This window comes from Spirosoma areae (assembly GCF_054781775.1).
In genome coordinates this window covers 1-57,671 of record NZ_BAAGTT010000045.1, presented here as the reverse complement: position 1 = coordinate 57,671, position 57,671 = coordinate 1, and the positions used below count along the sequence as shown (strand labels likewise).

Sequence of the window (57,671 nt, the reverse complement as noted above, 5' to 3'; positions counted from 1 at the left end):
TTTTTTGATTGAGAGCGTTTCCATTGGTTGTATAGTAGTTTTGTTAATTAACCCTCACCCCCAGGGAGAGGGGCCGGGGGTGAGGGGAAGTTTACACCCACTCCTTCGCTCGTTTCTGGTCGCGTAGCCGCTCGAATTGAACGGTTGGGTCTTTTTGTTCGGGGGCGTTCACGAAATGAGCGAACCGTTGGCGGAGGTCGGGATTCTCCACTACTTCGGTCCATTCGCATGTAAACGTATCTACCAACCGCTGCATGTCGGCTTCCAGGTCGGTAGCAATACCCAGCACATCATCCACGACAACCGCTTTGAGGTAGGTCATGCCGCCCTCCATTTTGTTCAGCCAGGTTGCCGTGCGGGTGAGCGGGTCGGCGGTTTTGATGTAGAACATCAGAAACCGGTCGATGTAGCGAATGCAGGTGTCTTTGTCTACGTCGGAAGCCAGCAACTGCGCGTGCTGGGGTTTTATGCCACCGTTGCCGCACACATATAGGTTCCAGCCCTTTTCCGTAGCGATGATGCCAAAATCCTTACTCTGCGCTTCGGCGCACTCGCGGGTGCAACCCGATACACCCGACTTGATTTTATGTGGCGACCGAACGCCTTTGTACCGTTCCTCCACCTCGATGGCGAACGAAACTGAATCCTGCACGCCATAGCGGCACCAGGTGCTGCCCACACAGCTTTTCACCGTCCGCAATGATTTTCCGTAGGCATGACCGCTCTCAAATCCGGCCGCAATCAACTCTTCCCAGATTATAGGCAAATCGCCAACGTGGGCACCAAACAAATCAATGCGCTGACCGCCCGTGATTTTGGTGTATAGCCCGTATTTCTTCGCCACCTGCCCCAGTACTATCAGTTTGTCGGGGGTGATTTCACCGCCCGGAATGCGTGGCACGACAGAATAGGTACCACCCTTCTGAATGTTGGCCAGAAAGCGGTCGTTAGAATCCTGGATGGTAGCCCGGCCTTTTTCCAGAATGTTTTCATTCCAGAGACTGGCCAGAATCGACCCTACAGCAGGCTTACAAACTTCGCAGCCGTCGCCTTTGCCGCACCGGTCGAGCACGGCGCTGTACATTTTCAGACCGTTAATTTTCACTAAGTCCAGCAATTCCTGGCGGGTGTACTCGAAGTGTTCGCAGAGTATGTTACGGACGTAGATGCCCTGCTGTTTCATCACGCCCTGAATCAGGTCTTTCACCATCGGCGTGCAACCTCCGCAGCCCGTGCAGGCTTTCGTCACTTTTTTGAGCGCATCAACCGTGGTATGCCCGTTTTCGCCGATTTCGTGGCAGAGCATGGCTTTTGTGATGGCTTCGCAGGAGCAGATGAGCGCGTCGTCGGGCAGGCCCATAACCCCCGCACCCGATTCTTCGCCCCCCGGTCCGGCGTTTCCGCGTGAGCCTAATATCAGGTCTTCGGGGTCGGGCGGGAGGATGGTCCTGTTCTTGCAGGTTTGCAGCAGCATGTTATACTGCTCGGCATCGCCCACCAGAATTCCACCCAGTAGCTCTTTTCCATCTGCCGACACGTTAATTCGTTTATAAACTCCCTTTGCCCTGTTTTCGTAGACGATTGTGCGGCAGGCCGGTTCAGTTGCAAACGGGTCGCCAAACGAGCCGACGTCAGTGCCGATTAGCTTCAGTTTCGTGGACATGTCGTAAGGCTTGAACTCTTTCTGATGACCTATAAGCCGCGACGCCACGACTTCGGCCATTTCGTAGCCGGGAGCCACCAGCCCATAAATCATGTGGTGGGCTACGGCACATTCGCCAATAGCGAAAATGGCCGGGTCGGATGTTTGCAGGAAGTTATCCACCAGAATGCCCCCGCGCGGGTGCGTGTCTAAACCCGCCGACTTCGCTAATTCATCGCGCGGACGAATGCCCGCCGAAATCACCAGCATATCAACGGCCAAGTGCGACCCGTCGGTGAACTGAAGCCCGGTAATGGCATCGTCGCCAGTGATTTCCTGGGTGCTTTTCGACAGGTGAATATTCAGTTTGAGGGATTCTAATTGCCGTTGCAAAACACCCGAACCTGCCTCGTCAATTTGCCGGGGCATCAGGCGAGGAGCAAATTCCACCACATGGGCTTCTTCCATACCTAAATCCAGCAACGCTTTGGCGGCTTCCAGCCCCAGCAAACCGCCCCCCAGCACGGCTCCCCGGCGGGCCTTACGCGCATACGATTGAATAAGTTCAAGGTCTTCGATGGTGCGATAAACAAAGACCCCGTCTTTTTCGACACCGGCTACCGGGGGTACAAACGCGCCTGAACCGGTGGCCAGTATTAAATAGTCATACGGCACCACGACACCATGATGCGACCGGACCTCCTTCCGCTTCCGGTCAACATCCACTACCGGGTCGGTGAGGTAGAGTGTGATGTTGTTTTCAGCATACCATTCGATAGGCGCCAGCGTCAGGTCATCGGCTGTTTTGCCATCAAAATAGGCACTTAGGTGAACGCGGTCGTAGGCTACACGCGGTTCTTCCCCGAAAACCGTCAGCGAAAATCGCGGTTCATTTTTTTCTTTGGCGATTAATTTCTCGCAGAACTTGTAGCCTACCATGCCGTTGCCAATGACGATGACCCGCTTGTTTGTGTTTGTGTTCATAGTTGATAATAACTATACTGATAAAACAAACCTGTTTTTAAATTGAACTATTTTTAGAATAACCCCCGTATGTTCTAAAATAGCGACCATCAAATTTAAACTGATTTTTGATAAAAACATAGAATAATGTTTCAAGTAAGTTAAATTTTAATCTTAATTTTGTTGTAAAGCTATTGTTTTTCCAAATTATGACTTTACTTTTGACCCATTCGATTGACTATTTGGATTTTCCGGATATAGTACTATTCAACTATTTGTCACTAACTAACGAAAGCGATGCAGCCAAAGCTAACACTCGTGGGGGCGGGTCCCGGCGACGGCGAATTGATTACCTTAAAAGGAATCAGAACGCTTCGGCAGGCCGACGTTGTTTTATACGACGACCTGGCCAATAACAGCCTGCTGGAGTTCGCTCCCGAACGTGCCCTGAAAATGTACGTAGGCAAACGGGCAGGCCGGGCATCGTTCACGCAGGAGGAAATCAACGACCTAATTGTTCGGCTGGCGCAGGAGCACGGTCACGTGGTGCGGCTGAAAGGGGGCGACCCGTATGTGTTCGGGCGGGGGTACGAAGAATATGAATACGTGCGGCAATACGGCATTGCGTGTGAGGTAGTGCCGGGCGTATCGAGTTGCATTGCGGTACCCGCTTCGCAGGGCATTCCCGTCACGAGCCGGGGCATCAGCGAGAGCTTCTGGGTCATCACCGGCACCACCCGTACTGGCGACCTGGCCGACGACATGCGCTTAGCCGTTCAGGCGAAGGCAACGGTGGTGGTGCTGATGGGGATGAGCAAATTAAGCGAAATATGCACCCTCTACTGCCAGGCCGGACGCGGTCAGTTACCGATGGCGGTGGTGCAGAACGGAACGCGTGCTGATGAACAGTGCGTGGTTGGCCAGGTCTGGAATATTCCGCAGTTGGTGGCCGAGCAGGGCGTGGGGGCGCCCGCTGTGCTCATCATCGGCGAGGTCGTGACGCTGCATCCGTCGTATTTGGCGGAGTGTTTGCGCGGGGCGGCAGTGGCTGGTTAGTTTGAGGTTTGTAGTTTTTGGTATTCGGTTTACGGTCGGTTGTATCCTCGGTCTGTGTCCTCACAGACCGCATTGTGGGGTATCTTGCTGACGCCAGAGCGGTCTGTGTCCTCACAGACCGAGGATACAACTGACGCGTCAGCTACTCTCGCGTCAGCCAACTACAAACCTCAAACTAAAAACAAAAAAAGCCGATCCGGTGTGGGGGCACCTTTGGACCGGCTAAAACAGGGTTGTTTATGCGAAAAACACAAACGCTTCAAAGAAAATGAAAAAAAATCCGTAAAGCAAATACGCTTTCTCCCGCCGTAGGGCAGGGTGTTGTTCCAAACATCCGAATCCGATTCGCCCAACGCCTGCTTCTCCGTTCGCTAACTGCCTGACTTGTACCACCCTTGCGTGGGTTGGGAGTGCTGTGTGTCAACGCCATTCATTTTCTCTTTTTACTCCATTAACAGGATGAAATCTTACCGCACGAGACTATCGCTTTTGAGTCTGTTCCTACTGGGTTTACTGCCGCAGGTCAACGCGCAGTTCTCCTTAATCGGTCAGCTTCGTACCCGTACCGAATTGCGAAACGGACTCGGTAATCTGGCCCCGAAAGATGCGCCTGCCGCGTTTTTTACTTCGCAGCGCACCCGGCTCACGTTTGGCTACAAATGGGACCGGGTCCAGTTTCAGACGGCCGTTCAGGATGTTCGGGTGTGGGGACAGGATGCCGCCACCATCAATAACGCCGACGGAAACCGCTTGATGGTGCACGAAGCCTGGGCCGAAATTACGCTCGCCAACAGTGCCGATACGACGATTAAATTCAGGGCGATTCAGAACCTGTCGCTCAAAATTGGCCGGCAGGAACTGGTTTATGATGATGTACGGCTACTGGGCAATCTCGACTGGCTCCAGCAGGGCCGTCGGTTCGATGCAGCTTTGCTCAAAGGGCAACACCTCGGCTGGGCCTTTGATTTAGGTGTGGGTTTTAATCAGAACAACGACGCATTCGGAACGGTGGGTGATTATTACACGGCTGGTAACGCGCCTGCTTCGGCCCTGTCCAGCAAAAACGTGACGCTGGCCATTCCGGCTGGTTTTCTGCCCACGTTGGGGAAGGGCGGTGCGCCAGTGTTGGCTACGCCCCTGAGCACCAACGGTCAGAATCAGCAGTTCAAGTCGTTTCAGATGGCTTACCTGACGCGCAAATTCAACCAGACAAAGTTCTCGGCTCTGTTCTTTAAAGACGATTTTCAAAAGTACCGGGTCGATTCGCTCGGCAGTGCAACGGCGGGTTACGTATATGGGCGACGTTATGACGTTTCCGGTACGAATTCGCGGCTGACCTATGGGGCCATGCTGACGGGTCAGTTGGGCAACGCGTCGGCTAAATCGGGCAAGGTGCAGTGGCAGGCGTTTGCCTATGGACAGAGTGGCAAAGACCGCGACGGGCTGACCATCAAAAAAGCCTACCACTACGGCGGTAACGTACTATTTCAGAAGGGGTTATTCAGCGCGGGGCCGGGCTATGAGGTGCTGTCGGGCAACAATGCAACGACCATTCAACCGGGCGAAACCAGCCGGTTCGACCCGCTCTATGGCACACCGCATCGGCATTGGGGCTACATGGACTATTTCTACGTCGGAACGGGGTCGCCCGCCGGGGGTTTGCAGGATGCGTTCCTGAAGTTCAAATACGCCGGAACCCGCCTGACAACGACCTTCGATGTGCATTACTTCGCGCTGGCGAACACCACGCTGAATAAACTCCCCGATGCCCCCGCCGGTGCACACATAAACGCTAAACTGGGGATGGAGTACGACTTCATTGCGACCTACGCGCTCAATAAATTCACCAGTCTGGAGTTCGGCTATGCCATCATGAACGGCACCAACAGCCTCGAATACGCCAAGCAGGGGACCATGAACGAGAAGAGCAGGATTGGCACCTGGTCGTACCTGATGATTAACATCCGCCCCGATTTCTTCTCCGCAAAACCAGCTACTAAATAACCCAAACCTAACTGACTATTCGTTCACGCATTTTCTAAACACATACAACCATGAATCTAACGAATAATAAACCACTCGAAAGTCTCAACATCTTCAGTTTCAGGGGCATTCAGATGCGGACCTTCCACATCACGTGGTTCACCTTTTTTGTCTGTTTCTTCGGCTGGTTTGGGCTGGCTCCGCTGATGCCCGCCATCCGCGCCGACCTCAACCTCACCAAACCCGAAGTCGGAAACACCATCATTGCGGCCGTGTCGGCCACGATTCTGGCCCGGCTCGTTATTGGTAAACTATGCGATACGTGGGGACCGCGCAAAACCTATACCGCCCTGCTTGTGATTGGTTCGCTGCCAGTGATGTTTGTTGGGCTGGCCCATGATTACACCACGTTTTTGCTGTTTCGACTGGCCATTGGCGTTATCGGTGCTTCGTTCGTGATTACGCAGTTTCACACGTCCATCATGTTCGCGCCGAAAATCAAAGGCACGGCCAATGCGGTTGCTGGTGGCTGGGGAAACCTCGGCGGGGGCATCACGCAGTTGGCGATGCCCCTCATCATGGCGGCTATCGTTGGCTTCGGCTACACCAAGCCCGAAGCATGGCGGCTGGCGATGATTGTGCCGGGCGTACTAATGCTCGTTATGGCCTATGTCTATTACCGGTTTACGCAGGATACCCCAACTGGCAATTATAACCAGATTGAACGTTCCGTTTCCTCGGGTGAGAAAATGAGCTTTTGGAAAGCCTGCGCCGACATCCGCGTGTGGGCGCTGGCCCTGGCCTATGCCTGTTGCTTCGGGATGGAAATCACCTTCGATGGGGTGGCTGCGCTTTACTTCTTCGACAACTTCAAGATGGAGCAAACCGAAGCAGGTTTCTGGGCCATGCTGTTCGGCTTCATGAACATTTTCGCCCGTGCCCTCGGCGGCATCGTGGCCGATAAAGTGGGCAACAAATATGGTATGCGGGGCAAAGGGATTCTGCTGGCGTCTCTGCTGCTGATGGAAGGTCTCGGTATTATTTTGTTCGCACAATCGGGTAATCTGCCAATGGCCATTATGTCCATGCTTGTGTTCGCGCTATTCCTGAAAATGTCGAACGGCAGTACGTATGCCATCGTACCCTTTGTGAACCCGAAGGCGGTGGGCGTCATTTCGGGGGTTGTGGGCGCAGGCGGCAATGTGGGCGGGATGCTCATGGGCTTTCTGTTCAAGTCACAATCCATCTCCTACGGTCAGGCGTTCCTGTATATTGGTGGCTGCGTGGCAATTATCGGACTGCTCCTGTTCTTAGTGAATTTCAACAAAGCGGTGGTTGTTGAACCGGCGGAAGCTGAATTGCAAACAGCTTAAATAGAACGCTGATTTTTATGATTCTTAAGATTGGTAATGATTTTTACGGTCGTTGGCGAATACTTTGCGTTTTTGTTGCGGTTCGCGACCAAAGTTGAGCAATAAGCCAACTTCAATGGTGGTGGCTTTAAGGTAGTTAGTGAGCTGGGCTTCATGCTCAGGCACTAACCCATCTGCGGCTTTCAATTCGACAATAATACAGTTATCGATAATCAAATCAGCGTAATATAGCCCTACCTTCTCTTGGTCATAATACACATCAATGGGTTGTTGTGCAATACAGGTTAAACCCACCTTACGGAGTTCAATACACATGGCATTTTCATAGACTTTTTCCAGGAAACCATATCCTAAGGTGTTGTACACTTTGTAAAAACACTTTAAAATCAACTGTGTAATATCGGAGTGCTGATAATTGGTATTCATGGTCGTTACGGTACTTAATAAACCATAAAAGTATCTTAATAATCATAAAAATCAGCCGGTCCGCCGGTGCGGTTCTATTGATTCATTAAAAAGTCATGACTCATCAAACGACCTGTTGTTATTGTGGTGTTGGCTGTGGAATCGTGGTCAAACAGGAGTCGAATGGGCGGTTGACCGTTGAGGGTGATGCGCAGCACCCGTCGAACCGGGGGATGCTTTGCTCGAAGGGGATGAATCTGCATTATACCGTCATGGACCAGTCCGACCGGCTGCTGTACCCGCAAATGCGGCTCAACCGGAATATGCCCATGCAACGGGTGAGTTGGGATGCCGCGCTGGAGCGCACAGCCGCCGTTTTCAAGACGTTTATTCAGAAATACGGTCCCGATTCCGTCGCGTTTTACGTGTCGGGGCAGTGTTTGACGGAAGAGTATTATTTAGTCAATAAACTCATCAAAGGGTTCATTGGCTCCAACAACATCGACACCAATTCGCGGCTGTGCATGAGTTCGGCCGTGGTGGGGTATAAACTGTCGCTGGGCGAAGATTCGGTGCCGGTTTGCTACGACGATATCGAAGAAGCCGACGTTTTTCTGGTGCAGGGCGCCAATCCGGCCTGGTGCCATCCCATTCTCTGGCGCCGGATTGAGGCCCATAAAGCGGCTAACCCGAATGTTAAAATCATCTGCGTCGACCCCCGCAAAACCGATACCGCCCGCTCGTCGGACCTGCATCTGCCCATCCGCCCCGGCACCGATATTGTGCTGAACAACGCCATCGGGCGGCTGCTGATTGAGAACGGCGACATCGACGTTGATTTCATTACGAACCACGCCGACGGATTTGTAGCGTACCGGGAGCAGGTCATGCAGCGCACCATTGCCGAAGCCGCTGAGCTATGCGGCATTTCGCCCGAAAGTATTCAGCAAACCGCCGACTGGATTGGTCGCTCGAAGGGGTTTCTGTCGCTCTGGACGATGGGCCTGAATCAGTCGGTTATTGGCGTCAACAAGAATCTGGCACTCATTAATCTACACCTGATTACGGGGCAAATTGGCAAACCGGGCAGCGGACCGTTCTCGCTCACGGGTCAGCCCAACGCGATGGGTGGCCGAGAAACGGGCGGCCTGGCGAACGTTCTGCCCGCCCACCGCGACGTGACCAATGCCACCCACCGTGCCGAAGTCGAAGCGTTCTGGAACAGCCCGGTCAAGATTGCCGCCAAACCCGGCCTGACCGCCACCGAAATGTTCGAGGCATTAGCCGACGACCGCTTGAAAGCCATCTGGATTATCAATACCAATCCGCTGGTGAGTATGCCGGATGCCAATGCTGTCGAAGGCGCGTTGAAAAACGCCCGGTTTGTGGTCGTGCAGGACGTATCGAACCGGGCTGATACGGTGCAGTTTGCCGATGTGGTATTGCCCGCTGCGGCCTGGCTCGAAAAAGACGGCACCATGACCAACGCCGAACGCCGGATTGCCTACCTCCCCAAAGTCATCGACGCCCCCGGTGAGGCCCTGCCCGACTCAGAAATCATCTGGCGGTTTGCCCGGAAAATGGGTTTTGGCGATGAATTTAAATACAGCAGTGCATCAGAAGTATACGACGAATACGCCCGAATCACTGCCGGAACAAACGTCGATATAACGGGCGTGAGTTATGAGCTATTGAAGGAAAAACGCACCATACAGTGGCCTTTTTCAGTGAACAGTAAGCAGTTAACAGTGAACAGTGAAGACGGGTCTGCAACGGGCACGAACCACAAACTACAAACTACAAACCACAAACCACAAACCGGCACGAAGAGGCTCTTCACCGACCATCAGTTTTATACGGCCAACGGTCGTGCCCAGATTCACGCGCTGCCCGACGAAAACACCTCCGAACCGACGGACGACGATTTTTCGCTTGTGCTGACGACTGGCCGCATCCGTGACCAGTGGCACACCATGACCAAAACGGGGCGGGTGGCCAAACTCAATCAGCATAGCCCACAGCCGTTCCTGCAAATCCACCCCAACGATGCCAAAGCGCGTGGCATTCAGGACGGGCAATTGGTGGAAGTGCGGGGTAGGCGAGGGGAGGTTCGGGTGAAAGCGCAACTCACCGACGATGTGCGCTCTGGACTGTGCTTTTTGCCCATGCACTGGGGTAAAATGCTGGGTAGCAATCTGAACCGGGCTAATAACTTGACCAATTCCCTGGTTGACCCGCGCTCGAAAGAGCCGGATTTTAAGTTTTCGGCGGTAGAGGTTGTGCCGTATCGGAAGCCAGTCGAGAAAATTATTATCATCGGGGCTGGTTCGGCGGGATTGGGCTTCATCAATGCGTATCGGACGTTAAATTCTGACGACGAAATTCACGTCTTCTCCAAAGAGATTTACCCGTTCTACAACCGGGTGCTGCTGCCCGATTACATCAGCGGGGCGCAGTCGTGGGAACAACTCGTGAAACTGCGCGAGGAGCAATTTGAGGAGGCCAACATCATCGTCCACAAGGGCATTGGTATCGCGCACATCGACCGGCACGCTAAAGTCGTAACGGATACCAACGGCGTTGAACATCAGTACGATAAAATTCTGCTCGGCACGGGCAGTAGCGCCTTCATGCCCAAAGGCATACCCCGTTTGCCGGGCATTTTCAACATGCGCTCGCGGCTCGACGCCGATTCGCTCATGCCGTTTTTAAATCAGCAGGACCCCCACACCGGAACGCCGGCCGCCGTCATTGTAGGCGGTGGGTTGCTTGGGCTGGAATTAGCGGCTTCATTGCGGCAGATTGGCGTTCGGGTAACGATTATTCAGCGGGTAGGTCGGTTCATGGAACGTCAGCTCGACCCGTTAGCCAGCGAATTGCTGTATCAGGAACTGCTCGACCGGGGCATCGACGTGTATTTCAACGAAGAAGTGCAAACGTTCATGGGCACCGACCGGGTGGAGGGCGTTCAGTTGAATTCGGGTCGAAAAATTGCCTGTCAGGCGGTCGTTATCGCTATCGGAACCGTGCCAACCATCGACCTCGCCCGCGACGCCGGACTGACCTGCAACCGGGGGGTGGTCGTGAACGACTACCTGCAAACCTCCGACCCCGACATTTTCGCGGCTGGCGAGGTGGCGCAGTGGAACGGACAGCTATGGGGCATTACCCTTGCCGCCGAGCAACAGGCCGACGTAGCCGCTCGCTTCATTGCTGGCGATATTTCGCAGCCGTACCGGGGCAGTTTATCCATCAGCATCCTGAAAATGGAGGGACTGCACCTGTGCAGCATGGGCCTGACCGAAGTGCCCGACAACGCCGGAAACGACTACGAGGAAATTATCTTTATCGACAAGTCGAAGCGGTACTACAAAAAGTGCATCGTGCAGGGCGATAAGCTCGTGGGTGCAATTCTGGTCGGTGATAAAAACGAGTTTGCCGAATTTCGCGAACTGATTGCCAACGGCGCTGAACTGTCTGAGAAACGCCTTCAACTCCTGCGGGCCAGCAAAAAAGTGGACCCCGTAGCGGGCAAGTTAGTTTGCTCCTGCAATACCGTCGGGCAGGGAAATCTGGAGCGGGCCATTCAGGCCGGATGCACTGATTTTCAGCAACTCTGCCAGCAGACCGGCGCCGGAACGGGTTGTGGCTCGTGCAGGCCGGAGGTGCGGAGTATTTTGGAGAAAATGCGTGAAATTGTAATAGTGAGTTGATTTTTAGTAGCCCACAGTTTTAACTGTGGGAATACGAAATTGAGAACATATCCCCTGACCTGAACCGTTTCAACGGTTTTTGAATCGGGCAAAATAAACCGTTGAAACGGTTACGGGTCTGCAAGCCGTATTCTGTATAAATCCACAGTTAAAACTGTGGGCTGATAGCTTAAAACCATGCGCGACTATTACACCCTGAAAATTAACATGCCCGGCGGCATTATGTCGCCCGGTGCGTTGCAGCAGGTGCTATCGCTGGCTCACGAAGCACAGGTTCGGAACGTGCGGTTTGGGGCGCGGCAGCAACTGCTGATGACGGTGCATTATGAGACTATGCGCTCGTTCGAAAAAGACCTGAAACAGCAGTTGGTGGCTTATGAAGTCAATACAGAGAAGCACCCGAATATCATCAGTTCGTATTGTGGCGAAGACGTGTTTCGGACGGGCGCGTGGCTGCGCGAAAGCGAATACCACACCGTACTCGACCAGTTTGATTATGAACCCCGGCTAAAAATAAATCTGTCCGATTCGAACCAGAGTTTCACGCCGTTTTTCACCGGTAACCTGAATTTCATTGCCTCGCCCGAACCGCATTTCTGGTATCTCTACGTCCGACCGAAGCAGACGAATACCGTTTTTCGGTGGCCGGACTTAATTTACACGAACGACGTTGGTCGGCTCGCCAAAGCCGTTGACGAAGCAATGGTAGACACAGGGCATCGGGATGAAGCATCACTTTATGAAGCCGTTACGCTGGGTCAGACCTTCATCACACAACTGGCCACGCGGGACGTTGAATTACCCGAATTTTCGCTGCCCTATTACGAAGGCTTCAACCGCTACGGGCAGCGGTCGTGGCTGGGTTTGTATCGTCGGGATGAACAATTTTCGATAGCATTTTTGCTGGACGTATGCGCCCTGTGCCTGAAAACACGCGTCGGCGAGTTATGCGTGACGCCCTGGAAATCACTTATTATCAAGGGTATTGAAGAAAAAGATAGAGCCTCCTGGTCGTATGTGCTGGGTAAACACAACATCAATGTGCGCCACGCGGCCAACGAATTAGCCTGGCAGACCGAAGACCATACCGACGAAGGAACGCAACTCAAAAACTATGTGCTGCGGTATTTTGCCAAAAACGACACCCGCACCTTTGGCTTGTGTTTCGGCATTCAAACACGCCCAAAATCGGAAGTGTTTGGCTCGGTGCTCATCCGCAAACGCCCACTGCTCCAGCTTGGTCAACTGGCGTTGTTCAGTGTCTACGATGTGTATTTCACCGAAAACTTCAACCCGAATAGTCGGGTTTATGGCTTATTTGAAAAGGGCTTGTTTAAACTGCACTTGCCCAATCAGCTAAACCGCCTGTGTCGGAAATTCAACGCCCGGCGTGCGTTTGAAACCGCTGAAACCGTGCGACCTGATACCGAAAAATCGGAACCGGCTCAGCCGGGCCTGTCGCTGGTACACCAATGCCCGCACTGCTTCACGGTATATGACGAACAGCACGGCGATGCCCGGCGTGGCATTCCGGCGGGCATCGCTTTCCAGAACCTACCCGACGACTATACCTGCTCAACCTGCGACACACTGAAAGCCGAGATGGTGGAGGTAAATTTAGAGGGTAGTATTGCGGGCTAAAAAAAATAGCATTTGTGGATAACCTTGGTTATTCGGTGGCGATACATAGAGAAAGCGACCTTCATTTCGCTTTCTCTACCCTCAAATTCTACTGCTATGAAAACGTTCGTCGCCCCTCTATTCAGTCTTATCTTATTCGTACTTGGCCTGGAACTGAAGTCCCAGGCCAGCCAGCACAGCAACCAGCAGCGGATTGATTCGCTAAAAATCGGCCAGAAATACTACGACCGAGGGAGCAGGGAGTTGCAGGCTGGCCACTACCTTAAAGCCCTTGAAACCTTTAACCAGGTAATTGCCTTAGTCCCCGGTTGTGCTATGGCCTATAATATGCGGGCAATCGCTAACATTCAATTAGGGGATTACCCCAAAGGGATAGAAGACTTTGACCAGGCTATTCAACTTGATTCGACCAGGCCCCTGCCCTACGCCAATCGGGGCTATTTTCACTTGTTGCTGGGCAATCATGACCAGGCGTTGGCAGATGTCGAGCAGGCTATACAACTGGATTCAGCCTGTGCCCTGACCTATCATAACCGAGGCTTAATCCGGGCAAATCAGGAAGCCTACTCAGAAGCTCTCCAGGACTTTGATCGAGCCATTAAATTTTCTCCTAAACAAGCCGATATGTACTGTAGCCGGGGCTCAGCGCAGTATCGTCTGGGTAATCACGTGGAAGCTATCCAGGATTTCGACAAGGCTATCCAACTACAACCAACCCATTCCATGGCTTATAACAACCGGGGTTCGGCTAAGGCAGAACGGGGCGATTATCTCGAAGCCCAGCAAGACTTTGAGCGGGCCGTTCAACTGGATCCCAGGAATAAAATGGCCCATAACAATCGGGATTTAATCAGGGAAAAATTGCGGGAACAGCAACAAGACGACGAGAATATAGTGTATATACCTGCAACGGCACCCAAAAAGTAGGAACCCAAGAAGGTTACGAAATATTACAAATTCCTAAGCCAGCGTTCGCGCAGTTGATTTTGCTGTACAGTTGCCTGTGAATCAGGCTCAAACGAATAGCGTTTGACATCGTCAATCTCCTGCATTGTCGGCTTTACCGTCACCAACTGCCCGTTGCGCCGAACCGTTAATTCATAGGTATCACCCGACTTCAGGCCACTAATGAGTCCTCTCACGGTAGACAATGTTGACGGGTTTACAGGCTGCTGATTGAAGCTAAGCACTTCGTCATTGTCCTGTAAACCGGCCAGCCGTAATGGTTCGCTCACCTGTCTGAGTCGAATCGTATCCCTGACCGGAGTCATCCGCATACCGAGTGAGGGGAGCTTCCTGCCTGTTGTGGCGGCAGGGTTGTAGTTGATGCCCAATTTGCCGTAGTATTCCTGCAAGGGCAAAGGTTCTGCATTTTTAATGTACCGGGCGAAGAAATCGGCGATTTCAGGATACGTTTTCTGCGTGAAAATGGTAAAGAACTCATTCTCCGGGAACGGACGGTTAGGGCCGTAGGTGGCCGCTAAGTCATTGATCACTTCGCGCAGTCCACGCTGACCGCCCGATAATTCCAGCAGCCGAATATCGAGCAGAGCCGCTACCAGCGCTCCCCGGTGGTAGATGTTCACGTACTGTTTCTGGCCCTCCGGCGTGTAGCACGTCATGGCCAGTCTGGATAAGCTGTAGGTTGTGTCTAACTGCTTGTCCACCTGTACTTTCTGGCTCAACTCTTCGCAATATTCAGGTAAGTCAATAAGGCCACCCCGCAGGCGCATCATGCCGTTGGCCCATTCGGTCACGCCTTCGTAGAGCCATAAATGTTCCGAGGGCGTGGGCGTAACAAAGTTGAACTGCTGAATCAGTTCGCTATGAATGTTGAGGGGCGTTACGACATGGAAAAATTCGTGGGCGGCAATATTGGTCGCGCGGGCGGCTAAACTGGCCGAAAAAGGTTCTTCTTTAAAGATATACTCCGAACTGTAGGAGTGCTCCCAGGCACCCCAGGATTCATCCTCAAAGTGGTATAAAAACGCATACCGCTTAACGGGTAATTGCTTCAGAAACTGCCCGGCCGCATTGAGCATGGCCTGCATCCCATCGAGCAATTGCTGGGAAGTTACCTGGTCGGTTTTTGAGTAGGTGAACATCTCAATAGCGGCTCCGCCAACGGTGGTTTGAGCGCGCGTCAGGCGGCCCAGCAAAATGGGTGAATCTACAATACGGTCGTAATTATCAGCTAAGTAATAGCCGTTGGCGTTTTTGTCTAACGCTGTGCCAACAACCCACTCAGCCGGGTAATTTAGCTTCACCATCAGCGGAGATGCCTGCATACCGGCGGGAAAGCCAAATACACCCTGACCGTTAATCAGCACATGGTCTTGTTCGATGGATGTACCGCACATCCGATAGATAACGTCTTTCTCGACGCGCGTATCCCAGGTTTCGGCAATCTGGTACCGAATCTGACGCACCTGTTCAGGCTGCTGAATTTTCCATTGGTTGGTCGACACATGCTCGGTTTTCAGCTCGCGTCCTTTTTTATCAAATGCCTGAAATGAGCGGACAAATCGCCCCACGTCCATCACCTGATAGGTGCCGGGGGCAGTGGCGGCAAACTGGTAAATGGCGTTCTCCGGCTTTAATCCTTCCACGTGCAGTGTAACCTTAAACTGGTCGTCGGCGCGGTCGTTCAGGTTGACTTCATAAACGAGTGGGGCAGATGGGGCGGCCCAAACGGTTGCCGCTACTAAGCTGAGCACTAAACTAAAAAAAGTGTATTTTTTCATGGAACTGAAGAGCGACAAGCGTCATCCGCCGTGTTACCAGGCTACGGGGTAAACAAAACTATAAACGACCTGGCGTAGATACCAGTAAAAACAGGACAACAGGCAGAAAACCGTGATTTGTGGATGCGCCGAAAAAGTGCTATCCTTAAGGTATGACCCCACATACCGACGACCTCAAACAGCAAATTGAACGCATCCTGCACTGGGAGCAATCGTCGCACTGGCGGCTGCGTGACTTTGCACACCTGAGCAAGTTGATTTTTAAACGCACGCACCAGCAAGTAGATGAACGTGACCTACAGGCATTCTGGCAATCGTCTGTGGTTCCCTGCCGGTCGTTTCTGGATGCCCTTGCTCACTTCGCCGATTACGTGGACTGGGCCGATTTCTGCGCTCGGAACTTCTACGGCGAAGTCGAAGCAGACCACGAGACACAAGGGCTTCATGCGCCTATGTGGGAAATTCCAATGCGCTGGGTAATTCTTATCTGCTGGTTCTCCGTCGTTGCGTCTATAGTCATTGCTGTTTTGTTACTCTGGAAACGATAAACGATTCAGCTTTTCCAATCGTTATTGTTCTGTATTCGTAATCAGTTTTCATTCAACATTTTTGTCATGCTGACGAAGGAAGCATGACAAAAAACAACCCTATTCCAACGACCGTATGGTACGTTTTTCGCTCTCACTAAGTTTATTATTCAGCGCTTCATTCGTGCTGGCACAACCTGCCCGCACCGGCGCATCCAAACCTCAATCATCTGCAAATCATCAGGCTGTCACCACGCAGACCGCAACGCCTAATCTCAACACGCCTATCCCGCTCGACCCCGCCGTTAAGGTTGGCAAACTGCCAAATGGGTTGACCTATTACATCCGCAAAAATGCCGAACCAAAGAACCGTGCTGAACTTCGGTTAGTGATTCGGGCGGGGTCGGTGCTGGAAACGGATAACCAGCAGGGACTGGCGCACTTCATGGAACACATGGCGTTTAATGGTACGAAGAATTTCCCGAAAAACGAATTAGTTAACTTTCTGCAATCGGCGGGCGTTCGGTTCGGGGCTGATTTGAATGCCTATACCGGCTTCGATGAAACGGTCTATCAATTGCCAGTGCCGACCGATTCGGCGCGACTCTTTGAGCGGGCCTTTCAGATTCTGGAAGACTGGGCACACAACGCCACCATCGACCCGGTGGAGGTGAATAAGGAGCGGGGTGTTGTGCTGGAAGAACGACGGTCCGGGCGCGGAGCGGGTCAGCGGATGCGTGACCAGTATTTTCCGGCTTTGCTGAACAACTCACAGTACGCCAACCGATTGCCTATTGGTACGGAGCCGGTCCTGACGACCTTTAAAACCGAAACCCTGCGTCAGTTTTATCAGGACTGGTACCGGCCCGATTTGATGGCTGTTATTGCCGTTGGTGATTTCGATATGAAGCAGGTAGAGGAGATTATTCGTGAAAAATTCAGCCGCATCCCGGTTGTCAAAACCCCAAAGCCACGGGTTGATTATAAAATTCCTGCTCACAAAGATACCAAAGTCGTTATCGTGACTGACCCTGAGCAACCCAACACGGTTGTGCAGGTGATTTACAAACGGCCCGAAATCAAGGAAAAAAACCTGAATGACCTGCGGGAGAGCATCAAGCGGGGTCTATTCAACACCATGCTCGGCAACCGGATTCAGGAACTGACGCAACGCGCCGACCCACCGTTTCTGGGCGGCTACAGCAATTACAGCGCCTTCCTGGGGAATCTCGATGCCTTCACCTCCATCGCCGTTGCGAAAGAAGGGAATGTTGAAAAAGCAATTCGGGCGGTGCTCGATGAGAATGCCCGTGTGAAACAGTTTGGCTTTACGCCGACTGAACTGGCCCGCGCCAAGCAGGAATTTATGACCAATGTGGAGCAGGCCTACAGCGAACGTGACAAAATCCGCTCAGCTAATTTTGTGAACGAATACGTGCAGAATTTTACGGATAAGGCCCCATACACCAGCATTGATTTCTACTACAATTTCCTGAAAAAAGAGCAGGATGGCATCAAGCTGAACGAAGTCAACGCGCTGGTCGACCTGTTCATCCACAACGAAAACCGGGCCGTTATTGTCATGGCGCCCGAAAAGGACAAAGCAAAACTCCCCACCGTTGAGCAAATTATTGGCTACATCGACAACGCTGGCAAGGGTCTGACGGCTTACGAAGACAAAACCCTCAATAGTCCGCTGCTGGCAAAACAGCCAATCGGTTCGCCCGTGGTTAACGAGAAGAAAATCAACGACATCGGCGTAACCGAGTGGACGCTTAAAAATGGCGTTCGGGTGGTGCTGAAACCAACCGATTTCAAAAACGACCAGATTCTGTTTTCGGCGAATAGTTTCGGGGGCACTTCGCTCTATGACCTCAAGGATTTTCAGTCGGCACGCTTTTCATCGACCCTCACCTCAATGGGCGGCACGGGCGACTACAACCAGATTCAGTTGGGTAAATTCCTGTCGGGCAAGCAGGTGAGCGTGTTCCCATATGTGGGTGAGTTGAGCGAGGGCATCAACGGCAGCGCAGCTCCAAAAGATTTGGAAACGGCCCTGCAACTGCTGTACAGCTATTTTACACAGCCCCGAAAAGATGCCGACGTTGTAAAGGGCTTTTTGTCGAATCAGCGTAGTACGCTGCAAAATCGAATCAATACGCCCACGCCACAGGGCGTATTTCAGGATACCGTGACGGTTACGCTGGGCAATAACAACCCACGTCGGCAACCGCTCAAACCCGACGATTTGGACAAAGTCGACCTCGACCGGGCCGTGCAAATCTACCAGGAACGTTTCGCCAATGCGGGCGACTTCACGTTCTATTTTGTTGGTAATTTCAAGGAAGACCAACTGAAACCGTTGGTTGAGAAATACCTCGGCGGTTTGCCCGCAACGGATAAAACCGAGAAGTTTACCGACCTCGGCATTCGAATTCCAGCCGGACAAATCAACAAGACCGTTTACCGGGGCCTCGACCCAAAAGCCGCCGTGCAGTTGGTTTATAGCGGAGATTTAACGTGGTCGCCCGAAACAACGACGCAACTGGACGCGCTGGGTGAAGTGCTTGAAATTAAGCTCATTGAGAAACTGCGCGAAGAGGAGAGTGGCGTTTACAGCGTTGGGGTCAATGCGGCCTATGCGAAGTATCCGGTACCGCGCTACACCTTCCGCATCAACTTCGGCTGTGGGCCGGAGAACGTTGAAAAGCTTATTGCCAAAACGCAGGAGTTGATTAACGATGTGAAGCAGAAGGGCGCACTTCCTACCGATATTGCCAAGTTTAAAGCCGAAACCCGCCGGGAAACCGAAGTGCAGTTGAAAGACAATCAGTTCTGGTTAGGTTATCTCCAAAACCAATATTATAACGGCGACGCGCCCGACGAAGTCCTGCATGAAACCGAGCAGTTAGCCAACGTGACGGTCGAAAGCACGAAAGCTGCCGCCAACCAGTACTTAGGCCCCAATTATATTCGGCTGGTGCTGATGCCGGAGAAGAAACAGTAACATTAGTCGGTCGTCAATAGTCGCCAGTTTTATAGCAGCGAACGGACAACTATTGACTACCGACTAATTTTAATACATTTACTTAAAAACGCATAAGCGATGGAAAGCACACTGCTCGAAACCCCAGATAAAGAAGCTGTAGTCGGCATTCCGATGTCAAAGCAGCGGTTCCTGAACTGGAACCCTGATGACAGCTTTTTGTATGAATTTGAGAATGGATTGGCTATACCCACCGATGGCATGAAGAATGTTGAACGCCCTATTATTCAGAAGATTTTACGCAAGTTCACGCAGACACACGCTTACCAGCAAATGGGTGAATTACTCCCTGAAACAAAATGCTGGTTAAGCAAGCAACAAATGCGTATTCCCGATGCTGCTTTTTTTACGTCATCTCAAATTCGGGAATCTGGAGCCAATAAGCATCCTATTCCAGCCTTCGTTATCGAAATTATCTCACCTACTGATAAAGTTAAGCCGGTAGAGCAAAAAGTTATCGAGTATTTTGAAGCTGGTGTGCAGGTCGTTTGGCACATCCATCCGGCCCTTCGTATGGTGCGCGTGTTTACCTCGTCCCGGCAGAATATAACTTGTTTTGAAAACGATACCTTCCATGCGGCTCCAGCCATACCCGACCTGCAACTGACTGTCGAAGAGTTATTTACCTTATAGAAAAGATAGGCACTGGACTTGGCAGGAATTCTTTATTTCATAACGGGCGTGTCGGTAACAACCGGGACGCCCGTTTTTTTGATGCCCGCCATACCACCTTCTATGTTTACAATGGTATCAAAACCCCGCGCTTTCAGGATAGAATTGGCCACCATCGACCGGTAGCCTCCTGCACAGTGAACATACACCGGCTCATCACGCCGAATCTCGGCCATGTGCTCGTTCAGATTATCTAAGGGCCGGTTCGTTGCACCCTCAACGTGCTCATCTATAAACTCACTGGCTTTTCGCACATCAATTACGGTTATCGCCGGGTTTTGCTGTCGTCGGTGAGCAAATTCTTCGGCTGAGATAGACTCAATCGTATCTACTTCTTTGCCAGCGTGTTGCCAGGAACTAAATCCACCATCAAGATAACCAATGCACTGATCGTAGCCGACACGGGCCAGCCGAACAATCGTATCTTCCGCTAAACCAACCGGCGTAATAAGCGCAATGGGTTGGGTTAAATCAGGTATAAGCGCCCCCGCCCAAGGCGCAAATTGACCATCCAGACCAATATTTATCGAATTAGGGATAAATCCTTTGGCAAAGTCGGCAGCAGTCCGAACATCCAATACCAATGCCCCCGTTTCGTTCACGGCCATTTCAAAATCATCTGGCAACAGGGCCTGACTCCCGCGCTGAAGCACCTTGTCTAAACTTTCAGAACCTTCCTTGTTGAGCCGGGCGTTTTCAGCAAAGTAAGCCGGAGCCGGGGTTAATCCATCGAGGACTTTGTCAATAAATTCGGCTTTCGATTTAGCCTGGAGCGCGTAGTTGAACCGTTTCTGATTCCCCAATGAATCGGTTGTTTCTTTGCTCATATTTTTGCCACAGGCCGACCCCGCGCCATGAGCCGGATAAACAATAACATCATCAGCTAAGGGCAGAATTTTCGTCTGTAGACTCTCGTAGAGCATACCGGCCAGGTCGCGCTCAGTTAGGTTACCTTTGATGGCCAGGTCGGGTCGGCCAACGTCGCCGATGAAGAGCGTGTCGCCGGTGAAAATTGCGTGGTCTTTTCCGGTTTCGTCGATAAGCAGATACGTTGTTGACTCAGGGGTATGGCCAGGCGTATGAAGGACTTTAATTGTAGTGCTTCCTACGGTAAACGTTTCGCCATCTTTGGCGTGATGAACGGCGTAACTGGTGTTGGCATTTGGGCCATAGACAATAACTGCACCGGTTTTTTGGGCTAAATCCAGATGCCCCGACACAAAATCGGCATGAAAGTGGGTCTCAAAAACGTACTTGATTTTAGCGCCTGCTTTGTGGGCTTTTCGGATATAGGGTGAGGTTTCCCGCAAGGGGTCGATGATGGCCGCTTCGCCTTTGCTCTCAATATAATAGGCTCCCTGCGCCAGACAGCCTGTATACAATTGTTCGATAATCATAAATCATTGTTCCAGGTTTCAAATTTCATGTTCCAGGTTGTTGACTCTGTATTAAGTTGGAACCTGAAACAAGTCTATGAAAGCTCCCTCAAAATCATATAACCCGCCACGATGAGCACAAACCAGCCAAAGCCTCTCTTTAACCGGTCGGGGGCAACGAAGCGGGCTAAGTACATCCCAACAAAGATGCCGATAATAGATAAACCCGTGAAGGGCAGCAGAAAATTCCAATTTAGCTCCGTATGGTGAATATCGCCCAGAAACCCGACGAATGAATTAACGGCAATGATGAGCACCGATGTGGCCACTGCCCGGTGAATGGGCAGGCCCGCCAGCAACACCAGCATGGGCACAATCAGAAAGCCCCCGCCCGCGCCAATCGTGCCGGTCAGTAACCCAACGGCCAGCCCGTCGAGCGCCAGGCTCCCATAACGCGGTCGCCCGTCGGCGGCTGCTCCCTGCTCCGGGCGATCACTCCGAATCATGGCGCGGGCCGCAATAATCATCACGATGGCGAAGAAGTAGAGAATGGCATTGCTTTTGGGCAGCACAAACTGCCCAGCCTGAAACAGCGGGTCGGGGAGCGCAGGGACTAAAAAACGCCGGCTTAAATAAACCGATATAAATGAGGGAAGTGCGAAAACTAAGGTTACCCTCAGGTCGACCCGCTGTTTCCAGATGTGGTTTATTGAGCCAATAAACGACGTTGATCCAACCACAAACAGCGAATAGGTGGTGGCCAGTACGGGCTGAATATGAAACAGATACACGAAGATTGGCACTGTCAGAATGGACCCGCCACCACCCGCCAGTCCGATAACTAATCCGGCAATGATAGCGGCTCCGTACCCGATTACTTCCTCGACACGCATGCGCCAAGATGGGAAAACTTTTGGAATTAGGATACAGGTGCATATAAAGACGCCTGAACTCTATGAGGCTCAGGCGTCTTTATAATGCACTACAGAAAACGTTCAGGACCTTAATTTACTATGATAACGACCATAGCCAAAGTAAATCGCCAGACCAATTGCCATCCAGATAATCAGCCGGGTCCAGTTTTCCCAACCTAAACTCATAATCATCGCCAGACATATAGCAGCGCCCAATGGGCAAACAATGAAATATAAAGGCGTTCTGAACGGGCGGACGATAGTGGGGTCGGTCTTCCGCAGAATCATGATACCAATACAGACCAGCACAAAGGCAAACAGGGTTCCAATACTGGTCATATCGCCCACCACACTATCCGGTACGAAGGCCGCAAACATCGAAACAAAGACAAAGAACACCCATTGCGAACGGAAAGGCGTTTGGTACTTCGGATGAAGTTTTGAGAAAATGGCAGGAACCAGCCCGTCTTTGCTCATGGTATAAAACACGCGGGTCTGTCCCAGCAACATAACCAGAATAACGGACGAGAAACCTGCCAGAATAGCCACCGTAACTAAAGACGCTAACCACTCATAACCAGGCATATACTTGTTAATGGCGTACACAACGGAGGCTTCACCACCCTGCCCAATGAATTCTTTGTAGGGTGCCAGGCCGGTCAGCACGTGCGAAAACAGAATGTACAATACCGTGCAAATCGCCAGCGATACCAGAATACCGATGGGCATATCCCGCTGCGGATTTTTAGCCTCCTGCGCGGCTGTCGATACAGCATCGAAGCCAATAAACGCAAAAAACACAATCCCCGCGCCCCGAAGTACGCCCAACCAGCCGTGATTTAGTGAATCAGCATAATTATGAATCTGTCCGGTGCTGAGTGTGGCCGTTCCGGCATCGGCTGGAATCAGATACGGTACGTGGTTGGCCGGATTGATGTATTTCCAGGCTAATGCGATGATTAACAGGACAATACTTACCTTCACAATGACAATAACATTATTGAACGTTGCCGATTCCTGCGTTCCTCTAATGAGCAACAGGCTCAACATCAGCAGAATAAATACGGCGGGCAGATTAATCATTCCGTGTATGCCTGCTTCGCCCGCGTAGATACCCAATCCATCGCTGACCTGAAACGGAGAATGGCACCATCGATAGGGTATATGAAAATGAAGAAAATCGTCCAGCAACGCATTCAGGTACTGCGACCAGCCAATGGAGACCGTTGCCGCTCCGAGCGCATACTCCAATACCAGATCCCAACCGATAATCCAGGCAACAAACTCGCCCATTGTTGTGTAGCTATAGGTGTAGGCGCTGCCAGCAATGGGGATCATCGACGCGAACTCCGCATAACACAAACCTGCCAGCGCACAGGCAAAAGCGGCAATGGCAAACGAAACCGTCACGGCAGGCCCGGCATGACCCCCTGCCGCAGCCGCGGTTCTGACAAACAGACCCGCTCCAATGATGGCACCGATACCCAACGCTATCAAATTCGTGGAGGTGAGAGTACGTTTTAGCGTACCCTCCTGACTAATCGGGTCTAAGCTTGTTGGCTCGTCAGAGGTCTCCGCCATCAGTTTCGCGAGCGATTTTTTCGCCCAAAGCTGACTTTTGGCTGACACTGGTGCTTTGGTAGTCTCCATATAGGCAAACAGAGTTTGGTGATTAGGTCGTATTAAGAAATATTCTTGGGTTCTTCAGCGAAATATACGAAATATAATGAGTGAAAGAGCGAAAGAGTGACAGAGCGAAGAAAATTGCCGAATGGTTTTCGCCCTGTCACTCTTTCGCTCTTTCGCTCATTAAAAAACTACGACTGCGATGGGCGAATCAGCGGTTTCTTTTCTTTCTTCTCCTTCTTCGCCGTAAATTCTTCGGGTGTGGCGGGTGCCGCGCTCGTAAAATCAGCCGGAATCGCGTCGAAGCCAGTTTTCTTTTCGGTGGCCGATGTACCAACTGTGAGGGCGGCCCCGTCCTTCTCCTGGTCGCGGCTCAGGGAATCAACCACAATGGGAGTAGCGACGAACAGCGACGAATATGTTCCCACAATAACACCAATCAACATGGCGAACGAGAAACCCCGAATGGTTTCACCCCCGAAAATAAAGAGAACCAACAACACCAGAATGGTGGAGAAGCCCGTCACCGCCGTGCGGCTCAGGGTTGCATTCAGGGCATTGTTAATAATGGTCGGAATGCTTTCTTTCTTGCCCTTGTTCTCGGCTAAGTATTCCCGCACCCGGTCGAAAACCACAACCGTGTCGTTCATCGAATACCCCATAATTGTTAGCAGGGCGCCCACAAACGCCTGGTCGATGTCGAGCGAAAAGGGCAGGAGACCATTGAAAATCGAGAAGATAGCCAGAATAATCAGCACGTCGTGGAACATAGCCACCACCGCGCCATACCCAAATGCCAGCCGCTTGAACCGGATGAGAATGTACAAAAAGACGACGGCAACGGCCAGCAAAATCGACCATAGCGCTGAGGTAAGAATGTCGTAGGCGATAGTTGGCCCTACCTTTTGCGAGCTTTCTATTTTTGCTGGATTGCCTTTAATATTGCTTAGTCCTTTGTAGATAGTGGCTTCAGCCCGCTTATCAGCTCCCTGCGAGTTATCATCAATCAGGTAGGGTGTGGTTACTTTCACCTGATTGGCACCAATGCCAGTGCCCCCGTAAGTTTTCACCTCCGGCGCAGCCCCCAGCACACTTGCCAGCGAGGTACGTACATCATCGGTACTGACTGATTTTTCAAAACGAACAACATAGGACCGCCCCCCTTTAAAGTCAACGCCTAATCCGAATCCTTTGAAGATAATCGAGATAATACCGGCAGCAATGATAATTGACGAAACTGTGTAGTACAGCTTCCGGCGCGACACGAAGTCAAAGTTAGAATCTTTAAATAGGTTCTTTGCCCATGAAGAACTGAATGTCAGTGTTTTGCCATTACGAATGTAGTACTCCAAAATCAGACGGGTGAGGAAAATAGCCGCAAACAACGAGGTTAGAATACCAATAATCAGTGTGGTCGCAAAGCCCAGAATCAAACCCGTGCCGAAGATAAACAGGACGATACCCGTCAGGAAAGTTGTTACGTTTGAGTCGATAATGGACGATAGCGCGTTCTTGAAACCATCGGTAACGGATTGCTTGAAGGTTTTCCCCAGTGCCAGTTCTTCTTTAATCCGCTCGAAAATAAGTACGTTGGCATCGACGGCCATACCAATCGACAGCACGATACCGGCAATACCAGGCATGGTCAATACCGCGCCCAGCGAGGCCATCACACCCAGCAGAAAGAACAGGTTAACGATCAAGGCAAGGTCAGCGATGAAGCCAGCCCGGTTGTAGTAAAATACCACAAACGCCAGCACCAGCAAAATACCAACTATCGACGAAAGTACCCCGGCGCTCACCGCTTCTGAACCAAGCGTAGCGCCTACTACGTTCTCTTCAACAATATTCGTTGGGGCAGGCAGCTTACCGGCTTTCAGCACGTTAGCCATGTCTTTGGTTTCTTCAACCGTGAAATTGCCGGAGATGCTCGACCGCCCGTTCGGAATTTCGTTCTGTACGTTTGGCGCCGTGTACACCAGATTGTCTAACAGAATCGCTACCGGACGGCCTACGTTTGCCGCCGTCAGATTTTTCCATTTCCGGGCGCCCTCGGCGTTCATGTTCATGGTCACTTCCGGGCGGCCCCGGTCGTCGTAGTCGTTGGTGGCATCGGTAATGACATCACCTTCGAGGGGGGCACGGCCAGCCGCTTTCTTCAGGAAATAAAGCGGCAAAATTTCTTTGCCATCGGTTGCTTTGAACGTCTTCCGGTCCCAGGCGAAGAACGCATCGGATGGAAACAAACTGCGTACTTCGGCTGCGTTCAGCACGTCGTTGGCGCGGGCCGTATCTTTCAGGTAAACGCCCAACTGATCCTGACCAACCGGCAGAAACAACTGTGTGAGGGCTGTACCTTGTGCAGCAGCGGCAGCCGTATCATTTTTTGCCTTTCCGGTCGAATCCGTTTTGCTACCCTGTGCCAGTTGCGACTCAAGGCTCGATGCGCCTTTAGCGGCTGAACCAGCGGTTGGGGCCGTTGTTCCTGCGGCTGGTTTCAGAGCGGCTTTGCGGGTAGCCTCTTCGCGAAGCAGATAAGCGCCCATGCCTTCAATGGCGGGGGCCAGTTCGTTCAGCCGATAAACTTCGGTAAACTCCAGTTTGGCCGCGCCGGTCAGCAAACGACGAATGCGCTCGGGGTTATCGACGCCGGGCAGTTCAATCTGAATCCGACCCGAACCTGGCAGCCGCTGAATATTTGGGTTCGCTACGCCAAACTTATCAACCCGCGCCTGAATAATCTGGTAAGCCCGCGTGATAGCTCCGTTGACTTCTTCATTCAATAACTTTCGTACTTCGGTATCCGACGACTGGAAGTTTATTTTGCTGCGGTTGGCGCTGGTAGCGAATATAGTGGCCAGCCTGGTATCCGGTGCCGCTTTTTTGAACGCATCAGCAAACAGGTCGACAAAACCGGCGTTGCTCGTTTTCTGGTCCTCCAGTGCCTGTTTCAACGCCTGATTAAATTTTGGGTCGCGGTTGTTACCCGATAGACTGCGTAAAATGTCGGTGGGTGATACTTCCAGCACAACGTGCATACCGCCCTGTAAATCAAGGCCCAGACCCAATTCGCGCTCGGTCACTTCCTGAAGGGTACTGCCCAGATAAACAGGCTCTTTCCAGAGCGAATCGAGGTAGTGTTGTTTTTTCGCCCGGTCAACAAGGCCCTGCTTGTTGGTGGCGTAGGTCTCCGCATCGGCTTTAATGCCCCGCGAGACGAAGGTAAACGACAGGAAGTAAATGCAGATGGCTGCAATGACACCCGTCAGAATGAGAATTCCGGTTTTGTTTTGCATGAATGTAGCCTGAACCAAGAGGGTCGGGCATCTGAATTAAATTGATAAAATTGGAGAAAATCAGGGAAGAATGCCGTTCGGCTGAGGTTGCCGTTACGGCGCATTTGTGGCTATATGATGCCCAAATACGTGCTTGAAATAAGCAAAATAGAAATGCGGCAGGGTAAAATGCCGAAGCAGTGCAACGCTCAACAGTACCAGGATTATGAGCGTAGGTGCGGGAAGCAGAAAAGCGGTTTGCCCCGATTCGCCTAATTCAACAGCCGGAGTAACGACCGCTTCAAACTGGGCTGCGCTCAAAAGGGTATTCGAGGATGGGACATCTGCTGATTTGCCCGACTTGGCCTGTTCCGCAATGGCTTTCTTTGCCAGCAATGCCTTCGTGTTGGCTGCGTTGCTGTTTCCCCAAACGGCGGTGAATAGCAGCAGGGTAACCAGCATCAGGCTCGAAAGACGTTGTATGACACGCGGTTGCTTCATATATTTCCTTTGCGGATGACAAATTTCGTACCAATTTTGGTGGAATGCAAGCGGTTTTTGACAGGATTACAGGATTAACTGGATTTGATTTAGCTGAGTTATGCCGCCTGTGTTCAACCTGAAAATTGTATTCAGAATCAAATCCTGTAATCCTGTCGAAAAATAATCTGCTACCTTGCGCCTATGAAGCTGCATGAATTTATTCAATTAGCCTTAGCCGAAGATGTTGGCGACGGCGACCATACGTCTCTGTCGACCATTCCGGCCAATGCCCAAAAACGCGCCCGGCTCTTGGTCAAAGAAGCGGGTATTCTGGCGGGTGTTAAGGTGGCTCAGGCTATTTTCGCCGAAGTTGACCCGGCGTTTGTTGTTGACATCCTCATGCAGGATGGCGCCACTATTGAACCCGGCGACATCGTGCTGACTGTTAGCGGCAATGCCCGTAATATTCTGACGGCTGAGCGCCTTGTACTCAACTGTATTCAGCGTATGAGCGGCATTGCCACGCATACCCGTGAGTTGGTAAATCTTCTGGAAGGCACGCGGGCGAAACTATTGGACACGCGTAAAACTACCCCCAACTTCCGAATCTGTGAGAAAATGGCCACGAAAATTGGTGGGGCCGTAAACCACCGGTTCGGGTTGTACGACATGATTCTGATTAAAGACAATCACGTCGATTATGCCGGAAGCATCGAAGCGGCCATTACGCAGGCTGTTGCTTACCTGAAAGAAACAGGTCGTCAGTTACGTATCGAAGTGGAAACCCGAAACCGGGCGGAAGTAGAAGAAGTGCTGCGGGTGGGTCAGGTGGATATAATTCTGTTGGATAATTTTCAGCCAGAAGGGATTCGGGATATGGTACGGCTCGTTGACGGTCGTTTCGTGACCGAAGCGTCGGGCGGTATTGACGAAACAAATCTGCGGGCCTATGCCGAAACGGGTGTCGATTTTATTTCGTCCGGTGCGCTTACGCACCAGATTAAAAGCCTGGATTTGAGTTTGAAAGCGTACTGAAAAAGATGTTCCATATGGCGAACTTGAAACCTGGAACATAAACCAACACTACCGGCTCGTTTCATTTCGCCGGGTTCTCATCAACGCCTAATCTTGGTAATGCCGGATTCAGTAGTCTGGGAACAACTTTCACCCGAAACACGCGCGTTCCGGCAACATCGAAATCGCAGCTATAAAACTCGCGCTGCTTCACCCCCCGATAAACAGCCATATAGTTAACCCTGGGAGGCCAGTTGTTTAGGGCTAATTCGGCCGTAATGGCATCGACAGCTTTACGTAGGTTAGAGAAAAAAGTGGTGGTCGGTTCGCGATGACGGAGCATACTTAGTGATCCTACATGTTGAATGGTAACTTCATAAATGGTTCGGCTGGTGGGTTGCATACAAAGGTTTTGTCCAGAGTCTTATGCGTTTTTAAGCAAGTTTATGCATAATGTGAATATTATGAAAAACTATCTACTTATTTTTCAATGCTTAAACTAAAACCCTGCTTCAGACGTTTTACCTACAATTGTGCTAATCAACGCCTGGCTCTTAAAATAGTCAGGCTTTTTTATGCTACATAAAAAAAGCGGTGGTCTACTCGACCACCGCTTTTTTTGTTTTTGCAAGGCGGGTGGAAACCCGCGATGAGTAAGTAATAATTGCGGGTTTCTACCCGCCTTACACAAGTTACTTCTTATACATAACCGTCTCTACGGCCTGTAGCGTGCGCTTCACATTAGGGAGGATGGCCTCAATGAGCGTGGGCGCGTAGGGCAGGGGCAAATCCATGCTATTGACCCGAACAACGGGTGCGTCTAAGTAATCGAACGCATTGCGCTGAATGTTGTAGGTCAATTCCGACGAGATAGCCGCCAGGGGCCAGGCCTCCTCCACAATCACACATCGGTTCGTTTTCTTTACTGAGTTGATAATGGTTGCGTAGTCAATCGGTCTAACCGAACGAAGGTCGATGACCTCCGCCGACACGCCGTTTTTAGCCAGTTCGTCGGCAGCCGCGAGGGCCACTTTCATAATTTTACCGAACGAGACAATCGTTACGTCGTTTCCTTCCCGCACAATGTTGGCCTGCCCAATCGGAATCAGGTATTCTTCTTCAGGAACCTGCCCTTTATCGCCATACATCAACTCTGACTCCATAAAAATAACGGGGTCGTTGTCGCGGATGCACGACTTCAGCAAGCCTTTGGCATCATACGGATTCGATGGCACGACTACTTTCAGCCCCGACGTGTTGGCAAACCAGTTCTCGAAATTCTGCGAGTGCTGGCTCGACAGCATCCCGGCATTACCGGTAGGCCCGCGAAATACAATGGGGCAGGAGTATTGCCCACCCGACATCGACATAATTTTGGCCGCCGAATTAATGACCTGGTCAATGGCAACAAGCGAGAAGTTGAAGGTCATGAACTCGATAATGGGCCGCAACCCATTGATGGCAGAACCAACCCCAATGCCCGCAAAACCTAACTCGGCAATGGGTGTATCAATCACGCGCTCCGGGCCGAACTCGTCGAGCATACCCTGGCTAACTTTATAGGCGCCGTTGTATTCGGCGACTTCTTCACCCATTAGATAGACCAGTGGGTCCCGGCGCATTTCTTCCGTCATGGCCTCCCGCAGGGCTTCGCGGAACTGTATTTCTCTCATTATGAGTGCGTTGATTTCGGTTAATTGGTTGCCAATGAGTTGCCCGCATTGGGTAATAGGGGATAAAAACCGGTCAAAATTAGGCAAAATGACCTGATTCATCAAATCGTCGTTTACGTGTGCTGGCAACCCAACTTAGCGACGGTGATTATCTATACCAAAAACGGCAAACATTGTTTTTTCTACCGCACTACAGCCAATTTCCCGGCTACACCTTCCGACCCGTCGGATGCTACAACGACAACTAAATAAATGCCCGTTTGTGCCATGCGGCCCCGATAATCGTGTAAGTTCCAGGTGGCCGTGCCGCCCTGCGACCGGGTTTCATAAACCAACTGCCCGCCCGCATCCAGTATTTTTACGGTTGCATTGTCGGTCAGGCCGTTGATGCCAACTGTGCCTGTAAAATCAGGTCGGACCGGATTCGGAAAAAGAGTCAGGTTATTCAGTGTTTCAGCGGGTTCGGTTGCTGAACCTTGAAAAGAAATCAGGCCATTTATCGTTCCGATAAAAACCTTTCCGCTAATCGGTTCGATGGCCAGCGCCTGAATCAAATTAGTCGGCAATGGGCTGTTCTCCGCCGTGAATGTATCAAACAGTTGCGAACCATCGGGGGCAAGCTGGTAAAGTCCTTTTTGCGTACCAATCCATTTCCGGTTGCCGCCATCGACCGCAATAGCTGTAATGACTTCATTAGCCAGCAGCCGCCGTCGATTCAGCAGTGGGGGCTGGGCATCTATAGTCCCATCAAAAGCCCCGGCCGGATTGTCGAACACGACCGGACCGAGGTCGGTTCCGACCCAAATAGCACCATTTCGGTCTTTGGTTAAGGCGCGAATGCTATTGGTTAATAGCCCACCTTGTCCACGTTCGGTTGTTAGAAAGCGACTGCGGTTTGTTTGTGGATCAACAACCAGTAACCCCCCGCCGAGGTCGGGCCGAAGCCACAGGAACCCATTATCGTCGGCTACGACCTGCACAATATTTGTCTGGCTACTAACCGGAAACGATTGAAACGTGCCATCGGGTCGGCGAACATGCAGGGTAGACCGCTGGGTGGCATTCGTTCGTCCGGTAGTTATCCAGAGATTCCCGTCTAAATCGGTTGCCAGACTGCTGATGAATGGGCTGATTGTGGTCGGTAAGGTAACCGAAGCGAGTGCCTGCCCCGCTGTCTGGCTCCATAAACCTCCGCCGAAGCTGCTAAAATAGAGTTGTTGCTGAGTAGGCAAATAAACGGCGGCATTAAATCCCCGAGTCTGGCCAGCAGCCGTTGCCGTAGTCCAACGCCTATTTGGAACCGAGAATAGTTCACCTGCTGGCTGATTTATAGAACGTTGAGTGTCGCTCAACGGGCCGGTGGGCAGGGCTATAAGCGTTTGAGCGTAAGCATATAAGCTGGCAAATTGGTCGCGGGTTGGCCCTTCGGGGGCAATGCGCTGAAACTGTCCTGAACTTCCTGAAAGAAGACCAGTATTTATATCGGCAACCCAAACCGTACTACCATCAGCTATCACCTCGCGCGGATCGGTCAGCAAGGAGCCTGCAAAAGTACCCGAATTAGGCAAGGTAATGGTCCGATTCGTCGCCACAATTGGCCCTGCCACCGATGGAAATAGTCTGACGATTGGATCAGACGTTTGCCGGGATAGTACCCAGGATCCATTGGTTTTCGTGTACATGCCCTTTCCGTTTACCGATACGTACAGGCGGTTCTGATCAGTTAGCAGCGACGACATAAACGGGTCAGGCTCCTGAATTGGTCGCCAGTTAGCGGGGTCGGCAATATTGACATTCGGAGCGAAGCGCACCGCCCGCAGTCGAAGGCCGGTTTCGAAGGGCTGCGTGGGTGAGGTTAGGGCGTATAAGCTGTCAGTCGTAGCGGCTGTCTGAAAAATGGGCAGGGGCGACCCGTCGGTTTGCTGACTGAAGTATGTATCCCGAATTTCGTTTTTGAGTAAATCCAGCACTACTACTCCAAAATCGGTGCTTAGATAAGCGTTGTTGCCAATTCGGTTGAGTTGATGAATAACGCGCGAGGCTGGCAGGTTGGGGGCCGTAACGATTGTGTTCACGTTGGTGACTGAGCCGGGTTCGCCGGCATCGGTCAGGCTCAGAAAATCCAGATTACCGTTTCGGTAGGTGAGGAGGAGTTTTTGTTGATCGGCCAGATAAAGTAATCGGCTGATACCAACATCGCTCAGACCGGATGATTTACTGAGTGTGAAGGTCTCATTCGTGACTTTATCGTAATAGAAGAACCCATTTTGTGTAGCGGCATAGATTTTGTTACCAACCACCGCCACCGACTGCCCGGAGTTGTAGCTTACGTGTGACTGCCAGGTGCCGATTTGAGCAAATGAATAATGAATAATGAACAATGAACAATGAACAATAAGAACTAAACGGAAAAATCCCCTCTCCCAGCCATTATTCATTATCCATTGTACATTATTCATTACTTATCTACATTTTCATACGCCCACTCTTTCTGGCCAGCGTCGTTGCCGAGGTTAAAGCATCGTCGGCAACGGGCTTCATAACTATCGGTTTCGCCCAGCAACACGCGCTCCTGCGAAGGTACGAGCCGATAGGAATACTGAGCAATGTCGCCACAAACCACGCAAATCGCGTGAACTTTGGTCACGTATTCGGCAATGCTCATCAACTGAGGCATACAGCCGAAGGGTTTGCCCGAAAAGTCCATATCCAATCCGGCCACAATAACCCGCTTGCCCTCATTGGCCAATTCCTGGCAAACATCGGTAATGTGGGCATCGAAAAATTGGGCTTCATCGATACCAACTACGTCACAATCACCGGTTAACGAAGGAATCTGGCTCGCTGTTTGCACCGGGATCGACTGAATCGTGAGGGCTGAATGAGAAACAATATTTTCCTCATGGTAGCGAACATCCAAAGCCGGTTTAAAAATCCGGACATTGAGTTTCGCAATGCGGGCACGCGTAAGCCGACGAATCAATTCCTCGGTTTTGCCGGAGAACATCGACCCGCAAATAACCTCAATCCAGCCAGTACGGAGGTGGGGCGGTTCACGTCGTCGGGGGGGTTCAATAAACATTGGGTAATGGCCGTTTTAAGGCCGGTTATTAGTTTTAATCAGGTAAATTGACTTGCAGAGTTCTGGTCAAAATCACAATTTCAATTTATTGATAACTAAAAATGGGTTTGCGCCTGAAAACTTTATCTTTACAAAACAAAGGCTTTTCCTAATGTCGAACAAGTTTAACGCCAACGCCCTTACTGACTACAGCAAGTCCTACGCGCGTCGGATCGCTGCTGATTTTTATCAGAACCATGCCGCCATAACCGGGCAGCAACTCCTGTCGCTGACGCCCATTAGTCAGATTAATTTGTTCATCATCAATAGTTTGTCCGATAAGTGGCAGGCGGATGCAACAAAATTTCGCAGTCACTACTTCGACTTTGCCGATGCCGATGTGCAGGAAGCACTGCAAAATTTCATGAACATCGTGTCGCAGCATATTTCGGTTCGTCGCGAACATCTCGAACCCCTGCTGGCCGATGCCACCCGCCGGGCCATCATCATGATCTTCGACCCACGGGCTTATTTCGACGATATACTGCGTAGCCAGCCTGAATTTACCGTAACCGCCGATGCGTTAAAGCAGATCACCCGCTATACAAAAATCAATCAGTTTATTCCGGCTCATATTACGCAGCGTGTCAATGGTCGGCCCTTTGTGTATGTCAATCAGGCCCTTACGTATTTAGACGAAGCGTTAACGCAGAAAGGCCATGAGTTAGAGCATTATGACAAATTCGTCGCGCTGTTTTCGGAAAAACACCCAATGGATGTGTCGGCTTTACTGCGGAGTCATGTGCCCGACAGCATTCCGGCGTCTCCATCCCGCTCCTTTTTCGATACCGTTATCGAACCGGCGGTTCCACCTGCTCCCTTAGTTCCGGCAGAAGCAACCCCCGAAGCCATTGCCCCGGCTATACCACCACAGCCCGATCCGACCCCTGCTCCCCCGTCCGAACAGGCAATGGAGCCAACCGGCCCTATGTTCCTTGACGGAACTGACCATGCGCCAACTGCTCCCAGTAACCAACCGTCGCAGGTAGAGACGGAGGCCGTAGCACCATCCATAACAACAATGGAAACAACAGCCATAACAAGCCAGACAGATTCTGTACCCACGCTGAATGATACACTGCGGGAAGTAGCCCCGACTGAATCGTCAACAATAGCCGAAACGTTCCATCGGGCACCCATCGAGAGCATCGCCCGGAGTATTTCGCTGAATCAGAAATTTCGGTTTATCAATCAGCTCTTTAATGGCAACAGCAGTGCCTATAATCAGGCCATCGAGGAAATTGACACCCTGAATAATTACGGCCAGGCACTCGATCTGATTTCTTACCGCTATGCGTCTCAATATTTGTGGGATATGAGCAGCGATGAAGTAAGTGAACTGGTTGAAATTCTGAAACGGCGGTTCGCCTAAGGTAGCCGCTTCGATTCTACTAAGTATCCTTTTTGTTTCAAATGTATCTTTTTTAGGCTTTGACCGTCTAAGGCTCAACCGTATTGGCTGGTCATAATACTCAGGAACGAGTGACCGGCTTAGGGTGGTTAGAGGTCCTATCCGAAACCTGAACAAAAAAGATAGTGCGAACACGTTACCTGCTCACAGTGGCCGGATGGTTGGCCGTTTCTCCTGTTTTTTCTCAAACAACTATACCACCCCGAAGTTCGGCGGATGTCAGCCGGTATTTACAGGATTTATTTCCTGTGCAGACGGAAGGTATCGACTATCAGGCTGTTTATGATGCCCTGACGCAACTCTACGCCAATCCGCTCGATCTTAATCTGGCCAGCCGCGACGAACTGGAAACAACGTATCTGCTCACGAACAGGCAATTGAGCAGTTTAGCCGCCTATCGGGCTGAATTCGGTGATTTGCTGTCGGTGTATGAACTTCAGGCTGTCCCCGATTTTGATTTGTCAACCATTCGTCGTCTGTTACCCTTTGTGACGGCATCGGGAACGCCCGGTTTATTTGGCACGCTCCCAACGCCCACCGACAACTACCTGATTGTGCGCTACGAACAGACGCTGGAACAACAGAAAGGCTTCTCAGAAGCTATGGCGGACAAAAAAGGTAATTTGCCGACGCGCTATCTGGGAAGTGCCGGACAGTGGTATGCCCGCTACCGATATAGTCGACCCCGTGCGTTTAGCGTTGGTCTGACGCTGGAAAAAGACCCCGGCGAACCAATGGGCTGGCAGCCGTCGGCGCGTCGATATGGGGTTGACTATGTTTCGTTTCATGCCCAGATACAGAACCGGGGCCGTTGGCGGAACATTTTGCTGGGCGATTATCAGGTACAGGTAGGACAGGGGCTGGTGCTGTCAGCGGGGTTTGTGCTGGGTAAAAGTGCTGAGACGGTGCAGCCCGTTCGTCGCCCAACACTGGGTGCCCGACCTTATACTTCCTTAACAGAGTATGGGTATTTTCGGGGCGCAACGGCAACGTATAGCATCCATCGAACAGTTGATCTGACGCTTATAGCCGCCCGCAACCGACGCGATGCCAACATCGCAGAAGGCAGCCCGGATGAAGGCGTTATGGCTACCTCTCTGCAAACCTCCGGCCTGCACCGAACGGCCTCCGAACGGGCCGATCAGGGCAGTCTGCTCGAAACCAATCTGGGCGCTCATCTACTCTACCACAATCGACACCAGTTTCAACTGGGCCTGACCCTATTGCATACCCGCTTCGATAAAGTCTATCGCCGACGCGATCTGGCCTACAATCAATATGAATTTACCGGCACAAAAAACGCCGTTGTTGGCCTACATGGCGGCTATATCTGGCGAAACTGGAATCTGTTTGCTGAAGTAGCCCGGAGTGGCGGCTCAACAAAAAATTCGGGCGGCATTGGCACCGTAGGAGGGGCGTTGGTTAGCCTGACGAAAAAAATCGACGCGGCCATCGCACTCCGCCACTATGACCGTAATTTTCACAGCTTTTATGGTAATGCGTTCAGCGAAGGGAGTCGGAATATCAACGAAACGGGCGCTTATCTGGGTCTGAAATACACCGTCTATCGCAAACTAACGTTAAGTGGTTTCGCCGATTATGTCAACTTTCCCTGGCTAAGGTATCTGGTTGACAAGCCTTCGCATGGGTTTGATTATCTACTCCAGGTTCGGTATACGCCCAGTCGCCAAACGGCATTTTATGCAGTTTACCATGAAGAACATAAGGAGAAAAACCTGACCATCGGCAAGGTTAAAGAAGTCGTTGGTACTACCCGCCGAAATTACGCCCTGAATGCCGACTATAAACTGATGCGCGGGGTGTCGCTGCGGTCGAGGGTGCAGTGGGGCGGATTTGGATTTGCCGGGCAACCTGTTTCGCGCGGATTTGCGGTGGTGCAGGATGCCACGATGGATGTGCGACGGTTTAGCTTGAGTGGCCGGGTAGCCCTGTTTGGCACCGACGACTATGACAGCCGACAGTACGTATATGAGCGTGATGTGCTCTACGCTTTCTCGTTTCCAGCCTATTTTAACCGGGGCGTTCGCCACTATTTGCTGGCCCAGTACAATCTGAGCCGTCATCTGGATGTGTGGGTCCGCTGGGCCAGAACCGACCTGACCAATCAACCGACAGTCGGCTCCGACCTCGACCAGATTGATGCTCCCCATAAATCAGAGGTAAAGATTCAGGCCCGGTGGCGGTTCTGACACGACCTCACTTTTCCATTTCCCGAATGAGTTTATTCGCATTAATGAACTCATTCAGTTCCTCCACAGTAGAGTGGGTAAGGGTACTGCTGGTGCCCTCCCAGAGTTTTTGGCCCTTGTAGAGAAACATAATCTGCTCCCCAATTTCCATCATCGAGTTCATGTCGTGGGTAATCACAACCGTTGTAATCTTGTATTCATCGGTGATTTCGGAGATAAGCTGGTCAATTTTAATGGATGTGAGCGGGTCGAGGCCTGAATTAGGCTCGTCGCAAAATAAATATTTGGGATTCAGGACAATAGCGCGGGCAATGCCGACCCGCTTCTTCATACCTCCGCTTATTTCTGAGGGCATGAACTTACCGGCGGCCTCCAAACCAACCCGTTGCAGACACTCCTGTGCCCGATCTATTTTCTCACTCTCAGATTGCTCGGTCAGCATATCGAGCGGAAACCGGACGTTTTCCAGCACGGTTTTTGAATCGAATAAGGCTGATCCCTGAAATAACACGCCCATTTCACGCCGTATGGCTTTCTGCTCATCGAGGCTGCTGGTCAGAAAGTTGCGTCCGTCGTAGAGAACTTCACCTGAGTCGGGCTTAACTAAGCCAATCATACACTTAAGCAACACACTTTTACCCGTGCCACTGCCGCCGATAATCAGGCTTGTATCCCCCGGCTTAAACGTTCCATCGATACTCGTCAGAATCTGCCGGTCACCGAACGCTTTTGAAATATTTTTGATGGAGATCATAGCTAATGGTTGAATAGGTGACTGGGTCAATCATTCAGTCACTCTATCATTCAAAATTACGTTAACAGCATCTGTGTCAGGACGAAATCGGCGGCTACAATGGCGATGCAGCTATTGGTAACGGCGGCTGTTGATGCAGCTCCGACTTCCAGCGCACCACCCTGCACGTTATAGCCCTGATAGGCCGAAATCGTTGAGATCAGGAAAGCAAAAACAACGGTTTTAATAAGTGCGAACGTAACACCGAACGGTTTATAATCGAAGCGCAGCCCGGAGACATAATCCTCCGAGGAAATAACACCCGCCAGCGTTCCGGCAATATAGCCGCCCAGAATGGCCAGAAAACCGGCCATAATCACTAAGAGCGGAAACATCAGTACCGACGCTATAACTTTTGGCAGTATCAGATAGGAACTTGAATTGATGCCCATAACTTCCAGCGCATCAACCTGTTCGGTGATTTTCATGGTGCCTAATTCGCTGGCAATATTAGAGCCTACTTTGCCCGCCAGTACAATGCACGATAACGTTGGCGCCAGTTCAAGAATGGAACTATCGCGCACGATGAGCGCAATGATGTACTTCGGTACAAACGGATTCGTCAGGTTATACGCCGTTTGCACACAGGTGACAGCGCCAATAAATATGTTGACTAACGCAACGATAAAAACGGAGCCGACGCCAATCGACGTACATTCATTCAGAATAAGGCCCAGATAAACGCGGAGCTTCTCCCGATTGCGGAAAAGTGTGCCCAGAAAAATAAAGTAACTGCCTAAGCGTGACATATAATGTGTAGCGAAACGAACGGACTTTGCCCTGGCAAAAGTCGATATTATCTATTGGAGAGAACCCCCGTAAAGATAGAATGGTTTCTAACGTAACTTGCGCCATTTGCTAAACCTTGTGCGCTTTTGCCTTTTCCTGAACTCAGAACAGGATATCCATCGTCTATGAATCCACTCATTGTTGTAACCGGTGGCACCAAAGGTATTGGCCGGGCCATTGCCAGGCGGTTCGTGGCCGAAGGGTTTGATGCTGTTATCTGTGCCCGTTCGGTGGAGGGTGCCGAAGCTACGGGCGAATTTGCCGCACCAGCCGACCAACCGGGCTTGTTGCCGATTGCGGCTGACCTATCGACCCGTGATGGCATTAAAACCCTCCTTACGTATATTCATTCGCTCAACCGGCCCGTTGATGTGCTGGTCAATAATACGGGCATTTTTCAGCCAGGTCAGATTCATAATGAAGCTGAAGGAACATTTGAGCAGTTAATGAACACGAACGTTGCCAGCGCTTATCATCTGACTCGTGGGTTGGTGGGCGACATGATTGCCCGGCGGCAAGGGCATATTTTTATGATGTGTTCCACGGCCAGCATCACAGCCTATACCAATGGCGGTTCGTATTGCATCTCTAAATTTGCCTTGTTGGGCATGAGCCGGGTACTGCGGGAAGAACTCAAACTGCATGGTGTAAAAGTAACGGCCATTTTGCCCGGGGCTACCCTAACCGCCAGTTGGGAGGGCACCGATTTACCCGAAGAACGGTTTATGAAACCCGAGGACGTGGCTGATAGCGCCTGGGCCGCTTATTCGCTCTCGAAAAGTGCCGTTGTTGAAGAAATTTTAATTCGACCCCAGTTGGGTGATCTGTAGCGTTCGGTGCAAACGGCAAACTCGTGACGACTAATACCTGTTCACTAACGACTCTTTTGTATCTTGCGCCCCGCTTCATCTTCCTAAACACATATAACTTTTCACTAATAAACTGATTAGCAATTCGCATGGCTTCCGTTGAGTATCTGGGTATTGACGTCGGCGGCACGAACGTCAAAATGGGTATTGTCGATGCCAATACCGGTAAAATTTCAAATTTCTACAGCCACGACACCATTAGCTGGCGCGAATCGGGACACTTCGTCGAGCGCTTTGGCGATGCGGTAGCCCTTCAGTTGTTAAGCAATAAAGACATAAAACAGGTCGGAATCGGTCTGCCGGGTATGTTGAATCGGGAGCGGACAATTCCGCTCGAAATCACGGCGATTCCCGAAATTAACGGCATTCCGATGGTGGATTTGCTGAGTAAGCGATTTCAGGGCATTCAATTTTTTCTGGCCAACGATGCTAATGCAGCGGCTCTGGGCGAATATTACTTCGCTGAAGAAAAAATTACCGAAAATTACATTTTCATTACCCTGGGAACGGGCGTTGGCGGAGCCGCCATTATCAACAAGAAAATCTTCACCGGGGGTGATGGCAACGCCATGGAGCCGGGTCATATTCCGTCGCGGAATGGCCGGGTGCTGGAGCGGAATATTGGCAAAAAAGAATTGTTGGATTTAGCCAATGAACGGCGAAGCGAATACACAGGCGAAACGCATTTGCCCGACGATGGCAGTATTTCAACAACCGGTCTGGTGGCAGCCGCAGGTGAGGGTGACAAATTGGCCCTGCAAATCTGGACCGAAGTCGGTGAAATGCTGGGTGAAGGCCTGGCGGCACTTATCAAAATACTGGATATCAAACAAGTACTCATTGGCGGAGGGCTATCGGCTTCGTTTGATTACATTTTACCCGCTGTCAGCAAAACGCTCGATTACTGGCTTAACCCGTACTATAAAAACGGCTTGAGTATTAAAAAGGCAACCCTCGGCAACGATGCGGGCCTGCTGGGAGCAGCTTCTCTTTGTTTTGAGTAAAAGCGTCGAGGAGGAAGGGAAGAAAGGAGAAAAGGAATCCTTTTGTGAAATCCTTTTCTCCTCGACTGCTTTTTCATACTACGTTCACCTCCGGTGTAATGGTAATCCCAAATTTTTCGAGCACGGAGTTTTGTACCTGTTTGGCCAGGGCAAGAATTTCGTCGCCTGTAGCATTGCCATAATTGACCAGCACCAACGCCTGTTTGGTATGAACACCAGCATCGCCGGAACGGTAGCCTTTCCAACCCGCTTGTTCGATAAGCCAACCCGCCGGAACCTTCACCCTGTCGTTACTAAGTGGATAACCGGGTAGGTCCGGGTACTGTGACATCAACGAATTAAACTGAGTTACTGGAATTTCGGGATTTTTGAAAAAACTACCTGCATTACCAATTTGTGCTGGGTCGGGGAGTTTACTGCGCCGAATCCGGATAACCGCTTCACTAATAGCTTTAATCGATAAGTTATCGTCCGACACACCCATGGCGGCCAGCGTTTCCTGAATAGCTCCGTAGCGGGTATGAAACGTTGGCTGTCTGTTTAACTGGAACGTAACGTTTGTGATAATATACTGGCCCTTAAGCTCTCGTTTGAACACACTTTCCCGGTAGCCAAATTCACAGTCCGCGTGAGTAAATAGCCTCTTTTCGCCAGTCAGGATATGAACGGCTGTGAGTGATTCAAAAATCTGCTCCAACTCCACGCCATACGCGCCAATATTCTGCATGGGGGCCGCCCCAACCGTACCCGGAATAAGTGACAGGTTTTCCATACCTGCATAGCCCCGTCCTACGCAAAACAGAACCAGTTCGTGCCAGTTAACCCCTGCGCCAACTGTCAGGTAGATGTGATCGTCCGCTTCCCGAACAACCTCAAGGCCGTGAATACTTACTTTAACGGCCAATCCATCAAAGTTCTGGCATAACAAGACGTTACTGCCTCCGCCCAGAATTAGTTTTGGGGTGTCAATAAAGTCGGAAAGCTTAAGTAACGTCTGAAGGTCTTCTTCAGTAGTGATGTTCACCCAATATCGGGCATAAGCATCAATCCCGAAGGTATTATACGGCTTAAGCGACACATGACTCTCTATATTCAGCATGTAATATGCATAGTGGCTGCTCAAAATTAACCAAATTCCCGGACGGGTGAGTATTCGGGTAAATGAGCCGGATGATTGAATTCACAAAATGGCTATTTTTGTGGCTACTTAAATGGGGATTATGGGTTTCAGCGTAGGTGGAATATCGGTAGCAGGCGGACTATTGTTCCTGTTGATGGGGTGTGCCAGTAGCCGTTCGGTTACGTCAGGAGGGTCCACTACCGATTATAACAGCTACAACGAGGATTTATCATCGGTGCGCCCAGTTTATAACAGCACCATGGTTACAAACCGACCAACGGCCCCCGTAACGAATCCGGCCACTACCACCCGTAAAACAGAACCCCGAAAATCAACTGCACCCGTTGAGGCTCTGCATATTAACCGACGACTTGATTTAGTACTCGATACCATCGCCAATCAAAACCGATCCATTCGATACGCGCCTGGGTATCGGGTTCAGGTCTACGTAGGTACACAACGGCAGGAGGCCGATGCGGCCAAACTGCTCATTTCTCAGAATTTCCCGGAGTTGAATCCTTACTTAAGTTATAATCAACCTACCTATAAACTTAAAGTTGGGGATTTTATGCGTCGTATAGATGCCGAACGCTACTACACATCGATTCGCCGTTTAATTGGTTCAGCACAGTTACAGCCCGACAAAGTAGATATTCGTCGAAGCGTTTTAATAAAATAAGTTATAGAATTTAGGCTCTATGGCTTACATTTGATGGATTTTGTACTATTTTAGGTACTGGGCGTATAAATTTAGGATACTATGAAAAAAGCATTAATTACTGGGATTACCGGGCAAGATGGGGCTTATCTCGCTGAACTACTGTTAGAAAAAGGCTACGAAGTGCACGGTATTAAACGCCGTAGTTCCTTATTCAATACGCAGCGGATTGACCATATGTATGAAGACCCGCACGAAAAAAATGTGCATTTTAAACTTCACTACGGCGATTTGTCGGACTCGACCAATATAATCCGCATTATTCAGGAGGTTCAACCCGATGAAATTTACAACCTCGGCGCCATGTCGCATGTGCGGGTAAGTTTCGACGAGCCAGAATACACCGCTCAGGTTGACGGTATCGGCACACTTCGCATTCTGGAAGCGGTGCGTTTGCTGGGACTGACCGAAAAAACACGTATTTATCAGGCGTCAACATCTGAGTTGTACGGGGGCGTACAGGGCCACGCTCAGTCAGAAACGACACCTTTCTATCCCCGTTCGCCGTATGCCGTTGCTAAATTATATGGCTACTGGATAACGGTTAATTACCGTGAGGCCTACAACATGTATGCCTGTAATGGTATTCTATTCAATCATGAATCGCCACTGCGGGGCGAAACCTTCGTTACCCGCAAAATCACGCGGGCTGTAGCCCGAATCGGCTTAGGGTTGCAGGACAAAGTGTATCTGGGTAATCTGGATTCACTGCGCGACTGGGGCCACGCCAAAGATTATGTGGAAGCCATGTATCTGATTCTTCAACAGGAGAAGCCCGAAGACTTTGTCATTGCCACCGGTGTTACAACGAGTGTACGGGATTTTGTACGAATGTCGTTTGCTGAGATTGGCGTTGAACTGGCCTTCTCCGGAGAAGGCGTTTCTGAAGTGGGAACGGTACTTAGCTCATCGAACCCAGAATTCCCTGTTGAAGTTGGTAAAGCAGTCGTGTGCGTTGACCCACGTTATTTCCGCCCAACAGAAGTTGATTTGCTGCTTGGCGACCCAACCAAAGCCATGACCCAACTGAACTGGCAACCCAAATATGACTTGCCTGCGCTTGTAAACGATATGATGACCGCCGATATTGACCTTTTCCGGCGGGATCAACTCCTTTCCAAAAGTGGCCATCAGGTACTGAATTACTTCGAATAGACTTTCGAGTTTGCCTATCCTACATAAAAAGACCCGCCAAGTGTTGGCGGGTCTTTTTATGTAGGATACTGGAAAAAAGTTGTTTACACGGGAACTGCGTAGTAATACATCCGTGAACTATTCGGATACATGCCGACCAGCATGAGGCCTTCTCCTTCCTTCACTGATGACATAATCGCCTGAAGGTCTTTCGTTGTTTTAACCGGCTTCGTGTTCGCTTTCACGATAATAAAGCCTTCTTCAATGTCAGTTTCGGCCATCTTACCGTCAATAATCTTTTTTACCCGAACACCACCGCTGATCCCTAACTGCTTGGCATCCTGCGCCGAAAGTTCTTCAAATTGAGCACCAAGTGAATTCAGGGATAGATTGGCTGCAGTTACGTCTGCTTTTTTGATGATGTCCCGGCCACCGTTCCGATTACGTAACTCAACTTTGAAGTCGCGTTCCGTACCGTCGCGGTTCACGGTTACTGTCACCGCGTCACCCGGGCGACGGCGGCCAATGATTTCGCGCATCTGAGCATCGGAATCGAGTGGCTGACCTTCCATCTTCACAATAACATCACCTTTCTTCAGACCGGCAAGTTCGGCTGCACCTTTCTCAACAACGTTCTCCACGTAGATACCACGGCCTACTTTCGTGCCTTTTTCTTTGGCTATAGTGCTGTTTAGTTCGATGGGAAGAATACCGATATAACCACGCTGTACATTGCCATACTTAAGCAGGTCAGCCGATACTTTCTTCACGAGCGAGACAGGAACGGCAAATCCATATCCACTATAGTAACCCGTTGCCGAAGCAATAGCTGAGTTTATTCCTACCAATTCACCCCGCAGGTTGACCAATGCACCGCCTGAATTACCTGGGTTAATAGCGGCATCCGTCTGGATAAAAGCCTCTACCGGCGAATCGGGTTTTGCGTCTGTTTTACTGATGTTCTGGTCAAGAATACCAATCCGGCGACCTTTGGCACTTACGATACCGGCCGTAACGGTCGATTCAAGGTCGAGCGGGTACCCAACCGCCAGCACCCATTCGCCTAATTTCAGCGCGTCGGAGTCGCCCAGCGTAATAGCAGGCAGGTTGTTGGCGTCAACTTTAATAACGGCCAAATCCGTTAGCGGGTCGGTGCCAATAACTTTCGCTTTAAAGCTGCGCTTATCAGTCATAATTACCTCCACTTCGTCGGCATCCTGAACAACGTGGTTGTTCGTAACGATGTAGCCGTCTTTGCTAATAATCACCCCCGAACCCGATGCCTGACCTTGTTGCCGACGGGGTTGCCGCTGACCACCAAACTCATCGCCAAAAAACTCCCGAAAAATATCGGGCATTTGCTGCTGGCGAACCGTTCGGGTCATCGTTGTGCGAATGTGAACAACCATTGGCGTTACGGCCTCTGCCGCTGTCGAGAAATCGCCCGGTACAGAAGCTGGACCACCTGGCATGGATGCCAGCCGCCCCATAATCGTCGGTGCTGACGAGGCCTCATTAAAAATCACATCCCGCTTGTTGAATCCCAACAGGTTGTAAGCGGCAAGCGTTACTACACTCGACAGGAGTGCCATCAACGCCAATAATTTCCAGTTGCTTTTCATGGTTAAATGGGAAAATCTGATTGCTTCTTTTTGTGTTAGCGACGCTTATTCGTCTATTGATATAACGGAACCCACTTCCGAAAAATCCGCCTTGTGTGCGTCCTTAACAAAATTTAACAAGGCTTTGTTAGAAAGCAATTTCGCCGTTGTACTTGCCTACAACGTCAGTCACTCACTAACCTGTTAACTATATTTTCAATTTTTATACCAACTTGATAAATTGCTAAAATAAAGACGATTTGACATAAAAATACCTTAGAAAAATTGAGTTCTGCCAAAATGACGTAATGGGGCGTATGAATAGCCCAGAGATGCCAGGTCTCTGACGGGCAGTACAATAATAAAGATGAATAAGTTGAAATCAGCGGTGAACAATCTATTTGATTGCCAGTAGTTCAAACGCTTTTTCGGCGGCTGCCTGTTCGGCCTTTTTCTTACTATACCCACTACCCGTTGCAAACGGCTCATCGTCAACCACAACCTGAGCGATAAACTCGCGGAAGTGACTATTCCCTTTTTCGGAGATGATCTCAAAGCGAATCTCCTTGCCCTCCCGTTGTGACCACTCAATTAGACGGCTCTTATAATTACCGTTGTTTTGCACAACAGACTCAATATCATAGTGAGACAGGAGGTCTTTGAGGATAAACTGCCGTGAGAACCGAAATCCTTTGTCCAAATATACAGCACCCACCAACGCTTCAAGTGCGTCGCCATACATCGATGTGCGGGCGGGCAGGCTACGCGTCCGGCTTCCGTCATACTCAATGAGCTGGTCGAGGCCAATTTTGCGGGCAATTCCGTTCAACGTCTCCCGATTGACGATTCGGGAGCGAATTTCGGTTAAAAATCCTTCGTCTTTGTAAGGGTATTTTTTGAAAAGAAATTCGGCAATGACCATGCCCAGCACGGCATCGCCCAGGTATTCGAGCCGCTCATTTGATTCCCGGAAGCCTTCGATAGGGGTTGCTTTCGAGGCCGATGTATGCCGCAACGCCAGTTGGTACAGGCCCAGATTAGATGGACGACCACCAATAATATGGGCAATAGACCGGCGCAGGTTTTTGCGCGGATCGGGGTTGCCGGGCCGAAACCAGTCGAGAGGGTTAAATAAACTACGGGGCAGAGCGAGTTGCACGACTCAGCTAAGTTTACGGAAAATGACGATAGCATTGTGACCCCCAAACCCAAATGCATTACTCATCACGGTTGTGATGGAGCGATCCTGAGCCATATTAAACGTTAGATTGAACCGCGAGTCAATCTCGTCGTCGTCGGTAAAGTGATTAATTGTTGGCGGAACAATCTGGTTTTCAAGGGCTTTGATGCAGGCAATTGCTTCAACGGCTCCAGCCGCTCCCAGCAAGTGCCCGGTCATCGACTTTGTCGAACTGATATTCAGCCTGAATGAATGCTCACCGAACAACTGATAAATAGCTTTTAGTTCCTGTGGATCACCGATGGGAGTCGATGTGCCATGGGTATTGATGTAGTCAATCTCTTCGGGAGCAATGCCCGCATCATTGAGTGCATCCTGCATCCCCAAAAACGCCCCTAAACCGTCAGGATGAGGAGCTGTAATGTGATAGGCGTCCGACGACATACCACCCCCAATCAACTCCGCATAGATTTTGGCACCCCGCCCCTGAGCGTGTTCATACTCTTCCAGAATGATCGACCCTGCCCCTTCACCCAATACAAAGCCGTCGCGATCTTTGTCGTAGGGTCGCGATGCAGTTTGGGGCGAGTCGTTGCGCTCCGACAAGGCACGGTTGGCATTAAATCCGCCAATACCTGCCCGCGTAACGGCAGCTTCAGAACCGCCTACTACACACATATTGAGCCGCCCTAAGCGAATGTAGTTAAAGGCGTCGATGATGGCATTGTTTGTGGAGGCACATGCTGAAACCGTTACGTAGTTTGTTCCCCGAAAACCATAGCGCATTGAAATCTGGCCCGACGCGCTGTCGGCAATCATACGAACAATAAAGAACGGATTGATACGGGGCGTACCGTCGCCCCTGGCGTAGTCGATTACCTCATCCTCAAACGATTTGAGACCACCAATGCCGGATCCCCAAATCACGCCAACTTTATTTTTGTCGATGCTATCGAGGTTCAGGTTAGCATCCCGAACGGCTTCATCAGTTGCGATGAGGGCATAATGCGTAAACGCATCCATCTTTCGAGCCTCCTGCCGGGGAATGAACTGGGTAACATCCAGCCCTTTTAGTTCGCAGGCAAAGTGCGTGCGAAATTTGCTGGCATCAAACTTCGTAATGGGACCGGCCCCGCTAACGCCCGCGGCCAAGTTGCTCCAATAGGTGGGTACATCATTGCCAATGGGTGTCAATGCACCGAGGCCGGTCACTACTACTCGTTTGAATGTCATACAGCAATACTGCGTAATGAAGAAGGAAGACGATGCCTGAATCAACTTGTTGGCAAAGATTTCCGGAAACTTATTGGGTGTGCCGAAATGGACTTATCAAACGAATTTATTTTCCGATGTGTTTTTCCAGGTATTCGATGGCTAAACCAACCGTAGAGATTTTCTCAGCCTCATCGTCAGGGATGGGTAAATTAAATTCTTTCTCGAATTCCATAATCAGTTCAACTGTATCGAGCGAATCGGCACCGAGATCGTTGGTGAAGCTTGCTTCTGGCGTTACTTCTGATTCTTCTACGCCTAATTTCTCTACAATGATATTCTTTACTTTTTGTGCAATGTCCGACATTTTCGTAGTCCGTTGGAGTTAAAAAACTGTGCAAAGAAACGTATTTGCCTTTGCATTATCAAACAATTTTTTAGGATGTACACCGTTGGCAATTACGGCTTTTGTGGAAAAATTGCTGTGAAAATTAGGTAGTTATCCGAACCTCATTCAGTAAAGCAACTGAATAGATGACGAAAGTGTACGCGTCAGAGTAGGTTCTGTTCACCGAATGACAACTGATTTACAGACATAAGTAGGAATAATACCGGTGCTTTGTATTTGCACTTCGGCATCTTGGGGTTGTGTGTTGCCGGTAAGAACGAGGGCGGTATCTAAGCCAAATTTATTGCCACCCAGAATATCCGTCCGCAACGTGTCGCCTACCATCAGAATATCTCGTTTGCTAATATGCGCTGCATTTTCGAGCCGCTCGTAGGCAAACATAAAAAGCTGGGCGTCAGGCTTCCCAAACCGGATGAACTGCTTGCCAACGATGGTTTCAATCATTTTTGCAACCGCTCCTATAGCAATGGAGATGCGGGTTTTCGAGACGGGATAAGTGGCATCAGTATTGGCTACGATGACCGGAATATTGCGTTTGCGAAGCAAATTGACCGTTTTCGTTAGGTCCGTATTCCAGTCGAAACCTTCATCATCGAGTAAGACTAAGGCGTTTATATCGGCTACATTCTTAAGGTCAACCTGACTGATAGGAAGTGTCTTCAGTCCGGTGGTTTCAAGGTAATGAGCTGATTTTTCGGTTCCTAAATAGGCCACGGTACCACAGCGGACTTTCAGATCAAGATACTCACGGGCCAGCATTCCCGATGAGATAATACGGTCGGCCTGGATGGCGTAAAGACCCTGTTTATGGTAGGATTCTGCTAACTCGTGCGGTCCGCGTGAGGCATCGTTGGTTAATATATAAAAATCTTTACCCGTTTCCCGAAGCCAGTCGAAGGTATGCTCAATACCGGGTAAGATGCCTTCCGAATTTTTCAGGACACCAAACGCATCGAAGAAAATAACTTTATATTGAGAAGCTACAGTTTTGAAATCGGCAAGTTGCATAGACGAATAAAATGGCAGTATGGCTCTCGCTCATCTACAGATTATTCGTAAAAGTACAATTCAAGCCGAATTTTCAATCAGATTCTGCCTTTAATGTCTTTATATCAGCAATCAGTTTGTCAATATCTAAGGGTACTGTTCCATTATAAACGCCACGAATTCGGCGGTTTTGGTCAATCAGAATCAGGTGTTCGGTATGCAGAAATTCGGTTGAGTCTTTAGTGAAACCAATGGCTTCTTCGGCAAAGTACGACCGTCGGGCAAGGTTGTAAATCTGGCCCCGTTCGCCGGTCAGGAGGTGCCATTTGTTGGGCATGATTCCTTTTGTAGTAGCATACTGACGCAGTCGTGGCACCGAATCGAGCCAGGGCGTTACACTAAATGACAGCAAAGCTACCTTCGGTTCATGTTGGAATGTATCCTGCACAGCTTTGAGCAGGTTGGTCATTTTAGGGCAAATGCTGGGACAGGCCGTGAAGAAAAAATTGGCGACGTAAATTTTGTTCGCCACGGTTTCCTGTGTAACAACCTGATTGGTTTGGTCGCGAAATGAAAAATCAGCAATACGATGCGTGATTTTCTGGTTCACATCGGCCGGATTGGTAAGCCAGACGGGAGTGAAGTCGGGCGTATTGTAGTATGGAACGGCTTCGGAGGTAACCTGGTTCGTCTGCTGACAGGCAAAGATACCTGTTAGCAGACTGATTAATAAACTAATGCGAAACCGTAATTGAATCCCAGACATTGACGCAGTTTTTAACACCGGTAAATCCATAATTTCGACCATTGCGGGCTACATAATTTACTTTCAGGCTCCCATTGGCAAACCACTGCCGTTGCGCCCCGTTCTCCTGCCCTTCATGATAATTACCGTCCCGAGCTGGCTGGCCATTCGGATACCATTCTTTCAGATTACCTTCATACACATCGTGCTGGAAGTGGTAGACGAAGGCCGGTTTGCCCGATTCGTACCAGCCCCGTTGCTCGCCCTCCTGCCACCCCTTGCTATACTGCCGAATTTCTTTTGGCCGACGATTTGCGTACCATTGCCGGTGCCACCCTTCGGTTTTCCCCGCGTTAAATGCCCCGACAAAGGCCGTGTCGCCGGTGGGCCAGAGCTGGTACTGCCAGCCGCTAAAGAGCGTATCATGCCGCCACAAGTGCCCATCCCGCTTCTGCCAGCCTGATTGGTCAACGCCCGCAAAAACTTTGGGGATAAACGTTGTTGCGGGCGTTGTTTGCTGACAGCCGAATAGAAGCAGGAATAGGCCAATAAACTGGATAAATTTACTGGGTAACTGTACCCGCTTTTCCATAAAATCCGCTGCCGCTGATATAAGGGTCTTCGGCTGTAATGTGGTAATGATAGATACCATTGGGGTAATCGGCGGTGGCGTGACTATGGCCATGATACTTGTCCAGATCAGCATTTGTTACAGTTTTACCATTTTCGGTGGGGCCATAGACTGGAAAACCGTCTAACAGAAAACCCAATAGCGCATCCTTTCCTTTAGCTTTTGTTAGATACGTTGGTTCAACATGATAGTGGTATTGACCTTGTTGCTGTGGATGACCACCGTATTGGTCAAAGCCATTTACTTCATTAGTCAATGGCGCATTCATGGCTGCGTATTGATTGAAAAACGGGACGCCGTTGATAGAAACACCAGTTGAGCCGCCAGGAGTTGCCGAGTGTGCGGCATCAACCTGGGGATTCATCGGAATTTTGAATGTCAAATTTACCTCGCTAATCGTATTCGGATTAACACCGAATTTGGTATTCGTACCATTATAGGCTTCGTAGAGCGTACTTTCCCAGGCTGTTCCTTTATAATACGGGCTTTTGTGATCCGGGCGTCCTTTGGTTTTGATAACGATGTTTGTGCCTTCTACATAAATCTCGGTAGCTCCATAAATTTTTTTATAAACATTAGGAACCGTTGAGCCGACGGAAGTACTCGTACTGCTACCGATTGTAGTTGTCGTACTGGTTGTGCCAGTCGAAGTGGTGGGTGAAACGGTATCATCATTTTTCTGACAGGCAATTAACGTCAGCAGTCCACAGAATAAAGTTAATCCACTTAGGACGGTCAATACATTCGTGCGCTTCATACAATAGGTGGTTGTTTACTTTCTTTGACGACACCGTCCAATCAATTCCTACGGGCGGGGTGGAAAATTTTCGGGTGGCCCGCCCGGATGGCCATCGGGTGGGCCGTCGGCACCGGGCCGGGGTGGGCGTTGCTGCTGACCGAATAAACGGGCTAAATCGCCTGCCAATTTCGTGAAATCGGCTTGCTGGTCGGGTCGGCACAAGGCTCTGATTTCCTGAAAATGCCTGAAATTCAGTTGTGCCTGTTCCTGCTGGTTTTGAGCGATTTCCTGACTAAACGCTATCGCCTGTGTCGAATCGGGGTGAGCCGATGCCAGAAGACCATAATAGCTGCTGACTAATTGCCTCATCTGTTTCTGTAGCTGTTCGGTTTGAGCGTGATGCGCTTTCCGAATTTGCCCAAACGCCTGTTGCTGACTCTGGTCGAAGTGGAGCCGCTCGATAATTATATCCGCTGGTCCCTCATGGCCAGGCCGCTGGTCGGAGCGGTCCGCAAACGACGGCTGATTGAGCTTCATCACGACAAAGCCAATAGTCAACAGGTTAAGCAGCAACAAGCCAATAACGGCTATAGTTAGTAGTTGTGTTCGCTCCATACGTTGTCGAGTTGGTCACTAATTGGGGTAAGCTGCATTTCGGACACAACGGCGTTTAAATCGTCTGTGGAAACTGCTCTGGCTGGCACAGGCTGATTGATGACCCGCCAGTTGAGCAGCAGCAGCAATGCGAATGAGAGCACCGTTCCCCAGATGACCCGCACGGATACATAGACCGGCATTGGCTCCGTAGTCAGGCGATTCCGAATTTTTGCAAACAAAAATGGATTCGGTTCTGCTCGCTGCACACCGTCTATACTATTCAGTATATCATTGACCCATTTCTCTTGTTTCGGTTCCATATTGCTTAAGACGACAAGCGTTTAGAATTCCTACGGGTTCTGTAGGGTTTTATAATAACCGGCCAATTGTTTTTTCAGATTTTCGGTGGACCGCTGCAACAGCGATTCAATAGCGCCTACGCTTGTGTTCAGAACAGATGCCGTTTCGATATTGCTCAATCCTTCCACTTTAGCAAGCAGGTAAGCCGTTTTTTGTTTGTCGGGGAGTTTGTCGATGGCCCGGAAAAGCATAGCCGCGTTTTCCTGCTGTTCGAGGGCAATGCCGGGATGAAAAAAATCGGTAGGATGGTGCAGGGTTTCGCCCGTTTGGGCATCGAACAGATTGGTGAAAAACGCAAACCGCTTTTGCCGTTTCTGGTGCTTGAGGTAATCCAGCGATTTGTTGACGGTGATGCGATAAAGCCAGGTCGTTACGCTGGCATCGCCTTTGTAAGTACCCGCCGACCGAAATACTTCGATAAACACGTCCTGCGTAATCTCCTCGGCGTCTTCGCGGTTGCGTACATAGCCCAGGGCCAGGTTGAAAACCCGGCTTTTGGTTTGTTCATACACTTGCCGAAAAGCCGTTTCATCGCCCTGCCGAATGGCCTCAAGTAAAGCTGGCAAGTCTCCTAAGTCATTCATCAGTAAGCTAACTGCCCAATATTCTGGGTGAAACTTAGACTACCTGCTGGCCTGAAAGTCATTCCTCGCCAAAGCTATATGCCCAACGCGCTGAGGATTTTATCCGCGTCGAACGACTCAATAGATGGGAAGTAAATCTCGTAAGCCTCTCGCTGTAGTTTGGTAGCGTAGGTTCGGTGGAAAAAATACCGACCGTATTTAATGACGTAGTTGAGGATGAAAAACCGGTAGGCTTCGGGCAGAAACCGAATCTCGTTTTCGGTGAGCGGAAACACCTTGTGATACTCTTTCAGAAATAGCAAAAACCGCTCTTCCATCAGCGGACCAATAACGTAGCTGAACACCGTCCGGTCGCCCGCGTTAGAGACAACCCGGCTAAAAAAGTAAAAATCCATGACCCGATAACTGATTCGGAACCAGTCATAATCCCAGCGCGAATACAGTTCGAGTTTATCGGTTACCGAAAAGTTGCCGATGTTCCAGTCCACGAAAACAGGCATCGTTTCAACCGTTTTGGCCACGAGTTTCTGACGATTGGCTAAAAACAGTTCGCACTGGCGTTTCAATTCCTCAATGTGCATCCGATGCTCAAACTGTCCAACTTCCGTTTCTAATAAATCCATCAGGTCCCAAACGTCAGAACGCAGCGTTTTGCTGGATTTGGGAAGCACTGTACTGACCCGTGAGCAGGCTTTATGAAACCTGGCTACTTCCCGGCCCAGTAGCTGAATATGATGCTCTTCTAATCGGCGAGGCAACTTTAGCTGAATCCGAATGGGATTGTAAAACACGACCCATGCATCCACAAAATTATCTTTATGTCGATACGTATATACCTGTCCGTCACGCACCAGCGATTTCGCCAGCACATTCTCGAACGGGTAAAGCAGGTTATTTGCCAGCGCGTGAATGATGCGGTGGTCTTCCAGAAACTGCTCGTATTTACCGAAATAAGACAGCTTGGCAATGATGTGTTCGCCATCCTCAAACGTAACTTTAAAGACATGGTTGGTCGAAACCCGTGCGCTGATATCTTCGATGGTTTGAATCTGCACCGACGCATCAAACTCCGCCCAGGCGTTTTTTATAATGGTAGGATAATCTACGAGACGCATCAGATAATTTCAAAATAACGTTTCAATTCCCAGTCGCTCACCTGTCGGAGATATTGTCGCCACTCCCAGTCGCGGGTTCGGGTGAAATGGTCAACAAAGTCCGGGCCAAAGAGTTCGGCCGCAATGGGTGAGTCCGCCATCGCCCGTGTGGCTTCATCCAGATTAGTCGGTAAAATGCCGTTTCGTTTATCAGCGTAGCCGTTGCCCACCGAAGCCGGAATATCGAGTGACAACTTATGCCGAATGCCGTATAATCCTGATGCCAGCGATGCCGCAATAGCCAGATATGGGTTCGTATCCGCGCCCGACACGCGATGCTCCACGCGCGTGTACGCTTCTGTCGGGTTCAGCACACGCAAAGCCGTTGTGCGATTATCAACCGACCACGTTAGGGTAGTGGGTGCCCACGCACCCTCGACCAAGCGTTTGTAGCTGTTGATGGTTGGGGCAAACATAGGCGTAATGTGTGGTAGGCAATACAACTGCCCGGCAATGTACTGGCGCATCAACTCGCTCATCCGGTCAGGTTGTTCCGGGCTGAAAAACAGATTTTTCGTTCGTTCGGGGTTCCAGAGACTTTGATGGATATGGCCGCTGCAACCGGGCAAATCGGCGTTCCATTTGGCCATAAACGTAGCTACCACGCCGTGTCGATACGCAATTTCCTTCACCGCCGTTTTGAACAAAGCGGCTTTATCGGCTGCCCGCACGACCTCATCGTGCATGATGGCGGCTTCGTAGACACCTGGTCCAGTTTCGGTATGCAACCCTTCGAGCGGTACGTCGAACTGAGCCAATAAATCGAACAGGTCATGGTAGAACGCGCTTTCGAGTGAAGGACGCAGAATCGAATAGCCGAACATACCCGGCGTTAGGGCTTCCAATTGCCGAAAGTCTTTCTCCTGTAACGTTTGGGGTGTTTCGCGGAAGTTAAACCACTCGAATTCCTGGGCAAATTCGGCATGAAAACCCATTTCCTGACTCTGAACCGCAATGCGCTTGAGCAGCGAGCGCGGACAGGCGGCCAAGGCATTATCATTCGTTGTGGTGCTGAAATCGGCCAGAAAAAACGGGATATTATCTTCCCAGGGTAGTTGTCGAAACGTCGACACGTCGATTCGGACGGGTGCATCCGGGTAGCCCGAATGCCAGCCGGTTGTTCGCCCATTGTCGTAAGGTGTATCGGATGAATCCCATCCCCAAACGACATCACAAAAGCCGAAGCCGTCGGTCAGACCATCCAGAAATTTCTGCCGGTGGATGATTTTACCGCGCAGCACCCCATCAATATCGGTAAATGCGTACTTTATTTTCGGGCTATCGCTTTGGCTAATGAAGTCAATAATATCCTGCTTGTTCATGCCTCTGTGGGTGGATTGAGCCGGGAACAACTATTTCTCATCGTTGTCAGCCCAAAGAATTAATTTCTGATAAGCGACAATGATGTACTGAAGCAGTGGATGTTTGGCTTGTAAAATAAGCGAGGTATAAACGGGCACGTTCTTATCTTCAAACTCCATGTCTATCTTCATAAGCGTTGTTCCCCGACCCTCGAAATAACTGTACCACGAATTGAACTTTCTAAAACGAATGGCTTGCCGTCCTTCCGATGAATCACAGATATAAACAACAACAGCCCCTTCGCGCTTAAAGAAATCCCGGAAAATAGCCGCAATGGTTGGTGGCAGCAGAGGGTCAGATGGAGGATTTACATCGAGAATATTTTCTTCAATACGAATGATGAATTCATATACGTCGCTGTTAAATTCTGGATTATCGGGGAATAAATAGCCTGATGGCCTAAACATCACCTCATAGGTAATGCCTACTCCATTAGCAAAGTAGTAAGAGTTAGTAGGGCCACCGCCAAATGTAAAGTCATGCTTTAGTGACTGTGGTTCCTCGTTCTGCATTACGTTTTTTCAATTCGGCAATGGCCGCTTTCTGACTTTCGGTTAGTTCGCGGGGTTTACTCTCTTCCTGCTTTCGTTGTTCCAGTATCCACCGGAACAAGGCCGCTCCTCCCTTCGGACGGTCGTTGGTGTCGTTTACTAATTCCATGGTGGTCATACGGCTAATCAAAGGTACTTATTTCACTGTAAAACAATGATTAACTCTGTTGGCGTTCGGTCAAATCCCACACTCTGCCTATTTCCTCCCAAAAGCAGTTCGAGCCTATTTCACATTGTCCAGATTAAAATGCAGTCCGGTGTTTTCGTGCCGGGCCATCGCCATCTTGATGACCAGATACGCCACCTCAATCATGTTACGCAGTTCGCAAATGGGTACCGATACTTTCGATTGGCGATAGAGTTCTTCGTGTTCTAAGTAAATCAATTCGAGTCGGTCCATTGCCCGTTTCAGACGTCGGTTCGAGCGAACAATGCCCACGTAGTTCGACATAATGGACTCTAACTCTTTCTTCATTTCGGTCACTAAAACCAACTCTTCGGGGTGGGTTGTTCCGGCATCATTCCAGTCGGGAATCGTATCGGGCTGTTCGGCCTGGTTGAGTAATTCCACTGTCTTCTCATAGGCCCGATGGCCAAATACGACGGCTTCAAGTAATGAGTTGGAAGCCAGTCGATTGGCTCCGTGCAGACCCGTACAGGAACATTCGCCAACGGCATATAGAAATTGGATGTTGGTTTGCCCCCACTCGTTCACCCGGACGCCCCCGCAGAGGTAGTGCTGCGCCGGAACAACTGGAATATAATCTTTTCGCAAATCCAGTCCCAAATGGTCGCGGCAGTAAGCTGTTATGTTGGGGAAGTGTTCGATAAACTTCTCATAATCGCAGTGGGTAACGTCTAAATACACATGTGGAGTACCAGCCTTTTTCATTTCGGAGTCGATGGCGCGGGCCACAATATCACGCGGAGCCAGTGACAGGCGCGGGTCGTAATTCTCCATGAATGTTTCCCCTTTGCGGGTACGCAGTATGCCGCCAAATCCCCGCACGGCCTCCGAAATCAGGAAATTGGGTTTCTTGCCGGGTTCATACAACGCCGTTGGGTGAAACTGAATAAACTCCATGTCCTTTCCGATGCCTTTGGCGCGGTAGGCCATGGCTATTCCGTCGCCGGTGGCAATACTCGGGTTGGTGGTATTTTGGTAAATATTACCGATGCCGCCCGTTGCCAGCAGGGTTGTTTTGGCCAGAAACGTTTCGACCTCCCCGGTTTGCGTGTTTAGTACATACGCCCCAAAGCACTTATTGTCAGTGTCGTAGCGATGAACCGTCTCGCCAAGCTGGTGGCGCGTGATGAGTTCGACAGCGTAGAAGTGCGTGAAAATCTGGATGGATTTCAGTGAATGCGCTTTGTCGAGCAAGGCCCGTTCAATTTCGGCACCGGTGATGTCTTTGAAGTGCAGAATGCGGAAGTCAGAATGGCCACCCTCTTTAGCCAGGTCGTAGTCAGCGCTATCATGCTCTTTATCGAAGCGAGTGCCGTAGTCAATCAGTTCCTGAATACGGCCGGGTGCTTCGCGCACGACAATTTCCACAATATGCCGGTCGCTCAGGAAGTCGCCTGCCACCATCGTATCGTCAATATGTTTCTCAAACGAATCATCTTCCGACCATACGGCGGCAATGCCTCCCTGGGCATATTTGGTATTGGTTTCGTCGGCCTGTACTTTCGTGATTACACCGATATGCACCTCCTGCTGCAGCTTTTCAAAGTGCATCGCCAGCTTGGTGGCATAACTCAGGCCCGCAATGCCGGAGCCAATAACTAAAAAATCGAATTGATGGGGCATTAGCTTGTTCGCCTGTTTTAAAGGCCATTATTTCGTAATCGCTTCTCAATCTTTTTGTCTGTTAATGCCGCTAATTCGCTTTTGTCGTAAATAGCGATGATGAAAATCTGTTCATTAACAACTTTTATACAGGTTATAACTCTGGCTCCTCCATTCTTGCCTTTTTGTTTAGAGCTTATAGCCACCCGCACTTTATAACAGTCTTTACCGAGTGGTTCACCCTGTTGAGGGTTCTCTTTTAGCGAAGTAGACAAATTTGCCAGGTCTGTTTTAAGGGAGCGGTACTTCCTCTTCAAAAATTTGGCATCTTTTGCGTATCGGGTGTGATGGTGATGTTAGAGGCTGTCTAAAAATTAAAAACGTCGAATCATAATACGAATCATTGCCAGTTGGATCATCGCTTCGGAGACCTTTACCGAACGTTCATAATCCACCCTTAACCGACGCTGATGAG

The 57,671-nt window shown here is 50.4% G+C and carries 49 protein-coding genes (1 of these 49 running past the window's edge); 16 read left to right on the top strand and 33 right to left on the bottom strand.

The genetic code is table 11. From position 1 onward, the window contains the following. Positions 1–24, bottom strand: the start of a protein-coding gene (gene nirD / locus ACYVI1_RS27500) for a nitrite reductase small subunit NirD (protein WP_460914436.1). It extends 330 nt beyond the left edge of the window; 24 of the gene's 354 nt are visible here — the first part of the coding sequence; its start codon is at positions 22–24; the stop codon falls past the left edge of the window. 67 nt (positions 25–91) lie between these two features. Continuing rightward, the gene (nirB, locus tag ACYVI1_RS27495; RefSeq protein WP_460914435.1) at positions 92–2,626 is read right to left on the bottom strand and encodes a nitrite reductase large subunit NirB; all 2,535 of its coding nucleotides are present in this window, start codon (positions 2,624–2,626) and stop codon (positions 92–94) included. A gap of 276 nt (positions 2,627–2,902) precedes the next feature. On the opposite strand from nirB, the gene cobA reads away from it, so the two are divergent. The 3 genes from cobA (at position 2,903) to ACYVI1_RS27480 (ending at position 7,017) form a co-directional block, all read left to right on the top strand. Then, positions 2,903–3,661: a uroporphyrinogen-III C-methyltransferase gene (cobA, locus tag ACYVI1_RS27490; protein WP_460914434.1), complete on the top strand. Its 759-nt coding sequence runs from the start codon at positions 2,903–2,905 to the stop codon at positions 3,659–3,661. 459 nt (positions 3,662–4,120) lie between these two features. Continuing rightward, positions 4,121–5,665 (top strand): alginate export family protein, encoded by a 1,545-nt coding sequence (locus tag ACYVI1_RS27485; RefSeq protein ID WP_460914433.1) that lies wholly within the window; start codon positions 4,121–4,123, stop codon positions 5,663–5,665. 50 nt (positions 5,666–5,715) lie between these two features. Beyond that, entirely contained in the window at positions 5,716–7,017 is a 1,302-nt protein-coding gene (locus ACYVI1_RS27480; RefSeq protein WP_460914432.1) for a NarK family nitrate/nitrite MFS transporter, read from the top strand. A 24-nt stretch (positions 7,018–7,041) separates the two neighbouring features. Here the strand turns inward: ACYVI1_RS27480 and ACYVI1_RS27475 are convergent, their stop codons facing one another. After that, entirely contained in the window at positions 7,042–7,443 is a 402-nt protein-coding gene (locus ACYVI1_RS27475; protein ID WP_460914431.1) for a GxxExxY protein, read from the bottom strand. Between the two features lie 95 nt (positions 7,444–7,538). On the opposite strand from ACYVI1_RS27475, the gene ACYVI1_RS27470 reads away from it, so the two are divergent. From ACYVI1_RS27470 to ACYVI1_RS27460, 3 genes are all read left to right on the top strand, one after another. Next, the gene (locus ACYVI1_RS27470; RefSeq protein ID WP_460914429.1) at positions 7,539–11,135 is read left to right on the top strand and encodes a molybdopterin-dependent oxidoreductase; all 3,597 of its coding nucleotides are present in this window, start codon (positions 7,539–7,541) and stop codon (positions 11,133–11,135) included. 177 nt (positions 11,136–11,312) lie between these two features. Then, complete coding sequence (locus ACYVI1_RS27465) at positions 11,313–12,776, top strand: rubredoxin (RefSeq protein ID WP_460914427.1); 1,464 nt, start codon at positions 11,313–11,315, stop codon at positions 12,774–12,776. 96 nt (positions 12,777–12,872) lie between these two features. Continuing rightward, positions 12,873–13,703 carry a tetratricopeptide repeat protein gene (locus tag ACYVI1_RS27460; RefSeq protein ID WP_460914426.1) on the top strand — a complete coding sequence of 277 codons (831 nt, stop codon included), beginning with the start codon at positions 12,873–12,875 and terminating at the stop codon, positions 13,701–13,703. Positions 13,704–13,726: 23 nt separating this feature from the next. On the opposite strand, the gene ACYVI1_RS27455 is transcribed toward ACYVI1_RS27460, so the two are convergent. Beyond that, a complete protein-coding gene (locus ACYVI1_RS27455) occupies positions 13,727–15,520 on the bottom strand; it encodes a M61 family metallopeptidase (protein ID WP_460914425.1) in 1,794 nt (597 codons plus the stop codon). A 152-nt stretch (positions 15,521–15,672) separates the two neighbouring features. Between ACYVI1_RS27455 and ACYVI1_RS27450 the strand changes: the two genes are divergently transcribed. From ACYVI1_RS27450 to ACYVI1_RS27440, 3 genes are all read left to right on the top strand, one after another. Beyond that, positions 15,673–16,068 carry a hypothetical protein gene (locus ACYVI1_RS27450; RefSeq protein WP_460914424.1) on the top strand — a complete coding sequence of 132 codons (396 nt, stop codon included), beginning with the start codon at positions 15,673–15,675 and terminating at the stop codon, positions 16,066–16,068. 115 nt (positions 16,069–16,183) lie between these two features. Next, a complete protein-coding gene (locus ACYVI1_RS27445) occupies positions 16,184–19,054 on the top strand; it encodes a M16 family metallopeptidase (protein ID WP_460914423.1) in 2,871 nt (956 codons plus the stop codon). A 99-nt stretch (positions 19,055–19,153) separates the two neighbouring features. Next, positions 19,154–19,726 (top strand): Uma2 family endonuclease, encoded by a 573-nt coding sequence (locus ACYVI1_RS27440; RefSeq protein ID WP_460914421.1) that lies wholly within the window; start codon positions 19,154–19,156, stop codon positions 19,724–19,726. Positions 19,727–19,758: 32 nt separating this feature from the next. Here ACYVI1_RS27440 and ACYVI1_RS27435 read toward each other — a convergent pair whose 3' ends face one another. The 5 genes from ACYVI1_RS27435 to ACYVI1_RS27415 all read right to left on the bottom strand — a co-directional run bounded on the left by ACYVI1_RS27435 (position 19,759) and on the right by ACYVI1_RS27415 (position 27,457). Further along, positions 19,759–21,162, bottom strand: coding sequence for an MBL fold metallo-hydrolase (locus ACYVI1_RS27435; protein WP_460914420.1), 1,404 nt, complete (start codon positions 21,160–21,162; stop codon positions 19,759–19,761). Between the two features lie 74 nt (positions 21,163–21,236). Continuing rightward, positions 21,237–22,034: a sulfite exporter TauE/SafE family protein gene (locus ACYVI1_RS27430; protein WP_460914418.1), complete on the bottom strand. Its 798-nt coding sequence runs from the start codon at positions 22,032–22,034 to the stop codon at positions 21,237–21,239. 102 nt (positions 22,035–22,136) lie between these two features. Continuing rightward, the gene (locus ACYVI1_RS27425; protein WP_460914415.1) at positions 22,137–23,705 is read right to left on the bottom strand and encodes an amino acid permease; all 1,569 of its coding nucleotides are present in this window, start codon (positions 23,703–23,705) and stop codon (positions 22,137–22,139) included. Between the two features lie 167 nt (positions 23,706–23,872). Further along, positions 23,873–26,977: a protein translocase subunit SecDF gene (secDF, locus tag ACYVI1_RS27420; RefSeq protein ID WP_460914413.1), complete on the bottom strand. Its 3,105-nt coding sequence runs from the start codon at positions 26,975–26,977 to the stop codon at positions 23,873–23,875. A 93-nt stretch (positions 26,978–27,070) separates the two neighbouring features. Next, entirely contained in the window at positions 27,071–27,457 is a 387-nt protein-coding gene (locus ACYVI1_RS27415; RefSeq protein WP_460914410.1) for a hypothetical protein, read from the bottom strand. A 183-nt stretch (positions 27,458–27,640) separates the two neighbouring features. Between ACYVI1_RS27415 and nadC the strand changes: the two genes are divergently transcribed. After that, on the top strand, positions 27,641–28,474 hold the full coding sequence (nadC, locus tag ACYVI1_RS27410) for a carboxylating nicotinate-nucleotide diphosphorylase (RefSeq protein WP_460914408.1): 834 nt from the start codon (positions 27,641–27,643) through the stop codon (positions 28,472–28,474). Between the two features lie 61 nt (positions 28,475–28,535). On the opposite strand, the gene ACYVI1_RS27405 is transcribed toward nadC, so the two are convergent. The 4 genes from ACYVI1_RS27405 to ACYVI1_RS27390 form a co-directional block, all read right to left on the bottom strand. Then, a complete protein-coding gene (locus ACYVI1_RS27405) occupies positions 28,536–28,856 on the bottom strand; it encodes a hypothetical protein (RefSeq protein ID WP_460914405.1) in 321 nt (106 codons plus the stop codon). Positions 28,857–29,145: 289 nt separating this feature from the next. After that, a complete protein-coding gene (locus ACYVI1_RS27400) occupies positions 29,146–30,126 on the bottom strand; it encodes a pyruvate dehydrogenase complex E1 component subunit beta (RefSeq protein WP_460914568.1) in 981 nt (326 codons plus the stop codon). A gap of 182 nt (positions 30,127–30,308) precedes the next feature. Then, positions 30,309–32,585 carry a type IX secretion system anionic LPS delivery protein PorZ gene (gene porZ, locus ACYVI1_RS27395; RefSeq protein ID WP_460914402.1) on the bottom strand — a complete coding sequence of 759 codons (2,277 nt, stop codon included), beginning with the start codon at positions 32,583–32,585 and terminating at the stop codon, positions 30,309–30,311. Further along, positions 32,585–33,208 (bottom strand): thymidine kinase, encoded by a 624-nt coding sequence (locus ACYVI1_RS27390; protein ID WP_460914400.1) that lies wholly within the window; start codon positions 33,206–33,208, stop codon positions 32,585–32,587. Before ACYVI1_RS27390 ends, porZ begins: the two co-directional genes overlap by 1 nt. 151 nt (positions 33,209–33,359) lie before the next feature. Between ACYVI1_RS27390 and ACYVI1_RS27385 the strand changes: the two genes are divergently transcribed. Beyond that, entirely contained in the window at positions 33,360–34,619 is a 1,260-nt protein-coding gene (locus ACYVI1_RS27385; RefSeq protein WP_460914398.1) for a hypothetical protein, read from the top strand. 164 nt (positions 34,620–34,783) lie between these two features. Beyond that, complete coding sequence (locus ACYVI1_RS27380) at positions 34,784–36,868, top strand: ComEA family DNA-binding protein (protein ID WP_460914396.1); 2,085 nt, start codon at positions 34,784–34,786, stop codon at positions 36,866–36,868. Positions 36,869–36,875: 7 nt separating this feature from the next. Here the strand turns inward: ACYVI1_RS27380 and ACYVI1_RS27375 are convergent, their stop codons facing one another. Beyond that, positions 36,876–37,622, bottom strand: a complete 747-nt coding sequence (locus tag ACYVI1_RS27375; protein ID WP_460914393.1) for an ABC transporter ATP-binding protein — start codon at positions 37,620–37,622, stop codon at positions 36,876–36,878. A 56-nt stretch (positions 37,623–37,678) separates the two neighbouring features. Continuing rightward, positions 37,679–38,410, bottom strand: a complete 732-nt coding sequence (locus ACYVI1_RS27370) for an MlaE family ABC transporter permease (protein ID WP_460914391.1) — start codon at positions 38,408–38,410, stop codon at positions 37,679–37,681. Positions 38,411–38,575: 165 nt separating this feature from the next. Between ACYVI1_RS27370 and ACYVI1_RS27365 the strand changes: the two genes are divergently transcribed. Together ACYVI1_RS27365 and ACYVI1_RS27360 are read left to right on the top strand one after the other, a co-directional pair. Then, positions 38,576–39,280, top strand: coding sequence for an SDR family NAD(P)-dependent oxidoreductase (locus ACYVI1_RS27365; RefSeq protein ID WP_460914388.1), 705 nt, complete (start codon positions 38,576–38,578; stop codon positions 39,278–39,280). 128 nt (positions 39,281–39,408) lie between these two features. After that, entirely contained in the window at positions 39,409–40,323 is a 915-nt protein-coding gene (locus tag ACYVI1_RS27360; RefSeq protein ID WP_460914386.1) for an ROK family protein, read from the top strand. Between the two features lie 73 nt (positions 40,324–40,396). Here ACYVI1_RS27360 and murB read toward each other — a convergent pair whose 3' ends face one another. Next, positions 40,397–41,422: a UDP-N-acetylmuramate dehydrogenase gene (gene murB / locus ACYVI1_RS27355; protein ID WP_460914383.1), complete on the bottom strand. Its 1,026-nt coding sequence runs from the start codon at positions 41,420–41,422 to the stop codon at positions 40,397–40,399. 121 nt (positions 41,423–41,543) lie between these two features. Between murB and ACYVI1_RS27350 the strand changes: the two genes are divergently transcribed. Together ACYVI1_RS27350 and gmd are read left to right on the top strand one after the other, a co-directional pair. After that, positions 41,544–42,122 carry an SPOR domain-containing protein gene (locus ACYVI1_RS27350; protein WP_460914380.1) on the top strand — a complete coding sequence of 193 codons (579 nt, stop codon included), beginning with the start codon at positions 41,544–41,546 and terminating at the stop codon, positions 42,120–42,122. 81 nt (positions 42,123–42,203) lie between these two features. Then, positions 42,204–43,316 carry a GDP-mannose 4,6-dehydratase gene (gene gmd, locus ACYVI1_RS27345; RefSeq protein ID WP_460914377.1) on the top strand — a complete coding sequence of 371 codons (1,113 nt, stop codon included), beginning with the start codon at positions 42,204–42,206 and terminating at the stop codon, positions 43,314–43,316. An 83-nt stretch (positions 43,317–43,399) separates the two neighbouring features. Here the strand turns inward: gmd and ACYVI1_RS27340 are convergent, their stop codons facing one another. The 17 genes from ACYVI1_RS27340 to ACYVI1_RS27260 all read right to left on the bottom strand — a co-directional run bounded on the left by ACYVI1_RS27340 (position 43,400) and on the right by ACYVI1_RS27260 (position 57,471). Then, positions 43,400–44,917 (bottom strand): Do family serine endopeptidase, encoded by a 1,518-nt coding sequence (locus ACYVI1_RS27340; protein WP_460914375.1) that lies wholly within the window; start codon positions 44,915–44,917, stop codon positions 43,400–43,402. 376 nt (positions 44,918–45,293) lie between these two features. Next, entirely contained in the window at positions 45,294–46,055 is a 762-nt protein-coding gene (rnc, locus tag ACYVI1_RS27335) for a ribonuclease III (protein WP_460914373.1), read from the bottom strand. Positions 46,056–46,058: 3 nt separating this feature from the next. Then, entirely contained in the window at positions 46,059–47,309 is a 1,251-nt protein-coding gene (fabF, locus tag ACYVI1_RS27330) for a beta-ketoacyl-ACP synthase II (RefSeq protein WP_460914371.1), read from the bottom strand. 106 nt (positions 47,310–47,415) lie between these two features. Further along, a complete protein-coding gene (locus tag ACYVI1_RS27325; RefSeq protein ID WP_018617787.1) occupies positions 47,416–47,655 on the bottom strand; it encodes an acyl carrier protein in 240 nt (79 codons plus the stop codon). A gap of 201 nt (positions 47,656–47,856) precedes the next feature. Beyond that, positions 47,857–48,705: a TIGR01459 family HAD-type hydrolase gene (locus ACYVI1_RS27320; RefSeq protein WP_460914369.1), complete on the bottom strand. Its 849-nt coding sequence runs from the start codon at positions 48,703–48,705 to the stop codon at positions 47,857–47,859. Positions 48,706–48,778: 73 nt separating this feature from the next. Further along, on the bottom strand, positions 48,779–49,450 hold the full coding sequence (locus tag ACYVI1_RS27315) for an SCO family protein (protein ID WP_460914366.1): 672 nt from the start codon (positions 49,448–49,450) through the stop codon (positions 48,779–48,781). Further along, positions 49,419–50,021 (bottom strand): toxin-antitoxin system YwqK family antitoxin, encoded by a 603-nt coding sequence (locus ACYVI1_RS27310; protein WP_460914364.1) that lies wholly within the window; start codon positions 50,019–50,021, stop codon positions 49,419–49,421. Before ACYVI1_RS27310 ends, ACYVI1_RS27315 begins: the two co-directional genes overlap by 32 nt. Beyond that, the gene (locus ACYVI1_RS27305; RefSeq protein ID WP_460914362.1) at positions 49,993–50,817 is read right to left on the bottom strand and encodes a YHYH protein; all 825 of its coding nucleotides are present in this window, start codon (positions 50,815–50,817) and stop codon (positions 49,993–49,995) included. The genes ACYVI1_RS27310 and ACYVI1_RS27305 overlap by 29 nt, the downstream gene beginning before the upstream one ends. Positions 50,818–50,865: 48 nt before the next feature. Further along, the gene (locus tag ACYVI1_RS27300) at positions 50,866–51,414 is read right to left on the bottom strand and encodes a Spy/CpxP family protein refolding chaperone (RefSeq protein WP_460914359.1); all 549 of its coding nucleotides are present in this window, start codon (positions 51,412–51,414) and stop codon (positions 50,866–50,868) included. Further along, on the bottom strand, positions 51,393–51,716 hold the full coding sequence (locus tag ACYVI1_RS27295) for a hypothetical protein (protein ID WP_460914356.1): 324 nt from the start codon (positions 51,714–51,716) through the stop codon (positions 51,393–51,395). Before ACYVI1_RS27295 ends, ACYVI1_RS27300 begins: the two co-directional genes overlap by 22 nt. Positions 51,717–51,746: 30 nt before the next feature. Next, positions 51,747–52,340 carry an RNA polymerase sigma factor gene (locus ACYVI1_RS27290; RefSeq protein ID WP_460914355.1) on the bottom strand — a complete coding sequence of 198 codons (594 nt, stop codon included), beginning with the start codon at positions 52,338–52,340 and terminating at the stop codon, positions 51,747–51,749. A gap of 74 nt (positions 52,341–52,414) precedes the next feature. Beyond that, positions 52,415–53,455 (bottom strand): aminoglycoside phosphotransferase/kinase family protein, encoded by a 1,041-nt coding sequence (locus tag ACYVI1_RS27285; RefSeq protein WP_460914353.1) that lies wholly within the window; start codon positions 53,453–53,455, stop codon positions 52,415–52,417. After that, a complete protein-coding gene (locus ACYVI1_RS27280; protein ID WP_460914351.1) occupies positions 53,455–54,816 on the bottom strand; it encodes a glutamine synthetase family protein in 1,362 nt (453 codons plus the stop codon). Before ACYVI1_RS27280 ends, ACYVI1_RS27285 begins: the two co-directional genes overlap by 1 nt. Positions 54,817–54,846: 30 nt before the next feature. Beyond that, a complete protein-coding gene (locus ACYVI1_RS27275) occupies positions 54,847–55,368 on the bottom strand; it encodes a DUF6169 family protein (protein WP_460914348.1) in 522 nt (173 codons plus the stop codon). Further along, positions 55,334–55,516: a hypothetical protein gene (locus ACYVI1_RS27270; protein ID WP_460914345.1), complete on the bottom strand. Its 183-nt coding sequence runs from the start codon at positions 55,514–55,516 to the stop codon at positions 55,334–55,336. The genes ACYVI1_RS27275 and ACYVI1_RS27270 overlap by 35 nt, the downstream gene beginning before the upstream one ends. 114 nt (positions 55,517–55,630) lie before the next feature. Then, on the bottom strand, positions 55,631–57,217 hold the full coding sequence (gene nadB, locus ACYVI1_RS27265) for an L-aspartate oxidase (protein ID WP_460914342.1): 1,587 nt from the start codon (positions 57,215–57,217) through the stop codon (positions 55,631–55,633). 17 nt (positions 57,218–57,234) lie between these two features. Then, positions 57,235–57,471: a hypothetical protein gene (locus ACYVI1_RS27260; RefSeq protein WP_460914340.1), complete on the bottom strand. Its 237-nt coding sequence runs from the start codon at positions 57,469–57,471 to the stop codon at positions 57,235–57,237. Between the last annotated feature and the right edge of the window lie 200 nt (positions 57,472–57,671).

Excerpts from the sequence above, each read along its gene's own strand:
- ACYVI1_RS27325 (WP_018617787.1), bottom strand. The coding sequence starts at position 47,655 with ATGTCGGACATTGCACAAAAAGTAAAGAATATCATTGTAGAGAAATTA.
- ACYVI1_RS27390 (WP_460914400.1), bottom strand. The coding sequence starts at position 33,208 with ATGTTTATTGAACCCCCCCGACGACGTGAACCGCCCCACCTCCGTACT.
- ACYVI1_RS27340 (WP_460914375.1), bottom strand. The coding sequence starts at position 44,917 with ATGAAAAGCAACTGGAAATTATTGGCGTTGATGGCACTCCTGTCGAGT.
- ACYVI1_RS27365 (WP_460914388.1), top strand. The coding sequence starts at position 38,576 with ATGAATCCACTCATTGTTGTAACCGGTGGCACCAAAGGTATTGGCCGG.
- ACYVI1_RS27445 (WP_460914423.1), top strand. The coding sequence starts at position 16,184 with ATGGTACGTTTTTCGCTCTCACTAAGTTTATTATTCAGCGCTTCATTC.
- ACYVI1_RS27480 (WP_460914432.1), top strand. The coding sequence starts at position 5,716 with ATGAATCTAACGAATAATAAACCACTCGAAAGTCTCAACATCTTCAGT.
- porZ (WP_460914402.1), bottom strand. The coding sequence starts at position 32,585 with ATGAATAATGTACAATGGATAATGAATAATGGCTGGGAGAGGGGATTT.
- murB (WP_460914383.1), bottom strand. The coding sequence starts at position 41,422 with ATGCTGAATATAGAGAGTCATGTGTCGCTTAAGCCGTATAATACCTTC.
- ACYVI1_RS27475 (WP_460914431.1), bottom strand. The coding sequence starts at position 7,443 with ATGAATACCAATTATCAGCACTCCGATATTACACAGTTGATTTTAAAG.
- ACYVI1_RS27455 (WP_460914425.1), bottom strand. The coding sequence starts at position 15,520 with ATGAAAAAATACACTTTTTTTAGTTTAGTGCTCAGCTTAGTAGCGGCA.
- ACYVI1_RS27450 (WP_460914424.1), top strand. The coding sequence starts at position 15,673 with ATGACCCCACATACCGACGACCTCAAACAGCAAATTGAACGCATCCTG.
- ACYVI1_RS27465 (WP_460914427.1), top strand. The coding sequence starts at position 11,313 with ATGCGCGACTATTACACCCTGAAAATTAACATGCCCGGCGGCATTATG.
- ACYVI1_RS27470 (WP_460914429.1), top strand. The coding sequence starts at position 7,539 with ATGACTCATCAAACGACCTGTTGTTATTGTGGTGTTGGCTGTGGAATC.
- ACYVI1_RS27370 (WP_460914391.1), bottom strand. The coding sequence starts at position 38,410 with ATGTCACGCTTAGGCAGTTACTTTATTTTTCTGGGCACACTTTTCCGC.
- ACYVI1_RS27350 (WP_460914380.1), top strand. The coding sequence starts at position 41,544 with ATGGGTTTCAGCGTAGGTGGAATATCGGTAGCAGGCGGACTATTGTTC.
- ACYVI1_RS27385 (WP_460914398.1), top strand. The coding sequence starts at position 33,360 with ATGTCGAACAAGTTTAACGCCAACGCCCTTACTGACTACAGCAAGTCC.
- secDF (WP_460914413.1), bottom strand. The coding sequence starts at position 26,977 with ATGCAAAACAAAACCGGAATTCTCATTCTGACGGGTGTCATTGCAGCC.
- ACYVI1_RS27315 (WP_460914366.1), bottom strand. The coding sequence starts at position 49,450 with ATGTCTGGGATTCAATTACGGTTTCGCATTAGTTTATTAATCAGTCTG.
- ACYVI1_RS27280 (WP_460914351.1), bottom strand. The coding sequence starts at position 54,816 with ATGAACAAGCAGGATATTATTGACTTCATTAGCCAAAGCGATAGCCCG.
- fabF (WP_460914371.1), bottom strand. The coding sequence starts at position 47,309 with ATGACATTCAAACGAGTAGTAGTGACCGGCCTCGGTGCATTGACACCC.
- ACYVI1_RS27425 (WP_460914415.1), bottom strand. The coding sequence starts at position 23,705 with ATGGAGACTACCAAAGCACCAGTGTCAGCCAAAAGTCAGCTTTGGGCG.
- ACYVI1_RS27295 (WP_460914356.1), bottom strand. The coding sequence starts at position 51,716 with ATGGAACCGAAACAAGAGAAATGGGTCAATGATATACTGAATAGTATA.
- ACYVI1_RS27290 (WP_460914355.1), bottom strand. The coding sequence starts at position 52,340 with ATGAATGACTTAGGAGACTTGCCAGCTTTACTTGAGGCCATTCGGCAG.
- ACYVI1_RS27485 (WP_460914433.1), top strand. The coding sequence starts at position 4,121 with ATGAAATCTTACCGCACGAGACTATCGCTTTTGAGTCTGTTCCTACTG.
- ACYVI1_RS27320 (WP_460914369.1), bottom strand. The coding sequence starts at position 48,705 with ATGCAACTTGCCGATTTCAAAACTGTAGCTTCTCAATATAAAGTTATT.
- ACYVI1_RS27270 (WP_460914345.1), bottom strand. The coding sequence starts at position 55,516 with ATGGAATTAGTAAACGACACCAACGACCGTCCGAAGGGAGGAGCGGCC.
- ACYVI1_RS27360 (WP_460914386.1), top strand. The coding sequence starts at position 39,409 with ATGGCTTCCGTTGAGTATCTGGGTATTGACGTCGGCGGCACGAACGTC.
- ACYVI1_RS27430 (WP_460914418.1), bottom strand. The coding sequence starts at position 22,034 with ATGCGTGTCGAGGAAGTAATCGGGTACGGAGCCGCTATCATTGCCGGA.
- nadC (WP_460914408.1), top strand. The coding sequence starts at position 27,641 with ATGAAGCTGCATGAATTTATTCAATTAGCCTTAGCCGAAGATGTTGGC.
- ACYVI1_RS27285 (WP_460914353.1), bottom strand. The coding sequence starts at position 53,455 with ATGCGTCTCGTAGATTATCCTACCATTATAAAAAACGCCTGGGCGGAG.
- ACYVI1_RS27400 (WP_460914568.1), bottom strand. The coding sequence starts at position 30,126 with ATGAGAGAAATACAGTTCCGCGAAGCCCTGCGGGAGGCCATGACGGAA.
- ACYVI1_RS27375 (WP_460914393.1), bottom strand. The coding sequence starts at position 37,622 with ATGATCTCCATCAAAAATATTTCAAAAGCGTTCGGTGACCGGCAGATT.
- cobA (WP_460914434.1), top strand. The coding sequence starts at position 2,903 with ATGCAGCCAAAGCTAACACTCGTGGGGGCGGGTCCCGGCGACGGCGAA.
- ACYVI1_RS27405 (WP_460914405.1), bottom strand. The coding sequence starts at position 28,856 with ATGCAACCCACCAGCCGAACCATTTATGAAGTTACCATTCAACATGTA.
- nadB (WP_460914342.1), bottom strand. The coding sequence starts at position 57,217 with ATGCCCCATCAATTCGATTTTTTAGTTATTGGCTCCGGCATTGCGGGC.
- nirB (WP_460914435.1), bottom strand. The coding sequence starts at position 2,626 with ATGAACACAAACACAAACAAGCGGGTCATCGTCATTGGCAACGGCATG.
- ACYVI1_RS27415 (WP_460914410.1), bottom strand. The coding sequence starts at position 27,457 with ATGAAGCAACCGCGTGTCATACAACGTCTTTCGAGCCTGATGCTGGTT.
- ACYVI1_RS27300 (WP_460914359.1), bottom strand. The coding sequence starts at position 51,414 with ATGGAGCGAACACAACTACTAACTATAGCCGTTATTGGCTTGTTGCTG.
- ACYVI1_RS27435 (WP_460914420.1), bottom strand. The coding sequence starts at position 21,162 with ATGATTATCGAACAATTGTATACAGGCTGTCTGGCGCAGGGAGCCTAT.
- ACYVI1_RS27275 (WP_460914348.1), bottom strand. The coding sequence starts at position 55,368 with ATGCAGAACGAGGAACCACAGTCACTAAAGCATGACTTTACATTTGGC.
- gmd (WP_460914377.1), top strand. The coding sequence starts at position 42,204 with ATGAAAAAAGCATTAATTACTGGGATTACCGGGCAAGATGGGGCTTAT.
- ACYVI1_RS27460 (WP_460914426.1), top strand. The coding sequence starts at position 12,873 with ATGAAAACGTTCGTCGCCCCTCTATTCAGTCTTATCTTATTCGTACTT.
- ACYVI1_RS27440 (WP_460914421.1), top strand. The coding sequence starts at position 19,154 with ATGGAAAGCACACTGCTCGAAACCCCAGATAAAGAAGCTGTAGTCGGC.
- ACYVI1_RS27310 (WP_460914364.1), bottom strand. The coding sequence starts at position 50,021 with ATGGAAAAGCGGGTACAGTTACCCAGTAAATTTATCCAGTTTATTGGC.
- ACYVI1_RS27305 (WP_460914362.1), bottom strand. The coding sequence starts at position 50,817 with ATGAAGCGCACGAATGTATTGACCGTCCTAAGTGGATTAACTTTATTC.